Here is a 41398-nt window from a genome sequence, read left to right on the forward strand (position 1 = left end):
TTCCAAAGAAGCTTTTACAAAAGCTTTACAAGTACTTATTCCCGAAATTCAAATCAATGATTTAGTTGAAGGAGGTGCCGGCGTTCGCGCGCAAGCATGTGATCGTACGGGAGGTTTGTTGGATGATTTCTCGATCGTTCAAGATGAGAAGGTTATCAATATTTTAAATGCTCCAAGCCCAGCGGCGACATCTGCTTTATCTATTGGTAAGTCGGTAGCCGAAATGGCGCTGGTGCGGTTTGGGTAAATTTCAAAGACGCGATACTTCGCGTCTTTGAAGAGAAATAGACGCGAAGTATCACGTCTGCACAGTATAATAGACGCGAGGTATCGCGTCTCTACAGTGTAATATTCGCGAAGTATCGCGTCTCTACGGTATAATAAACGCGAGGTATCGCGTCTCTACAAATTTGGCGCGAGTTTTCGCGTCATGGAAAAAATGATCCGTCACCAACATGAAATTATTGCTTAATTACCTTACTCATTACCGCTGGCGTGTTTTTGCAGCGCTAGGTCTCGCTGCCACCAACCAGATTTTTTCGTTAATGGATCCCTACATTTTTCGAAAAATTATCGATGACGTAGCCGCGGTTTATCATGCCGATACACACACCATGGCACAATTCGTAGATGCCATTTGGCCTTTAGCCTTAGCGTCTGTAGGTGTGGCTTTTGTTAGTCGGGTGGCGAAAAATTTTCAAGACTATATGATTAATACAGTCACCCAAAAGGTGGGGGCCAATTTATATTCCGATGGCATCCGACACTCCCTGGAATTGCCTTATGAAACCTTTGAAGACCAACGATCCGGCGAAACGCTAGGAAAATTGCAAAAGGTCAGAACCGATGTGGAGAAGTTGATTACGCTAGGCATCAACATCCTATTCCAGTCGGTGATTGCGCTTGTCTTCATCTCGATCTATGCATTTTCTGTGCATTGGATGATTATGCCTTTATTTCTTGTGACGGGTCCACTTATCGCATGGGTATCCTCCGTTTTAAGTAAAAAAATCAAAGTCATTCAAATCGAAATTGTCAAAGAATCGACCGGTTTAGCAGGATCTACGACCGAATCCCTACGCAATATCGAGTTGGTGAAATCACTGGGTTTAGCCGAACAGGAAATTGCACACTTAAATGCAACAACGGAGAAAATCCTAAAACTCGAATTGAAAAAGGTTCGCTATGTGCGCTCCATGGCCTTCGTGCAAGGGACATGCGTGAACCTTTTGCGTATGCTCATGGTCGTGGTATTAATTTATTTAATCTATCAAGGCAAAATTACCATTGGTCAATTCTACTCACTCAACATCTACTCATTCTTCTTATTTAATCCCTTGCAAGAGATCGGAAATGTGGTCAACACCTTCCGCGAAGCCGAGGTATCATTGCAAAATTTTGAACAGATTTTAGCTATTCCAGGCGAGCAAAAGCCGGAAAATCCGAAGGCAATTACGCATATTGAAGATTTGACATTTGATCATGTGTCATTCCAACATCAATCCGCGACCCAAGAAGCGCTGTCCGATATTTCATTTCAAGTCAAAGGTGGCGAAACCATCGCGTTTGTTGGACCATCCGGTGCCGGGAAATCCACGCTAGTGAAATTACTTGTGGGTTTATATCGTCCGAAAAAAGGAAATATATATTACAATGGTGAGCCAGAGAATGCCATTGATTTTGACCAACTGCGTAAAAAAATTGGTTTTGTGACTCAGGATACTCAATTGTTTTCCGGCTCGATTCGAGAGAATTTATTGTTCGTAAATCCGTATGCGACCGATGCCCAATGTATGGAGGTGTTAGAAAAAGCGGCATGTCAGAGTTTGTTGGCGCGCGCCGACAAAGGCCTTGATTCACTCATTGGGGAAGGTGGTGTAAAAGTATCAGGAGGGGAGAAGCAACGTTTAAGTATTGCCCGAGCATTATTGCGTGATCCGAATTTATTGGTTTTTGATGAAGCAACTTCAGCGTTAGACTCCTTAACGGAAGAAGAAATTTCTGAAACGATTCGTGCAGTTTCGCAAAATGCGGAGCATTTGACTATCTTGATCGCCCACCGTTTGTCCACGATTATGCATGCCACGCGCATCTATGTTTTGGAGAAAGGGGAAGTGGTCGAATCGGGGAATCACGCTAGTTTGTTGGCCGACAAAGGTTTGTATTACGCCATGTGGCGCCAACAAGTAGGGGAAAACAAATAAATTATTTTGAATTTCCTTGATTAGCCATATATTGTTTGGCAATCCTTTGGCTTGAACAAATCGGATTGCGTATATTTGTCGTTTGAAAAAATTTAATCCTATGTCATTAAACAAATTCTCAAGAACCTTAACTCAAGAAGTGACAAATCCTGCGGCGAAAGCAATGCTTTATGGCATTGGATTAACTGCCGAGGATATGGATAAGGCCCAGATAGGTATTGCAAGTACCGGTTACGAAGGTAATCCATGCAATATGCACTTAAATGGCTTATCGGTTCATGTGAAAAAGGGAATTCAAGAAAATGGCATGGTGGGTTTAATCTTTCATACGATAGGTGTGTCAGATGGTATGACCAATGGAAACGACGGAATGAGTTATTCTTTACCATCTCGTGATATTATTGCCGATTCAATTGAAAATGTTGTGGGGGCACAATGGTACGATGGTGTTATAGCGGTCGTGGGTTGTGATAAAAATATGCCAGGAGCGATGATGGCGTTAGCACGTTTGAACCGTCCTGGAATGTTGGTTTATGGTGGTACCATTCGGTCCGGAATCTACAAAGGAGAAAAATTAGATATTGTATCAGCTTTCGAAGCGCTGGGTAAGAAATATGCGGGCACCATTTCAGATGAAGATTATGAAGGGGTTATTCGGAATTCAATTCCGGGTGCGGGGGCTTGTGGAGGCATGTACACAGCGAATACGATGGCATCTTCCATGGAGGCAATGGGCTTAGTTTTGCCAAATTCCTCGACATACCCAGCTACGCACGAAGGAAAGAAAGCAGAGTGTTTGGCAATCGGTGCAGCGATGAAAGTATTATTGGAGAAAAATATTTGTCCGCGCGACATCATGACCCGACATGCATTTGAGAATGCGATGACGGTCGTAATGGCATTAGGTGGAAGTACCAATGCCGTGTTGCATTATTTGGCTATTGCACATTCTGCGGGGGTGAAATTTGACTTAAAAGACATTCAAGATATTTCAGATCGTACACCATTGATGGCTGATTTGAAGCCTTCCGGTAAATATTACATGGAGGATGTTTTGGAGATTGGGGGAATGCCCGCGATCTTAAAATATTTGTGGAAGGAGGGTTATTTGCATGGTGAATGTTTGACTGTGACAGGTAAAACAATGGCTGAAAATTTGGCGGATGCGCCAGATTTGGATTTTGATTTACAAAAAATCATTTTTCCAAAATCGAAGGCATTGAAATCATCTGGACATATTCAAGTCTTGTATGGCAATTTAGCCACAGAAGGCGCCATTGCGAAGATTACTGGAAAAGAAGGCGAGCGATTTGAGGGGCTAGCGAAAGTGTGCGATCGTGAAGAAGATGTGATGGAATTTTTATCCAAAGGAGAGATTAAAGCAGGGCATGTAGTCGTTATTCGTAATGAGGGACCGAAAGGTGGACCAGGGATGCCCGAAATGTTAAAGCCAACCTCTGCTTTGATGGGAGCTGGTTTAGGGAATTCGGTAGCGATGATTACCGACGGACGTTTCTCTGGAGGCACACACGGATTTGTGGTGGGTCACGTAACGCCAGAAGCACAAGATGGGGGAAATATCGCCTTGGTGAAAGATGGAGATAAGATTACGATCGATGCAGTTGACAATAAAATCATTTTGCATGTGTCAGATGAGGAGTTGGCAGAACGTCGGAAGGCGTGGAAACCATTGGTTTCACCGCATACATCAGGCGTTTTACGGAAGTATATCAAAAATGTTGCCTCAGCGAGTTTAGGCTGTGTGACAGATTTATAAAAAATGATAATTACCCTTTTTTTCTATCATGCGATGGCTTAATTTAGCCTTTCCTTGATTTTAAAAACCAAATAGAATGAATACCATGGGACAAACCCAAACGCAGACTGCTGATTCGAACCAGGCCGACCAGAAAAAATTCTTGACGGGCGCTCAGGCGATTATGGAATCTTTGGTTGCGCAAGGGGTTACGACTATTTTTGGGTATCCGGGGGGTGCGATTATGCCAACCTACGATGCGCTATTTGATTATCAAGATCGGTTGAAGCACATATTAGTGCGTCATGAGCAGGGTGCTGGTCATGCCGCGCAAGGCTATGCTCGTATGTTGAATAAAGCAGGCGTTTGCATGGTAACTTCAGGTCCTGGAGCGACCAATTTGATTACTCCAATTGCTGATGCGATGTTGGATTCAACGCCTTTAGTATGTCTTGTGGGCCAAGTTAAAGGAAATTTACTCGGTACAGATGCGTTTCAAGAATGTGATTTAATGGGGATTTCCATGCCAGTGACGAAATGGAATTATCAAGTGTTGGATCCCAACGAGATTCCAGAAATCATCGCCAAAGCATTTTACATTGCAGAATCGGGTCGCCCCGGTCCAGTATTGATTGATATTACACGCACCGCTCAGTCTGAAATGATGACGGAGCCCTTTAAATTCACACCTTGCACATCCATTATCTCGTATAAACCACGTATCGAGCCGAAGAAGGAGCATTTAGAGGCAGCTGCTAAGTTGATCAATGGGGCAAAAAAACCCTACATATTAGCGGGTCACGGAATCATTATCTCAGGTGCAGAAAAAGAATTAAATGAATTAGTTGACAAAGCAGGAATTCCCGTGGCGACAACTTTATTAGGCATGTCCTCCATGGATGCGGATCACCCCATGTTCGTTGGCTGGCCCGGTATGCATGGAAATTACGGCGCTAATGTATTAACAAATTCATGCGATGTGCTAATCGCTATTGGTATGCGTTTTGATGACCGGATAACGGGAGATTTGTCGACCTATGCAAAACAGGCGAAAGTAGTTCACATTGAAATTGATCCAGCGGAAATTGATAAAAACGTAAAAGCAGATGCACCGGTAGTAGGTGATGCCAAATCCGCTTTGCGTGCGCTTTTGCCGCTGATTAAGCCTGCGGAACATAAAGAATGGCGTGCGGAATTTGACGCATTTGATAAAGAAGAATATGAAAAAATTACCTTGAAAGATGTATTTCATGATGGGGATCAAATTAAAATGGGTGAAGCCATTGCCATGTTGTCTGATAAGACAAAAGGGGAGGCTGTGATTGTAACAGATGTAGGTCAACATCAAATGGTGACTAACCGGTATTATCGGTTTAAGAAAAGGAATTCAAGTGTGACATCAGGTGGAGCAGGAACGATGGGTTTTGCCCTACCGGCGGCATTTGGGGCAAAAGTAGCTGTTCCAGAACGCGAAGTTGTGGCTGTGATTGGAGACGGTGGTTTCCAGATGACTTTACAAGAGTTGGGTACAATCGCACAAAGTAAATTGCCCGTTAAAATCATTATTCTGAATAATAATTTCTTAGGAATGGTGCGTCAGTGGCAAGAGTTGTTTCATGCACGTCGTTACTCTTTCGTTGAATTAGAAAATCCAGATTTTATTATGATAGCCAAAGGTTTCGGTATTGAAGGTCATAAAGTATCTGATCGCGGTTTGTTAAATGAGTCGCTAGACACCCTATTGAATTCCGAGACGCCTTATATTTTAGAAATTGTATGTGAAAAAGAGGGAAATGTTTTCCCAATGGTGCCTTCGGGCAGTACCGTAACCAATGTGAGGCTAGAGTAATATGTTGACAAATTATACACTTTCTGTATTTACCACGAACACGGTAGGTTTATTAAATCGAATTACGATCATTTTCACGCGTCGCCGACTGAACATTGAGAGTTTAACGGTTTCGGAAACAGAGCGTCTCGGGGTTTCACGTTTTACGATTGTTATCCGAAATGAAAATCGGGATGTCGTAGAGAAGTTGGTGCGCCAAATCCGAAAAGTAACGGATGTCCTAGCTGTCTATGGTTATTTAGATGATGAAATTATATATAATGAAGTTGCGCTTTTTAAGTTGGCAACGCCACTTGGTGGCGAGCCGATTGACGTGAAAACGATTAATTTAGATTGGAATGCTAAAGTGGTCCATTGGGGATTGGAATATGTGGTGGTAGAGAAAAATGGAACGGGTGATGAATTAGGTGAATTTTATAACTACTTGAAAAAGTGGGAAATATTAGAGTATATCAAATCGGGTCGTATTGCTGTAGGTAAGACGGAAAAAGGTTTGGTGGAATTTCTTCCCGAGGGTAATTGGGAAATCGTATAATCGAAAAAGTTTATAAATTAAAAGACAAAAAAATGGCAAAGATTAATTTCGGTGGAGTTGTTGAAGACATCGTAACACGAGAAGAGTTTCCTTTAGAGAAAGCTAGACAAGTATTAGCTGATCAAACAATCGCAGTAATTGGTTACGGCGTTCAAGGTCCAGGTCAGGCGCTTAACATGAAAGACAATGGTCTGAATGTGATTGTAGGCCAACGGAAAGGTAAAACTTATGACAAAGCTGTTGCTGACGGTTGGGTTCCAGGTGTAACTTTATTCGAAATCGAAGAAGCATTGGAAAAAGGAACGATTATTTGTTACTTACTTTCGGATGCTGCTCAAATCGAATTATGGCCAACGGTTAAGAAATATTTGACGGCTGGGAAGTCGCTTTACTTCTCACATGGATTTGGAATTACGTATAAAGAAAAAACTGGAATCGTTCCTCCGGCGGATGTAGATGTATTTTTAGCTGCTCCAAAAGGATCAGGTACATCTTTGCGTCGTTTGTTCGTAGCTGGTAAAGGCTTGAACTCTTCATTCGCTGTATACCAAGATGCAACAGGAAAAGCACGTGAAAAGTGTATCGCTATGGCGATTGGTGTAGGTTCAGGATATTTATTTGAAACTGATTTCTACAAAGAAGTTACGTCTGACTTAACTGGTGAGCGTGGAACTCTAATGGGTGCTATCCAAGGTATTTTCGCTGCACAATACGAAGTGTTACGCGCGAACGGTCACTCTCCATCAGAAGCATTTAACGAAACAGTGGAGGAATTGACGCAATCGTTAATGCCATTAGTAGCTGAAAATGGAATGGATTGGATGTATGCCAACTGCTCTACGACGGCGCAACGTGGTGCTTTGGATTGGTGGAAACCTTTCCGCGACGCGACTAAGCCTGTATTCGAGAAATTATACAACTCTGTAAAAACGCAAGCAGAAGCAGAGCGCTCAATTACATTGAATTCTCAACCGGATTACCGCGTGAAATTAGATGCTGAATTGAAAGAAATGGCAGATATGGAAATGTGGAGAGCAGGTGCTGCGGTACGTAGCTTACGTCCGGAAAACAACTAACTTTAACTTGCTTTAATTGGAGTCGCTTGGAATGATCCAAGCGACTTTTTTTATTGGCGGGCTTTTGGTTTTTTGTACATTTGCAAGGCATGGAATTCAACAAACTTAATCACGTTCCAAGCCTCGAAGAAATCAAGCAAGCTGCTAAACAAATCCAAAAGGTCGTTCGCGAATCTCCATTGGAATATGCAGCCTGTCTGTCTGAACGGTACGGAGCAAACATTTATTTGAAGCGAGAAGATTTGCAGGGTGTTCGATCCTACAAAATTCGCGGTGCCTTCCATAAAATTTCAAGTATTCCTGTCGAACTACGCGCTCAAGGAATCGTAGCTGCTTCTGCAGGAAACCACGCGCAAGGCGTAGCGCTTGCCTGCGCACTTTTGGGGATTCAAGCCTATATATTTATGCCCAAAAATACGCCTTTGCAAAAAGTGGAGGCTGTTCGATTTCATGGGCAAGAACGCGTTAAAATTAAATTAGTTGGCGAAACCTTCGATGAGGCGTATGCAGCATCACTCGCTTTTTGTGCGAAGAATAACGCAATCTACATTCCTCCATTTGACGACTTTGATATCATTGCAGGCCAAGCCACCGTTTGTCTTGAAATCTTAGATCAAGTTCCTGAATCACTTGATTACCTTATTTTAGCTGTTGGCGGTGGCGGTTTGGTCGCTGGCTCAGCCCTGATTCTCGACTATTTATCTCCTAATACGCGTCTAATTGCTGTTGAGCCAGAAAAAGCAGCATCGTTGACCGTAGCCATGGCACATGGTGCTCCTGTGGTTTTACAGGAAATAGATTCATTTGTGGATGGCGCTGCGGTTAAACGCATGGGTGACAAAACGTTTGAAATAATTCAAAATCGAATCGATCGTGTATTAGCTATTGAAAAAAGCCATTTATGTCAAACTATGCTAGATTTGTATCAATTTTATGGCATGATCGTTGAACCCGCTGGAGCGTTGTCGGTGGCTGCTTTATCCACCATCGCAGCCGAAATTAAAGGCAAGACTGTTGTTTGTGTAGTTTCTGGAGGAAATTTTGATCCGAAGCGTTTCCCTGAAATTCGCGAATTCGCAAAAATTGCTCAAAAAGAATAATTTTTTTCAAATTTTTCACTCCAATATAAAATCGTATTTAAGATTATTTATCTTTTTTGGGTCTAATTATGGTTAAAAAATCTGTAATTGTGCTTTTTTTTCAGTAAAACTAGTTAATTAGTCTAATTAGTGTTCATGCGCGTAATTGCTTCCTAATCTAAAATAATTTAGTTTTACGCTCTAATTAGCAAACAAGCCGCATGAGTAATCGCATTCAAATTTTTGATACTACGCTTCGAGATGGAGAACAAGTTCCAGGTTGTCAGTTAAACCGAGAGGAAAAAGTTGAGGTAGCTAGAGAGCTTGAAAAATTAGGCGTTGATGTCATAGAGGCTGGTTTTCCCATTTCATCTCCTGGTGATTTTGCTTCGGTAAAAGCCATTGCTGAATCGGTTACAGAGTCGACCGTTTGTGCGTTAACGCGCGCCAAAAAAGAAGATATAGATGCTGCTGTAGCAGCCTTACAATCGGCTCGTCGTCCGCGTATTCATACGGGAATCGGTTCATCAGATGTTCATATTAAACATAAGTTTAATTCAACTCGCGAAGAAATTATCGAGCGTGGGGTGTGGGCTGTAAAGTATGCCAAATCCTTCGTTGAAGATGTCGAATTCTTCGCCGAAGATGCTGGTCGGGCCGATTTACCATTCCTTGCTAAATTAACTTCCGAAGTTATCAAAGCGGGTGCGACGGTTGTCAACTTGCCTGATACAACTGGATATCTTTTGCCAAATCAAATGTTTGATCGCATCACTTATTTGTTTGAACATGTTGATAATATTCATCAGGCAACAATTTCCATGCATAATCACAATGATTTAGGATTAGCGACGGCAAATACCATGGCAGGTATTCAGGCAGGTGCGCGTCAAGTGGAAGTAACGATCAATGGAATTGGAGAGCGAGCCGGAAATACCTCATTAGAGGAGGTTGCCATGATCCTAAATGTTCACAAAGATTTGGGCTATACGACAGGAATTAATCCGAAATATTTATACCCAACAAGTTGCTTGGTTTCGAATTTGATGGGTATGCCTGTGCAGGCTAACAAAGCCGTTGTGGGCGCTAATGCTTTTGCTCATTCATCGGGTATCCATCAGGATGGATTTTTAAAGCATGCGCAAAATTATGAAATCATGAATCCGGAGGATGTGGGCGTGCCTTCTTCCGCGATCTTATTGACCTCACGTTCTGGTCGGGCAGCCTTGCGCCACCGACTAAACATCTTGGGATTTGATTTTGAAAAACCTGAATTAGATAAAATTTATACGCGCTTTATTTTGATGGCCGATGCCCGAAAAATGATTCATGATGAAGATCTGAAAGAGTTAGTTGGTTAATCAACCATCCGAGGGACGCGCAAGTGTCCCTTTTTTATTTCACGCTACTCGCCAATTTGATTTGATTAGCCTCTAGAATTTGTAGAATTTGCAAATTGATTTCTTGTTTCACTAGTTGGAATTTAGCAAAGTCTTTCGTTTGTACGAAGAAGGTTACGCTGATTTCCAGCGCGTACAAGCCGAATCCCTCAAACACAACTTTAGGTGCTTTCTTTTTACATAAAGCATCCTCGAGAATCGTTTTCTCAATAGCTGCTATGGCAGGTTCAATTTGATTCGTTTGCGTTTGAAGGTCACAGGTTAAGGTAAATTTAGCCCGACGGAATTCGCGATCTGTCAAATTTTCAAGGGACTGTGATGTAAGCAATCGGTTTGGAATCACAATTAAATTTCCATCCACGCCTCGAAGGCGCGTACTACGAAAGCCAATTTTTTCGATGTCGCCAGAGATTGTGCCAACTTGGATCGTGTCACCAACTACGAAGGGTAGGTCTAAAAAAATCGTAAACGACGCAAATAGATTCTCGAGCGTTTCTCTTGCGGCCAAAGCAAGCGCTAAACCACCTAAACCTACCCCTGTAATTAAGGCAACTACATCTACTTCGAAAATACGACCGAGTAAAACAAAACTAGCACCGGTGATAATAAAGACCATGGATAGGTCGTTTATAAACGGAATGAATTGCTGTTTTGCTTTCTCGCCTACCCCCTTCCATTTTTCTTGAGCGACCAAAATACCCACTTTCATTAAGCGAATGATTACCCATGTGAAAGAAAGAATAAGCGTTGTTTCAAAGGTCTTTTTGACTAAATATAATAGGCCAAATTTATCTATTGACGCGATATTCCAGGTTTGTGGTATATGTAAGTTTTGAGATGCCAGATAGAGGAATACCCAAAAGAGCAATAACTCAAAGGGCTTCCGTAATAACTGAATACAATCTTGAATAGAGACCGATTCTACAGGAATGAATCGGTATACAAGTTTAGAAAACGAATTGGAAATAAAACGGCGAATTAAAATCCCTACAAGTAAAACTCCCAAAAACGCGAGTAAATCAAAAGCAGTATTTTCAAGCCATACCCATTTATGTAATCTTTCCATACATCATGAAAACAAATTATGATTTCAAATATAGCTAATATCTTATTCGATTATGAAAAAAATTACGACCTTTGCAGACTTGAATTATATAATAGAGCCGATTTTAACCGCATGATTTACAAGCAATTGATTTATACCCAACTTTCTAAAAAGGCTCTCCGAGTATTTTTTTGTGCCTCATTTTGTTTTTCATTTGGCATTTTTCAAACGTCCTTCGCGCAGACTATTGTAAATTCTCCGCTCTCTTACATAGGTATGGGGGAAATCTATCCGGCCGAAACACCTTCAAATTCCATGATGGGAGGAATTGGAATTTCCAATTCGAATGGAATCTACTCGAATCAAATGAATCCAGCGTTACTAGCTCGAAACCGTTACACAGTATTAGAAGCTGGAATTAATGCGGAATTAAAAAATATGCAAGATTACCGTCAGCGCCAACAAGTTTTGGGGGGTAATTATCAATCATTTAGTTTAACCTTACCCATGTCAAATCGTTGGACCATGTCATTCGGGATCCGTCCGCATTCTAATGTTAATTATGAGACTAAATCATACCGAAGATTAAATGTTTTAGGTGTAGATAGTTTGATTTATGGCTACAAAGGAACAGGGGGCGTAAGTAAATTAACAATGAATCATGGCGTTCGTATTGGAAAAGAATTTTACATTGGATTAGAAACTGCGTATTTATTTGGAACAGTTTCGCGTCAAGTATCAACGCAAAATTTGTCTGATGGGCAATACTACAAGATACAACTTGAAAATGCGACACGTTATTCTGACTTTTCATTTAAAGCGGGAATAGCCTATCGGCACATGATTAAAAATGATATTTTCCTTAATCTAGGAGCGACATTTGATTTATCTAATCAGCTAGGTGCAACGAATTTACGTCGTTTTGCCACCTTAGATTTGACTGGATTAAATGTGATTAACTCGGATACACTTGAAAAAGAGACGAAGTTCAATCAAAAAATCCCTGTTGCCCAGCGCTTTGGTATTAGTTTAGAGAAACCGGCGGTATGGATGGTTGGCGTTGATTATTCACGCACAAATTGGACTGCTATTCAAAATAATTTAGGCCGGTCAGCCAAATTGCCTACTACCTCAACAATTGCCTTTGGTGCGGAATATACACCCGATTTTGAATCTATTTCAAATTTTTTCAAACGAACTACCTACCGTGTAGGTTACAGTTATGCAACAACCCCATATGATTTCGCGGGGAATGGGCGTTTTGCGAAAGATGAATTTGTTAGCGGAGGATTCGCTTTCCCATTACGTAATTTCTTGAATTACATTAACATTTCATACCAGTTCGGCCGAAGAGGGTTGTTGGCCGACAACGCCCTTGAAGAACAATACCAGCGCGTTGTGATTGGATTAACCCTAGGAGATGCCTGGTTCCAGAAAGTCAAACTAAACTAATATCGTATCCATGCGCCAGCTTCGGATTATTTATTTGTTCGGTTGGGTCATTTGCCTTCTCGCTTGCAGCGAACAAAAAAAATCTGTTAACTTAATATTTAAAGGTCCAAAATCAGAACTTTCAGGTATCGATATGATTTATTCTGATTCTGCCCGTGCAGTTGTTCGCATGGTTACGGAGAGTCAAATTACGACGCCAACGGAAGATCGAATTTACCCCAAAGAGATGAAGCTTTGGTTTTATGATAAATTGGGAAATGTAACCTCGATGATTCGAGGAGATTCTGCGCATTTTTTTCGACAAACTAATTCGTACCGTTTAATGGGTCATGTGGTTATCAATAACCAATTAAAAGGGGAGCTGATTAAGACCGATGAGTTTACCTGGTTACCAGGGGAAAAGCGGATTTTCACAGAAAAACCCGTTTCAATCAAAACGCGAACGGAAATTATTCACGGCGTAGGCTTAGACGCAGCGCAAGATTTTTCAACGTATTCGTTGCGGCATGTGACTAATTCTATTTTGACCGTAGATGAATTACCCACTAATTAATCTACCCCCTTCAATGCGATTCTAGTTGAGTCAAATGAAAAAATTTGCTCATTATTTCCCCACTCATGGCGCATAAACGTGATTATTTCAGCAATGTCAATCGCATGTAATTTCGGATTTGCAGGCATGTAACCTGACGCAGATTTACGCCCTTGTTTGATTAACTTGGCCAGATCATTAGCAGGAATTTTACTTTTTGTGATAGCTGGATATAAATTTCGAAGACCTAGCCCATTCGATTGGTGGCAATTAGCGCAATTATTTTCATATTGAACTCTCCCCTCAATCACATATTGCTCATGGAGAATCTCCTCTTTAGACTGGCACGCGATAAAACTAAAAGCCAAAGCGGCTAACAATATGTGTTTCATTTTAGTAAGATTTCTAAATCTTCAATTAGGTGATTTACTTCTTCTTCTTTTGTTCCATCGTAAATTCCACGGATGTGACGCTGCTTATCCACTAGGATAAAGGCACCGCTGTGCACAAATCCACCTACCTCATTTTTATCTTCTTGTGTTGTCACCATATAGCTTTTTTCTCCCAAGGCATAAATGGCTTTTTTGTCACCTGTCAGCATGTTCCAGCGCGGAGCTTTTACGTCTAAGCGACTCGCATATTGCCTTAAAATATAAGGTTTGTCAAAATCAGGGTCAATGCTATGCGATAGGATTCGAATTTGATTATTCGTTGCATAACGTTCATAAATACGCAGCAACTGCGTTTTCATTTTTGGACAAATCGTTGGACACGTCGTAAAAAAGAAGTCGGCAATGTAGATTTTCCCCTCCATATCTTTTTCGCTTACCCAGATTGAATCCTGATTAAGGAATCTAAACGGAGGGATTTGGTGGTATATCGTATCTGTTTTTCCACCAATAATACGTGTTTGGTGCCTTCCTAAAAAGGGCAGTTTTTTGTCTTGCGTGCAACTCAATGCGACAAATAAAAGACTAGCGAGAAAGATACGTTTTAGCGGCATGAAGACTTGAGTCTGTTGATGTTTTTAATCGGGTCAATGCAGAATATTGTGATTGAAGGTAGGTTAATTTTTCGCCAACGGCCAATTTAGATAAGCTGTCGAGTGAAAACTGATGCATCCATTCCATCATAGATTGATCTGCCTGATCTAGTGCATGGATAATTTGTTTAATGTCTACAGAATCTTTTCCTTTGGAAATGCTATCTAAGGAGGATTTGAATGAAATCAATTGTTCGGTTTGCGGCATTAACGTATCGTGAAGTTTCAATACTTTTTCTTGTAATGCGGAACTCAATTTTTCTTCTGCAGTCGTACAAGCAAAAGCTGTCGTAAGGAAGACTATCGTAACGATTTTTTTAAGCATGATTTGATTGAATTAATTTTCGAACATTCTCTTTAAGCTCAACATATCCTTGCGTCCCTCCAATCATTTTGGCAATCTCATCCACGCGATCTTCCCCTTTCAGTTCTCTGAGGCTAGTAACTGTTTTTTCACCTGCATGATCCTTGTAAACGAACCAATGATGCGCACCTGCTGCTGCAATTTGGGGCAGGTGGGTAATGGCAATGATTTGATGTGAATGGCTCATTTGTGTTAACATTTGGCCAATTTTAATTGCAATTTCACCTGAAACGCCGGTATCTATTTCATCTAAAATGAGGGTAGGCAATGCGCGTTTTTCAGCTAACAAGTGCTTAATTGAAAGCATGAGTCGGCTCATTTCTCCTCCCGAAGCAATTTGGCGAAAGGGCTTAGGCGCCAATCCTTTATTTGCCGAAAACAATAATTGGATTTTATCAATCCCTGACATTTGAATTTCTTGTTCCCGTATTTCCCAATCGAGTGTTGCGTTTGGAATGCCGAGTGCTTGTAGTGATTCTTGTAATTTGTGGGTGATGGGTTTGTAGACCTCCCTGCGGTTAGCTTGTAATTGAGCAGCTTGGGTTTGGGCTAATTTAAAGGTTGATGCTACCTGTTTTTCTGCCAAAGCCAGTGCTTCGTCTAGATTGGCATGACTTGAAATCTGATTATCAATGTCATCACGAAGCTGAATCAATTGGTCAATCTCTCGTAACTGGTATTTTTGAAGTAGACGATTTAGTAAATCAAGTCGCTGTTGAGATTGGATTAATTCGTTCGGATCAGACTGGAAATTTTGAGCTTCTCGTTCAATTTCGTTGGCCAAATCTTTTGTCTCTAGCCAAATACTCTCTAACCTTTTTTGCCAGCTCGCATAATCCTCTCCAAATTTACTTAGTATATTAACTTGTTGTAACGCGGCACGCATTTGCTCAACAGTTGATATATCGGCTGCGCTCATTAAATTAGCCAGCTGCGCCAACCTTTCGTTGATTTGCTCAGCGTTTTGTCCTTTTTCTACCTGAGAACGAAGCGTTTCATATTCATTAGGAATGAGATTTGCATCACTTAATTCCTGGAATTGAAATTGCAAAAAATCTAGTCCTTGTGTTCCTTCGGCTGCTTTTTTTTGTAATACTTGCAGGTCTTTTGTCGCTTGATTGTATAGTCGATAACTCGTTTGGTAGGCCAATTTAAGCGTCTGGTTTTGCGCAAAACTGTCAACTAACTCCAGTGTAAAATCTGTATTAGCGAGCCACCAGGTGTCTTGTTGGGAATGTATGTCAACCAATTCTTGGCCAATTTTTTTTAGCGAATCTAAGTTGACTGGACTGTCATTTACGAATGTACGTGATTTGCCTTGTGGGTTAATTTCACGTCGGATAATACATGGTTCTTCGAAATCAATACCTTCTTCTTCGAAAATTTGTTGGATGTGCGGATAAGGCGCTACTGAAAATGTGCCCTCGATAATGCACTTTTTTTCTGGGTCAAAGAGAGATTTTCCGTCGGATCGGGCACCCATAAGTAGGGAGATTGCACCTAGCAAAATGGATTTGCCGGCACCCGTTTCTCCCGTGATCACACTCAAGCCGTCGGATAGGCTCAAATTAATTGAGTCTATGAGGGCGTAATTTTGAATGTGTAGGTGCTTAATCATGTAATGGTATTCGAATTCGAATTTACACAAAAATATGTTGTTCGATTTTTTATTTCCAAGCTTAAAAGGTTTTTGATGAATTTTATCAATAATTTGTACCTTTGGAAAAATTTCTTGCCTACGTATATTTAATCCCTACCCAATGAGTGTTTTAGTTAACAAGAATTCGAAAATTATAGTCCAAGGATTTACCGGAACTGAAGGTACCTTTCATGCCGAACAAATGATTGCCTACGGTACGCAGGTTGTAGGCGGGGTTACTCCAGGAAAAGGTGGTGGTTCTCATTTAGATAAGCCTATTTTTAATACGGTTTCAGAAGCGGTTGCTAAAACGGCAGCGGATACGTCTATCATTTTTGTTCCGCCTGCTTTTGCTGCAGACGCAATTATGGAGGCTGCTGAAGCTGGCATTAAAGTGATTATTTGTATCACGGAAGGAATTCCGACGAAAGATATGATCATTGCGAAAGAATATATACAAAATTTTGATTGCCGATTAATCGGACCTAATTGCCCGGGAGTAATGACAGCTGAAGAATGTAAAGTAGGCATTATGCCTGGTTTTATTTTCCAGAAAGGTCGGGTGGGTATCGTTTCCAAATCAGGTACTTTAACGTATGAGGCAGTAGATCAATTAACTAAAGCTGGATTAGGCCAAACAACTGCTATCGGAATCGGTGGTGACCCTATTATTGGTACAACCACTAAAGAAGCGGTTGAACTTTTAATGAATGATCCAGAAACAGAGGGTATTGTGATGATTGGAGAAATTGGTGGAGGCATGGAAGCTGAAGCAGCACTTTGGATTAAAGCAGACGGGAATCGTAAACCGGTCGTAGGCTTTATCGCTGGCCAAACAGCCCCAAAAGGACGCCGAATGGGTCATGCGGGTGCGATTATTGGTGGGGCGGATGATACAGCAGAAGCAAAAATGAAGATCATGAAAGAATGTGGAATTCATGTTGTTTATTCTCCTGCAGATATTGGTGAAACGATGATTAAGGCGTTAGCTGGAAAATAATAAAATCAAAAGGATGCATCCTTTAGTTCAAAAATCTGCTCACCTGAACTTAATTAGCCAGGTAAGCAGATTTTTTTTATGGGGTTTACTTAGCCTATTTGTGCAAGTAGGACATGCGCAATGGAAGCAATCACATGCATTTGAGAAGGAATGGATGGTGTATCAGCCAACCGTCAAGGGGTTTTTACCCTATATTGCATCAAAACATTTTGGGTATAAATCAAAATCACTGGCTGTAAATCCGGCTGATTATCCGAATGGATATTTACGGATTAATCCCGAGGCTGATTATCAATTATTTATTCAAGGGGAATTTCAGTTATTTCTGTCTAAGGGACAGTTAATTCGTTTGTCGCTCGATAGTTTACAGCAAAAGTATACGGACGAGAGTCAGCTTGTTATGACAATTTATAGTTCTGATTTGAAGGGGCTGCCGAGCGAGTTTAGCGTCGAACGGAAAGTTTTAGAAAACGCCGACTCGATGGCCGATTTTCTAACCATAAAACGCCGAAATTCATTTATTTTTTATCAATTTTTCGGCTTTTCTTTTTTGGTTTTACTTCTATTTATTGGAATCTTGTTTGCGGTTTTTCCACGCTATTTTCACACGTATTACCGTTTTTCAGATTGGATTCATTGGGAGGTAAAAGAAGATGCCGTATTAAAAAGCCCCTTTGCCTTCCCTAATTTATGGGTCATTTTTACATTGAGTCTAATTACGGCGTGTTTGTCATTTTTTAACCGGCTCATGCAGCAATCTAATGATGCGCTTTTCGAATCGTGGGAAAACGTCCAAACCATTGGAGCATCTCTCGGATTTTTAGGTATAAAAACTTTGATTGCCTTTATTTTGTTTATTTCGCGGTATTTTGTTTTTAAATTGTTCGCAAATTTATTTCGCTTGTCCCAAGTGCCTAAGGCTCACTATTTCAAATCCTTACAGACTAATTTTCAATTTTTTACTGGTTTATTTTTATGCGTAGGTTTATATTCATTGTATCAAGGACCCTTGGTTTCAATCAATCTGACGCACATCTCGTACGTGATAACCGGGTATTTTATACTTAGATCGTTCTATTTATTTCAAGTTTTTCGGAAATCATTTCAGTTGAACCAACTCTCACTTTTGGCTTATTTGATTTTAATGGAGGGCCAAGTATTGGTCTTCGGTTTACGCGAATTAATTTTCCCGGAGTACATGTAGTCGCTATAATTTTTTGAATAAAAAAAACGTATATTTGCAGGCATTTTGAGAAATAGTAGTCTCAGACGCATTAATTGAATATTGTTCTTATGAGTGAAATTACAAATGGCATCCAGCAGGATGCCAGTCGGCTAAAGAAAGTAAAAAGTATCCTGGTTACGCAAGCTGCTCCAACGGATGCGAAATCTCCTTACTTTGAGATTGAGCGTAAATACCATGTGAAAGTAGATTTTCGTCCTTTCATTGAAGTTCAAGGTATTGCCTACAAAGAATTTCGGAAGCAAAAAATAGAGATTTTGGCACATTCGGCCATTATTTTTACGAGCCGCAATGCCATTGATCATTTCTTCCGTATCTGTAAGGAGGCAAAAATTGAGGTACCTGCCGATATGAAATATTTTTGTATCACGGAACAAACGGCGAATTACCTACAAAAATATATTGTGATTCGTAAGCGTAAAGTTTTTACGGGCACACGTACGGCGTTGGATTTATTAGAGATAATCAAGAAACATAAGACAGAAAAATTCTTATTTCCATGTTCAAATAAACGCCAAAAGGATTTACCAGACTATATGGGAACGAACGATTTCCAATTGACAGAAGCTGTGATGTATGAAACTGTTTCAGCCGATTTGTCAGATTTGGAAAATGTTTTTTATGATATAATTGCATTTTACAGTCCTTCTGGGATCACTTCTTTGTTCTTGAATTTCCCTGATTTCAAACAAAATAATACACGGATCGCGGCATTTGGGCCAACTACGGCGCAGGCGGCCATAGATGCAGGTTTAATCATTGATATTCAAGCCCCGATGCCCAGCGCGCCTTCGATGACGGGCGCACTTGAACTTTATATCAAACAAGTGAATAAATAAATCAGTTTAGCTCCCACCGGGAGCTTTTTTTTTCCTTAGCTTTGTCAAACCTCAAAGGATTGACAAAGCTTGGGAGAAATCAGTTTGCTGGTTTGGTCAATTAATCGTTATTTTAAGGATTGATATTCATTCATGGGCTATTTTTCACGTTTCTTCTTGTGGATAATTTTGTGTTTGTGCCTAGCACCTCAAATTAGTTTGTATAGCCAATTAGGCCCCCAGTTAAGCATGTTTACGCAAAATCGGATCTATTTAAATCCGGCTTATTCGGGTGATGGCGATCGTGCATACGTTCAATTACATGTTCGAAATCAATGGACCGGGTATCAAGCAACCCAAGAAGGAGCAGGGAGCTTAGGGACGCGCCTACTCAGTGCATCTGTACCACTGGGAGAAACAGGACTAGGGCTTGGCTTGAATTACTTATCGGATTTGACTCCTTCAGGCGTTGGATTACAAATTGCTAATCTTCAGTTAGCTTATCAATTGGCTATCGGGGAGTCTCAGATTTCTTTTGGTGGTGGTTTTGGATTGCAAACCCAATCAGTAGATGGAACTGTTTTTCGTGTCCGTGATTCAGGTGACCCACTTGTGGGTGAGTTTACCGGGAAGCAAGTTAGTCAAGCGAAATCGACCTCACGTGGTGGGATTCTATTTAAACGCAAACAATTACACATCGGATTAAGTAGTTCATTTTTTCATCAAGCTCAGGAATTCAGCTTGCATGCGGAACATACAATACCCGTCTTATCGAGTTTGGAACTTAATCCATTTTTTCGGGCACGTTCAATAGCTGATGCCGTAATAATCGAGCCAGGTGTGCGTATTGTGTATCAAAATGCGATTTGGGTAGGTGGTAGTTTTAGATCGAACGATGCCATCGTGGGAATGATTGGCGCAAGTATCTGGAAGCACAGACTAGAAGCAGGATATTCAATCGACTATACGACTGTTAATTTACCGGTTAAATCGCTTTTGACACATGAAGTTTTTTGTCGGTTCAACTTGCCTAATTTTACATTCAAAACAGTAAATGCCCCAGTCAAAACGCCACGTTTTAGACTAAATTAGGCACTTTTAGTCTGCTTAAAAAAAATAGCTTTTGTGTATTGATTGTCAGAAATATACTTTAATTTTGAGGAATTTGAATTAATTATGTAGTGCTGTAGTGCCACATACAATATTTGTTACTTCAAATCGTTTTGTACAAAGATCTATTAATTCGTGTATATGAATTTTAAATTAGTTGGTAAGCAACTCGCCTTAAGTTTATCTGTAATTGTGTTGGCCATGGCAGTATATAGTTGTGGCGGCCCCAAAAGTTCCAAGTCTTCGGGTGGTAAAACGTTAAGTAGCTCCAAGGGAGGTGCAAAAAAAGGGAAAGGTTTACTTAGTTTTGGTAAGCAATCCAAAGAGGCACCTGGTGTTGAAAATGGGGAAATTGTGGCCGCTTCCCGTAAAGGATGGAGCCAACCTACTCCTTATGGTATGGTTTTGGTGCCATCGGGAAGTTTTATGATGGGTCAAGCAGATGAGGACGCGTCTCGTTCAGGAATCAGCTTTAATAAGCGTGTGACGGTAGCAGCGTTTTACATGGACGATACTGAAATAACCAATCATGAATACCGTCAGTTTACAGGTGCTTTGTTAAAGGATTCTGTATCCGTGCTAGGTGAGGATAAGATATTTACCGAATATTATCCCGATACTACGGTTTGGAATAGTGATTTTACGTACCACAATGGGGATCCGATGACGGAATACTACTTTTCGAGTCCTGCTTTCGATTTATATCCTGTCGTAGGGGTGAGCTGGGATGCCGCTAAATATTTTTGTTTGTGGCGTTCTAAAATGATGAATGATTTTAGGAAAAAGCAAGGCTTATATATTTTACCCCGTTTTGAATTACCTTCTGAATCTGAGTGGGAATGGGCGGCTCGAGGAGGTCGTGCTGCTTCCAAATATCCGTGGGGTAATCCGTATGTAGCGAATTCAGTTGGCTGTTTACAAGCTAATTTCAAGCCACATCGTGGTAATTATGATGCGGACGGATATTCGTATACGTCACCTGCGAATGCATTTGAGCCGAATGATTTTGGCTTATACAATATGGCTGGAAATGTGGCTGAGTGGTGTGAAGATGCGTATGCCGACAATGCCTCTGCGGTAACATGGGATTTGAATACGGTCAATAAAGATGCCGATGAACCACGAAAAGTTACGCGTGGGGGATCTTGGAAAGATATTGCTTATTATTTGGAAACAGGTACACGTGCCTACGAGTTACAAAATAAAAAACGTTCCTATATTGGTTTCCGATCTATGATGCGGTACCTAGGACGTCCAGCAGTTAAATAACATTCATTTTACAACATATTAATCGAATAAGTCAAATGGGATTAGAAAAATCAATCAACGTCGTAGCTAGTTTTGGTGCTGCTGTAGTTATTGTTGGCGCATTATTTAAAATCGTACACTGGACAGGTGCTAACGAAATGTTAATGGTCGGCATGTTTACCGAAGCAGCCATTTTTATTTTGTTTGGTGTTTTGTACTTAAAAGCAAAACCCGAGAAGGAATATAATTGGGAAAATGTGTATCCAGAATTAATGGGAGATAAGCCTGCAGCGCCACGTGCATCTACTGGATTAGCTGATCTAGCTAACCAGCCAGGTTTAGGAGCTGATGTCGTAGCTAACTTAACTAAAAGCTTACAAGGTTTGACTGCAACGGCAAATAGTTTACAAGAAATTTCAAAGGCGACTGGAGCGACACAAGAATTTGTGCAATCGTTAACTACTTCTTCGCAATCATTAGGAGCCCTTAATAAAACAGTTGCTGATGCAACAACTTCATTAGGGTCTATTTCAATTTCATCTACTGAAGCTGCAAAATATGCGCAGCAATATGCGAAAGCCGGGGATCAATTGGCCGCATTGAATGCTGTTTATGAAACTGAAATTCAGGAATCCTCCAAGCATTTAAAAGCAATCAACGGGTATTATTCTAATGTTACGGCGACAACGGAGCAGCTTGCAGCTTCTTCGAAAGACGCTGCTTTGTTTCAAGCTGAGTTAGCAAAATTAAATGCTAATATTCAGTCTCTGAATCAAGTATACGGAAGTATGTTAACTGCAATGAAAGGGTAATCACGTTTTTGTCACGTATAAAATACTATGGCTAGTTTAAAAGAAACACCCCGGCAGAAAATGATCGGGATGATGTATTTAGTGTTAACCGCTCTTCTTGCCTTGCAAGTTAGTGATGCCCTTTTACAAAAATTTACGCTTCTTAACTCAAGTTTGGAAGTTGCCAATAATTCAGCTGCCTCCAAGAATAAGGGAATGGTGCAAGGAATACAGGAGCGCATTAAAGATCTACCCAATCCAGACGCTTATGCCGATGTATTGAAACGGGCAAATGAAGTAAAGAGAGAGGCAGATGTTTTAGTTGGTCATTTGGAGTCGTTAAAGTCACAGGTTTTAGAGACTGGTGGTGGTATTGATCCCGAAACTGGTAATATCAAAAATCCAAAAGAAGAAGAAAAAGTGTTTAGCTTAATGGTAGGTTCCAATAAATCAGGAGAGGCCTATAAATTAGTTGGGCTTTTCGATGCTTACGTCAAAAAATTAGAAGGCTTAGCCGATCCTGGAACAAAATTCCCTAGCCTTGCTACAGATGGAAAAACTGATCCCATCGCGAGTAAGGATCCGAATCAAGCCAACAAGGATTTTGCTGAATTAAATTTTGCACAAACTCCTGTACCTGCTGCTATGGCGACAATCAGTCAAAAGCAAGCTGAGGTAAGACGCTACGAAAGTGATGTTTTAGCGCAGCTAGCAGCCAAAGTAGGTGCGAAAGAAATTAAGTTTGATAAGGTTTTTGCACAAGTATCTGCTAATGCGAATACGGTTGTAGCCGGTATGGATTATCAAGCTGAGGTATTTATCGCAGCCACATCTAGTGGCTTTACCCCGCGCATGAGTTTTAATGGTGCTTCTATCCCTGTTACAGATGGACGTGGTCAAATCAAATTTAAAACTTCCGGTGGTGGCTATGATGCGAATGGTATGTCAAAAAAGACATATACAGCCTCTGTTTCCTACATGAGTCCGGCAGGTCCAAAAACAGAAACGATTCAAAAAGAATATTTTGTATTAAAGCCTACCTATAATATTGAGACAGCGACTTTGCCGGCACTTTATTTAGGCTGTGCAAACCGACTAAGTGTTGCTAGTGCTGGTTTAGGGGCACTTTGGAATCCAACTTTTACGGCTGATGGTGGCGAGGCAATCGCTGGTCAAACGCGAGGAAAAGTAACTATAGTGCCAAGCGCGGCTACAATTACGCTAAATGTAGCTAACAGTGGGACTTTATTAGGAAAAGAAACTTTCCGAGTACGTCGTGTGCCAAGACCGGATGTGAAGGTATTTGGTAACGGTGGAGAGCTAGATGAAAAGCGTGGCGCAAGTGCGTCAGGTTTACGTAGTATCGATGCACGTGCCTTGGCTGATGAGTCGTTCAAATCAACAAACCCAGAAGATGCGAATTTCCGTGTTTCTGAGCTTTACGTTGCTTTGGCACGCGGCCAACGGAAAATCGATGATTTAACCTTGCCTGGCTCGGGCTCAATTGCTAAGTTAGCAGCTCAAGCACAAGCTGGTGATCGTTATTACATTGAAATTAAAGGAGTTCAACGTAAAAACTTTAAGGGTGCCGTTGAAACAATTCCATTTACCATGGCGAAAAATATTCCGTTGAATTAATACGAAATACATGAAATTAGTATCTAAATTTTTATTGTTTAGTGCATTTGTGGGCCTTTCATTTCAGTCCCTTGCACAAGAAAAGCCAGTTCCAGTTAATCCAAACTCAGTTCGTCCCATTGATGAATCCAGTATTCATTATAAAGCGCGTTTGTGGCGCCGAATGGACTTGAATGAAAAAATTAACCAGCCTTTCTTTTCGGTCAATAATGAAATCTCTAAATTTATTTTGGAATGGGTAAAAGCGGGAGTTTTAACTCCTTACTCCAATGATTCATTAGTGACTAAGTTGACCACAGACCAATTTCAAGAAAATTTGAAAATGGAGGAGCAGTCAGAGGAGTCAGCTCTATCGGATGCTGAAAAAGCAGCCGGTTTTGGCGCTGAGGGTGCTACGCCCACTGCTGCTAGTGGAACAGACGACGGCTGGGGTGGAGGCGCTAAGCCTGCAGGAGCTCCAGTAAAAGATGCCTTTGAAGCGAAGCCAGCAAGTGCTGCCGTTTCTTATTACTTCCCCAAAGAATTGTCTATTTTAGAAATATGCGAAGATGCGGTTATTGACCGTAGAAGATCTCGTTTGTACTTTGATATTCAATCTATTACGCTAATCATCCCAGCATCTAAAACGAAGGCCGGATTTGATAAATCAGTTGCATCTTTCCGCTACAAGGATTTGTATAAGTTGTTCCGAAGTAATCCTAATTGTATTTGGTATAATTCAGAAAATGAGACTCAGCACAAAAACATGGCTGATGCTTTTGATTTGCGAATGTTCCAAGCGCGAATTATTAAGAAAGGTAATGTGGAGAATAAGTTTCTTACCGATTTATATGGGGGAGAGAAGGAAGGTCTAATGATGTCCCAGCTCTTGGAGTATAAATTACTTGAAATGGAGCATGACCTCTGGGAAAACTAAAATGTAATTTAATTGGGGAGCTGTAATTAGTTCCCTTTTTTTATGCCTGTCTCATTTTTGGATTAATCGAGTAAAAAATAATACGTTAGGTTTGTAGCCTCTATCAAATCCTAAATTTTTCCGGGTGGTGATATGTATTATCAAGATTTAATTCCATTTTTCGCAGAGTAAAATGTAAATTGCAAATTAAATTGACTTAATTAATCTATGTCGTATCAACGCAAAACAAAAATAGTTGCCACAGTAGGCCCAGCCTCTGAATCTAGAGAATCATTAATCCAATTAGCCAAGGCAGGTGTAAATATTTTCCGTTTAAATTTTTCACATGGTACGCATGAGGATCATTTGGCCCGTTTGAAGATGATTCGTTCCATCAGTGATGAAATGGGTTTGAATTTAACTATTCTTCAAGATTTGCAGGGCCCTAAAATTCGTACCCAACTTGTTGAAAATAATGGTGTTCCACTAGAAGCAGGCAAGCAGTTGATTTTTGCGATGGACGAAAACCTTTTGGGAACCTCTGAGAAAGTAGGTACCACATATACGTCGATGTACTTAGATGTGAATGTTGGCGAGCGTATTTTGATGGATGATGGTAACCTAGAGGTAAAGGTACTTGCTATTGATAAGGTAAAAAAAGAAGTACTTACGGAAGTGATTTACGGAGGTATTTTGAAATCTAAAAAAGGAATTAATCTTCCCGGAACCAAGGTGTCTTTACCTTGTTTAACTGAAAAAGATACAGCAGATTTATATTTTGGCTTAGACCATGGTGTGGATTGGATTGCTTTATCTTTTGTACGTAAAGCTTCAGATATCTGGGATATTAAAGATAAAATCAAGGCTTACGGCAAAACGGCTAAAGTTATTGCCAAAATCGAAAAGCCTGAAGCAATTGATAATTTGGATGAGATCATTGAAGCGACGGATGCCATCATGGTGGCGCGTGGCGATCTAGGGGTCGAAATGGACGGTGCCGTTGTTCCCTACTTACAAAAAGTTATGGTAGAGAAGTGTACAGCCGCCGGGAAACCAGTAATTGTAGCTACCCAAATGTTGGAATCTATGATTACCAATCCAGTACCTACGCGTGCGGAAACATCCGACGTGGCAAATGCGGTCTTGCAAGGGGCTTCTGCCACCATGCTTTCCGGTGAATCTGCATCTGGTGCTTACCCAATCAAAGCCGTTGAAACGATGGCGCATATTCATGAGGTCGTAGAGCAACAACAAAATGCGATTGAAATTATAAAAGGAGATGAAGCTGCGATCTATTTTAAAAACCATGCATTAGCCAATACACCTAATGTTACCTTAACTGACCGCCTAATTTCTGGAGCATGCCGTTTAGCGCGTGACTCCAAAGCAAAAGCGATTCTTTGTATTACCAATTCAGGCCAAACAGCATTTAAGCTGTCGGCGCACCGGCCAAAAGCCGACTTATATATTTTCACCAATGACAAACAGGTGATGACTACCATGGGTCTTTTATGGGGCGTTAAAGTATTTTATTATGATGCTGCCGTTGAAAGTGTTGAGAAAACAGTGCAAGGTATGGTTGATCGATTAAAGAACGAGGGATTACTTCAGGTAGGCGATGTTTTTGTAACTACTTTATCTATCCCTGCGCATACGACGAAAAAAACGAATACGGTTCAATTGGGAACTGTCGAGTAATTCTTTCATGAAGAAAAAGAATCCATATATTTCAAATCCTTTGATCGGTCTATACTCTGTGTGGACCGGTTTTTGGTTTATTGGGTGGTTTCTCGCGCTGTACCCCTTCATGGTTATTTTACTACAGCGTAAGGATACTAAACGCTACGCACATAAATTAGTCCGGCTTTGGTCCAGTTTATTTTTTGCTTTTGGATTCGTTCGTTTCGAAATTCAAACAGACAAAAAATTAGATTCTAAGCAAGCATATGTATTCTGCTCGAATCACTTCTCCTATTTAGATATTCCAGCCTTTGTGAAGATCTTGCCCAATTATTTCTCATTTGTTGGTAAATCTTCCATCAAAAAAGTCCCGCTTTTTGGCTACCTCTACAGCGGCTTAAATATATTAGTTGACCGTAACGACCGCGGCTCTCGAACTGCTACCTTGTCTAAATCCATCCGGGCGCTGCAGTCCAATCGTAGTATTATTATTTTTCCTGAAGGTGGCATCACATCAAAAAATTTTCCATTTATGTCGAGCCCATTTAAAGATGGAGCTTTTGCGATGGCCATTCAGCAACAGGTACCCGTTTTGCCAGTATCGTTCCTGAATAATTTTCAAATGTTGGACGATGATTTTTTTGCCCTCCGACCAGGTAAGGTGAAAGTGATTATTCACGCGCCTATTGAGACCAAGGGGATGACACAGGAAGATATGCCCATGCTACGAGAAAAAGTATTTGAAACGATTCAAAAACCGATTTTGGATTATCACGGTGTAGATATGCCCCAGTAAATGATTCGATACCTACTTTTTGTTGCTTTTGTGTGGTCCTGTAGTTCTGCTACGGAGGAGGTCAACTACCTTCCGAGGCCTAAAGGTTTTAACCGAATCATTTTACCTCCCATCGCTTTCCAACCTATAGAAAGTGGACATCCGTACCGTTTTGAGATTTCTAAATACGCACAGGTTATTCCAGATACTGCGCAGATTGGAAATAAAAAAAGAGTTTGGAAAGCAGAGCCACATTGGATTTACATCTATTACCCGCGTTGGGATGCATTTATTCAGATTACCTACAAATCACTTGGTGGCGATCGAAAAAAAATGAATGCACTCATCAATGATTCCTATACGTTAGCTTATAAACATCAAGGAAAGGCAGCGAGCATAAAAGATTACATGATGACTACGACCGATGGGCGCAAAGCAGGACTTATCGAGCTCAATGGGGAAGTTGCCACCTCATTGCAGTTCTTTACGACCGATAGTTCCAAGCATTTTCTACGTGGCGCCATCTATGTGAAGACAGCCACCCAAAACGATTCATTAGCGCCCATCATTCAATATTTGAAACAGGATGCAATTCACTTAGTCCAAACACTTCGCTGGCAAGATTAGCTTGCCCGACTGCCGATCTTTGTGTTTATTTGTAGCTGTCATGGGAGAATCAAGTTTACTTTTTGAATCTGAAGAATCGACGGTTTTCGTTGATGCCCTACTACCATTACCCATCCCTCGTTTTTTCACCTACCGCGTCCCCAGGCAATGGGCACAGGTTGTTGAGTCAGGCTTACGTATTGTTGTGCCTTTTGGTAGTACTAAAGTGTTGACTGCCGTAATCGTATATGTACATCATCAGCCTCCTAAACAATATCAAGCGAAGTATATTTTAGAGATTTTAGATGACGCTCCACTGGTGACCTCTTCTCAAATTGCCTTGTTTCAATGGGTCGCAAATTATTACATGTGCTATCCTGGAGAAGTTTTTCAAGTCGCTCTACCCGCTGGATTAAAAATTTCGAGTCAATCCAAAGTACAAGTACATCCTGAATTCGATCAATTCAATGAGTTGACCGAAAAGGAGCGTGTGATTGTCGAAGCAATTCAAGCCAAAGGGGCCTTAACCTACGATGAGGTCGCACGTGTAGCCGAAGTTAAAAGTCCGTACCACCACATTAAAGCATTAGTTGGCAAGGGAGCTGTGTTGATTTTTGATGAGCTGAAGGACAGGTATACCCCTAAAGTGATTCGAAAGATTCGGCTGTGTAGGGCTTGGGAGGATGTAGGCCAACTGACCGAATTGATTAAAAGTTTGGAGGATAAAACAAAGCAAATAAGTGTGCTACTTCATTATTTGCGCTTTATTCCGGTTTTACGTGATCCTTCGATGAACCAAAAGGGTTTAGAAAAATCTAGTTTTTCGCAAGCTGACTTGTCGGAAAGCTCTTTACAAACCTTACTTAAAAACGGTGTTTTTGAATCTTTTGAAGTAATCGTTTCGCGCTTTGGTTCGGATAATGACGATTTTATTCCATCCTCATTTGAATTAAATCAGGCACAATCGCAAGCATATCAATCGATATTAGATCAATTTCAAACGAAAGAAACCGTATTGTTACATGGGATTACAGGTAGCGGTAAAACGGAAATATATATTCGCTTAATTCAAGAGGCGCTTGCGAATGGTGATCAAGTCTTGTATTTGCTTCCCGAGATTGCCTTAACGACCCAGATCGTTTCGCGCTTGAAAAAGATTTTTGGTGAGCAAGTTGGGATTTATCATTCCAAATTTTCGGATAATGAGCGCGTTGAAGTTTGGAAATCAATCGTGGAAGGGAAATATCCATTTGTGGTGGGCGTTCGTTCTTCGGTGTTTTTGCCTTTTTCTCGACTTGGTTTAATCATTATCGATGAGGAGCATGAATCTTCGTTTAAACAAACGGATCCGGCACCGCGTTATCATGCGCGAGACGTGGCGATGGTGCTGGCGAGCCAACAAGGAGCCAAGGTGCTTTTGGGTTCCGCTACGCCATCCATCGAATCATATTACCAAGCTAAGCAAGGTAAATATGGTTTAGTTACATTATCTGAGCGATTTGGTAAAGCCCAACTACCCGAACTTCGTTTGTTGGACACAAAATACGCTACCCGAATGAAGCAGATGAAGGGAGGTTTTTCGGTAGATCTCGTTTCGGTTTTGCAATCAAATTTTGAATGTGGAAAACAAAGTCTTTTGTTTCAAAATAGGAGGGGGTATTCGCCCTATATCCAATGCCAAGATTGTGATTGGATTGCTGAATGTAATCAATGTGACGTGAGTTTGACGTATCACGCCAAGGACCAAGAATTGCGTTGCCATTATTGTGGATACCGCGAAGGTTTGTTGACGCGATGTGGCGCTTGTGGAAGTACGCAATTAAAAACAATGGGCTATGGAACGGAGAAATTGGAGGAGGAATTGCAGTTTTTAATACCTGATGCCCGTATCGGGAGGATGGACTTAGACACGACACGCTCGAAAACAGCATTTAATAGCCTTTTAAGTGAGATTCAATCGGGAAACATTGATATACTTGTTGGCACGCAAATGGTCGCCAAAGGCCTCGATTTTGAGGGATTATCCACGGTTGCGATTTTCGATGCGGATCGAATTATTAATTTTCCTGATTTTCGAGCGCATGAGCGTGCGTTTCAATTGATTACCCAAGTGGCTGGTCGGGCCGGCAGGCGCGATGAACAAGGTCAAGTTTATGTACAAACGAATCAACCCAATCATCGCCTGTTTGATTTTATTCAGCGTGGTGACTATGCTGCTTTATATAATGATGAGATTGTGGAGCGGGAAGGGTATCAGTATCCGCCTTTTTCACGTTTGATTAAATTAACACTTCGGCATATAGAGGCACAAGCGGTGGATCAAGCGGCGAGGCATTTAGGTATGGTACTGAAGGAGCGTTTTGGGCATGGGAGGGTACTCGGACCTGAAAAACCGCTGATTGAGCGTATTCGTAATCAATATGCGATGGAAATCTTAATAAAATTAGAGAAGGGAGTTTCCTTAGCTAAGTTTAAAGAAAATTTGCGGGGATGTTTGGATGAATTGCCAACCAATAAACTATTCAAAGGCGTTCAGGTAATTCCAGATGTAGATTGTCTTTAGCGTTTAAACACAACATCTTCATAAGGTAATCGGAAGCGTTTTCCCCAAATTCCCTCTTCGGTTCCTTTGCCTACAGAAACAATCATATTGATTTCGGCACCTGATGGCAAGCCTAATTCTTTCTTAACCCGCACGGCATCAAACCCTTCCATCGGACATGATTCAAATCCTTCGGCTGCAATGGAAAGCATAAATGTTTGCGCAGCTAGGGCACATGATTTGTGCGCCATGACACGCTGATCTGCTTTGCCTCCAAAACGCATAAAAGGTTTCCGGATTCCCATAAAAAAACACATGGCTTTGCGAATTCCTGTGAAGAATCCAAATGGATCCTGACGGTAAAGTAGTGGCATTAATTTGCTGTAATACTGCAGGCCTCTCTTCTCCATTTTATTAGGCTCTTTTCCCTGAAGCGATTCTTGAATGCGCGCTAAATTCCATTTTGCTCGCTTTGGCCATAAGTCCAAACGGGTGACAAAGACAACTAGGTGTGCGGTATTTTTTGCTGCGGATTGCCCTAAACACAAGGCATGAAATTTTGCTTTTTCTTCGGGGCTTTGAATCCAATAGAATTCCCACAATTGCATATTGCTGCTGTTCGGAGATAGAATAGCCCGCTTAAGGCTCCGTTCAATTATGTCATCGGAAACGATTACTTCAGGATCAAAACGTCTGTTTGATCTACGGCGTTGTATAATGGTTTCAAATGAATCAGCTAGCATAGGAATAAATTTTGTCAAAGATACAGGAAATGTGGTAGGTCTTAAAACAAAAAAAGTCAGAACCTAAGGTTCTGACTTTTTTCATATTTAAGATGGATTAATATCCATCATTTTGCTTCAATGTAGCTTTTCCCTCTTTTTGAGAATTTAAGATCTCATCGATAGGCAATGGGAAGTATCTATTTTTTGGAGTAAATGATTTTCCAATCATATAACTTCTTTTGCTGTACGTTCTTCCAGTTAAGTCTTTACCTGGTGCACCTTCCTTAGGAATGTACATTTTGTTTAAGAAGTCTTCTGCAATTCCCCAACGAACCAAGTCGAAGAAACGGTGACCTTCCATCGCAAATTCCAAGCGGTTTTCCATGTACACTGCATTTAATGCAAAATCTTTACCGTTAGCAGCAAAAGTACCAGCAGGATAAGGGTTTATGGCATATTTAACTGATGGATCTTGAACTTTACTTGATTTTGCCCGATTACGAATCATATTTACATACTCTTCTGCCTTGGCTAAATTGTTTGTTTCAGCCTCAATTTCAGCTAACCATAAGATTACAGTTGATAGCTTGAATAAACGATAGTTATTATTAACTGAACGACGTGCAGTTGCATGCGTTGAACTTCCTTCATCAGCTAAATAATACATCCATTTTTTTCCAGTGTATGGACCCGCATAGTTTTGGTCACGAATCCAAGAAAAACCTGGCATTTTACCCCAATCAAGGAAATTAACTCCACGACGACCTACTGTCCAATCTAATCGTGGATCTACAGGCTGAGAAACATCTAATACAAAATTAGCATTAGCTGCAACTCCTTGATCATTTGGTAAATCTACATCGTTGTACGTATCCTCAAGACCTGCTTTGTTTTTTCCAATCATCGGAAGTCCGTCTGCTGTGGTTTTGAACGAATTTACCAGATTTTGGGAAGGTTGATAAAAACCACAACATCCACGGCCCGGTGCGGTTGCACTGTATGGCCAGTTTAAGCCATCACCACCATTACCATTTCCACCCGTAGAACCATCGTTAACCGAGAATTGAACTTCAAAAATTGACTCAGCATTGTTATTTGTTATATTTCGATAGTTTTCATGATAATCCACAAGTCTTTTTCCCGAGTTTTGCAAGATATCTAACAAAAGTGGTTTAGCTAAATCCCATTTCTTTTGAAAAAGATATGATTTCGCTAGATATGCCATTGCTGCCCACTTAGTAGCTCTACCTTTTTGAGCTTGTGTAGCTGGCAGGTTTGCTGCTGCAAACTTGAAATCGTCTTCAATGTTCGGCCAAATATCTTTGTCGTTTGGTAACTTCGTTGAATTTGGATCATCACGCTTATACGTTTTCTCGTCGATAAATGGAATCATATTCCACATTTTTTTACCTTCGAAATGGTAATGTCCACGTAAAAAACGTGCTTCAGCTTCCACTTGTGTTTTTTGCGCTGCAGTCATGTCTTTTACATCCGGACTTTTAGCGAGTAAAATAGCCTCATTGGCACGAGCTACGCCATCATAAGTATGTTGCCATTTTCCTAAAAAATACGTGTTTTCAGCAAACCACGTGTATTGCTCAATAAAACTTTGTTCTGGTTGGTCACCAGCATCTGTACCTTTAACCGCGTCACCTGATGTAATTCCACCAAAAACATAGTTCGAGATGGTTGATGTACGGCCTATATTTCCTGCACCCTGTCCATCCAATAAAGAATATGCACCAATCAATAATGCGTCTACTCCATTTTTGTTAGATAGGGATGTTAGTGAAGCAGCTCCTTGAGGTTCTACCTCGAGGAACGACTCTGAACAAGAAAAGTTAATTCCAGCGGTCGCAAATAATGCGAATATGATTATCTTTTTCATTTTTTCTGTTTTTTCTAATATTAGTAATTAAAATCCTACTCTTAAACCCACATTGTAAGATTTAGCCACTGGGAATGCACCTTCATCAATACCCATGTGGATATCTTGATTATCTGCTCCCGAGTTTCTAATGTTGATATCAGGATCTAATCCTTTATACTTAGTGAAAGTAAATAAGTTTTGTCCTTGAACATACACTTGCATCGAACTTAGCTTTATTCTCTTTAACATAGTTGCAGGTACCGAATAAGTTAATTGGATGTTCTTGATACGCATGAATGAACCGTCCTCTACAAAATAAGTTGAGATCTGCTGAGAAAATGTATCACTCGCATTTAAACGTGGTAATTGAGCTACATCTCCTTGTTTCTTCCAAGATTTATATAACATATCCTTCGAACGGTTACCTTGGAATGTATTAAAGTCAGTCCAATACTTCAAATAGTTGAAAATCTCATTTCCTTGTACCCCTTGAGCAAACACAGCTAAATCCCAATCCTTATAACCTAAGTTAAGGTTAACACCATATGTGAAATCTGGGTGAGGATTACCAATAATATCTCTGTCAGATGCATTGATTTTTCCGTCACCATTCACGTCCTTGAATTTGAAAACACCTGCACGAGTATAGCCTGGAATTTGTACTGCTTTCGCTGCCTCTGCATCATCTTTTATGACACCTTCATTTACATAACCGAAGAAACTCGCAATCGGTAATCCGGCTCTTGTTAATGAAATGGCTGGTAGACGAGTCGTAAATCCAAAGATTTGCGCTTTCGGATCGTCATTTAACTTAACTACATTGTTTTTGTACTGGCTAATTTGTCCTGAAATTGAATAGCGTAATTGACCAATTTGATCTCTATAAGATACGTTTAGGTCAACTCCCGTATTATTCACTTCTCCAATGTTTACAAAAGGAATACTAGCTGATCCCGCTGTTCTTGGAATGGGTACTCTTGTCAACATATCTGATGTTGTACGTGTGTACCAGTCAAAAGCAATATCCAATTTGTTGTTAAGTAAACTTGCATCAAAACCAATGTTGGTTGACGTATTAGTTTCCCAACGGCCATTTGAATTACCAAATTGTGCAATGTCGAAACCTCCTACAATAGAACTACCTGTTCCATTGATGTCATATGCATTGTTGTTCGGGTCTGGAGTAAACAAGGTATACGCATTGTACACATTTGGAATCAACTGATTACCTGTTTTACCCCAACCAGCACGTACTTTTAAATCATTAAGTGCAGTTACGTTTTTCAATAAAGGTAATTCCGAAAGACGAGCACCTACTGAGAATGCTGGGAAAACACCATAACGATAGGCTGAGGAGAAACGAGATGAACCATCTCTACGCAACGTGAAATCGGCTAGTAAAAATTCTTTATAGGAATAATTAACTTTTCCAAATTGAGAAAACAAAGCAGTTATTGTCGCCCCTTCGCCTGCATTAGCAAGACCTGCGGCAGATCCATTGTTTAAGTAACGATAAGTAAAATCATCAAAAGCAAAACCACTTCGCTGTGCTCCAAAGCTAACTCCATAAGTTGATACCGCTTCTGTACCTACTAACACGTTAAAATTGTGATCTCCTATTGTTTTTGTATAGTTCAGCGTATTGTACCAAGTTACTGCACGATCATAGCTATTACTTACCGTTAAACTACTCACATTTCGTGCCTCGGCAGCTTCAATATCACGATTAAAAAATGATGATTGATTGAAGTTATTGTACTCAAAACCTAAACTAGTACGTGCCTTCAAATCTTTTATGATTTCTAGTTCAGCAAATACATTACCAAAGATATGCGTCGCTCTAACTGGGTTATCTTTTTCTCTGTACTGACGAGCTAATGGATTAGGCGCATTTCCTAAGTTCGAACCACGTGGACCTGCAAAACCATTTAAAAACGATGTATTTGTTCCTCCTAAAGCGATTGGACCTCCAGTGATATCAAAAACGGGGATAATCGGTTGAATACGAACAGCAAACATGATTGGATTCGATTCACTATTGTTTCCACTAGGAACACCTTGACGCTCATCATACGAAACCGTAAAGTTCTCACCAAACGTGACCGCTCCTTTTTTGAATTCCGTATTAGCGCGAACTGAGTAACGCTTGTAGCCTGTATACTTTAAAATACCTTCTTGATCAAAATAACTGGCAGAAATCGCATACTTACCATTTTTTGATCCTCCTGTTGCTCCTAACTGGTAGTTAGATATTTTAGCTGGTCCAAAAATTTCACGTTGCCAATTAGTACCTTCTTTATTAGCCTTTGTAATATTAAAAGCTGTTTTACCCAAGTTTGGATCCGCGATGTCATTCGTGTACGTAAAGTTAGCTGGCAATGCACCGTACACGTTTGGATAAATATAATCCGCGATTGTTTGCGTTCCATCTGGTGCAAAACGGTATTGGGCTGATGGAGAAGTTCCCGCCGGTCTGCCTGCACCAATTTGTGACTCGTAGAAATATTGACCTAATTCTTTCGTATTCATTAAATCCAAAAGCTTACCCACTTGCTGTGTACCCGTGTACATGTCAAAATTAATTTTTGGCTCACCTTCACCACCACGTTTTGTTGTGATGATCACAACCCCATTCGCGGCACGTGCTCCGTAGATAGAAGCGGCAGAAGCATCTTTCAATACCTGCATTGACTCGATATCATTTGGGTTGATTTGGTTTAGTGTACCCTGTGTAGGTACGCCATCAATTACATATAAAGGGGAGTTGTTGTTTGTAGATCCAAATCCACGAACACGTACCATCGTTCCTCCACCAGGGGAGTTGTCATTACCAACGGTAACGCCCGCTGCACGACCCTGTAACATTTGCGTTACGGATGCTGCTGGTACCGCTAATAATTCTTTGGCACTTACCACCGCTACCGCTCCCGTAATATCTTTTTTACGTTGGGATGAGTATCCAGTAACAACTACTTCACTTAATTGACTTACATCTTCATCCAAGACAATGTTCAAAGTTGAACGATTCGCTACAGATGATGTTTTCGTTACAAATCCTACCGAACTAAATACGAGTTCCGCATTATTTGTCTTAACTGAAATGGAGTAGGCTCCATTTACGTCCGTTGTTGTTCCAGTCGTCGTACCTTTGACTGCAACAGATACTCCGGGAATTCCCCCGCCTTTGGCGTCTTGGACTGAACCCGTAATTTTTCGGTCTTGAGCTAATGCTGTCCATGTTACGGATAACATCAACACCATCGCAAAGACCACTCGGCTTAGGTAGAAATTGTTTTTCATAAATTAAGTTAGTTTAAGTGTTTGCCGACTAATTAGCCTAATGTGCCGACGTATTAAGTTGTCAAAGTAAAATAATAAATAAACCAATGCAAAATATTTTATATAATTATTTTGATAAATTTTATTTATAAATATAATAAACACGCAATCAATTGATAATCTTAGTGTTTTCGGTTTCCTGATAAATAGTATAATCTGAATCCTTTGTTTACCTTTGTGGTTCTACGATTTTTTCACTTAATCAAAGGAATTTTCCGCGCATTTTTTATGTTAAATTTAGTTTTATTCGGGCCTCCTGGGGCAGGCAAAGGAACTCAATCGGCCAAAATCATTGAAAAATACGGTTTAATACACCTATCCACAGGTGATTTGTTGCGCGCAGAGATTTCTGCTGGCACCACATTAGGATTAGAAGCTAAAAAACTAATGGATCAAGGTATTTTGGTTCCTGACGCCGTTGTTATCGGCATGATCGAAAATAAATTGAACGACAATAAGGCTGCTGCTGGATTTATATTCGACGGTTTTCCGCGTACAGTCGCGCAGGCGGAAGCGCTAGATTCGCTTTTGGCGAGCCACTCGTTGAACATCACGCAAATGATCGCGTTAGAGGTTGCTGAGGAGGAATTAACCCAAAGACTTTTAGAACGTGGTAAATCATCTGGTAGACCAGATGATCAAAACGAATCATTAATTCGCAAGCGGGTACAAGAATATATGGAAAAAACGGCCCCTGTTGCTGGCTATTATGCCAACCAAGGGAAATTTACGGGTATTAATGGGGTGGGTGAGATTGAGGTGATTTTTGGGCAGATTCTTTCCATTATAGAGATTAGAGAGTAGAGAGTAGAGAGTAGAGAATGTAGAGCATACCTTCGGACTTGGATTAAAGTCTAGCTAGCGACTAGTGACTAAATATTATATTATGACTTCAAATTTCATCGATTACGTCAAAATAAACCTGCGTTCTGGACGCGGAGGAAGTGGCTCATCCCATTTTCGTCGTGAAAAGCACGTGCCCAAAGGCGGGCCAGACGGAGGAGATGGCGGTCGTGGTGGTCATGTTTATATAGTTGGCAATTCCCAACATTGGACCTTACTACATCTGAAATTTCAAAAACATGTCATTGCCGATAATGGTAAAGGTGGCGAAGGTGGTCGTCGTTCAGGCCTTGAGGGAGAAGATATTTTTGTGGAGGTGCCCTTAGGTACCATTGTTAAAGATGCAGAAACAAACGAGTTTCTTGCTGAAGTAACTGAAGAAGGTCAAAAAGTATTATTGTTGGCCGGCGGACGTGGAGGTTTAGGAAATACGCATTTTAAATCATCTACCAACCAGTCCCCGCGTCACGCACAACTAGGCGAGGCTGGACTTGATCGCTGGGTGGTTATGGAATTGAAAGTTTTAGCAGACGTTGGATTAGTTGGCTTTCCTAATGCCGGCAAATCAACCTTACTTTCTGTCCTTTCGTCAGCAAAACCAGAAATTGCTGATTATCCATTTACTACCCTAGTACCTAATTTAGGTGTGGTTGCTTACCGTGATTACAAATCATTTGTTGTCGCCGATATTCCCGGTATTATCGAAGGTGCTGCTGAAGGAAAAGGCCTTGGATTGCGTTTTTTGCGCCATATTGAGCGTAACTCTATCCTATGTTTTCTGATTCCATCAGACGCAGCGAACTGGGGAAAAGAATACGAAATTCTTGTTGGCGAATTAACTAAATTCAATCCCGAATTATTACATAAACGCCGCGTTTTAGTTGTTTCTAAGATGGATTTATCTATCCCTGAAATGGAGCCTGAAATGCGCGAAAGTCTACCTAAAGGTCTTCCTTTGGTATTTATTTCTTCCATTACTCAAGTTGGAATTCAAGAGCTGAAAGACCTTCTCTGGGAAACTTTACAAGAAGAAAATAAAGAAGTTGCCACCCAAGTGCCAAGCAGCATCGAATAAACTATTTGGCGATTTGTTGCGACATCAAAGCAATTCCCTCATCAAAAGTGCGTGGTCTGTAACCCAATTCCCGTGTTGCCTTATCAAGAATAAAACCAGTTCTCGGTGGGCGCTTCGCCGTTTGTGAAAAGGTAGACGAATCAGCTTGTTGGATCAAGTCCGTAGGCAGCCCATAAAAGTGGGCCGTTTTAATCGCCATCTCATATGGTGTTAAAAAGTCAGAGCCTGAGATGTTAAATATTCCTTGTGCTTCTTTTTGGGTGATGAGCCAACACCCCATCGCGAGATCTTCAGCTAGGGTAGGTGTACGAAATTGATCTGTCACCACATTAATTTGTTTCCCCTCTTCTAATGACTTTTTAACCCACAAAATGATATTGGTACGGCTCATATCTGCGACAATTCCAAAGACCAAGACGGTACGGGCAATCGCCCAATGGATAGATGAGGCTTCAATTAATTTTTCTGCGCGCAATTTACTCGCCCCATAAACGGAGATTGGATTAGGTATTGCCTCTTCTGTATACGGCCCATCTGCTCCATCAAAAATAAAGTCGGTCGATAAATGACATAGAAACGTGTCATACTTTTGGCAGGCATCGATTAAATAAGCTACAGCGGTTACATTTAATAACTCACAGCCTTCTTGATCCGTCTCACATGTATCCACATTTGTCATCGCGGCCGTATGTATGACCACATGGGGTTTAAAGTTCTCAAATATGGCGTTGATTTCTTCCGCATTCGTAATGTCGAGGGAAACATACCGATACCCCGCTGCATCGGGTAGTCGATTTTCGCCTTTTGCCGTGGCAATCAAGTCCACGGTAGATTGCTGAAGTAACAATTCAACAAGTTTCTGCCCCAAAAGGCCATTTGCACCCGTGATTAGAATCGTTTTTTTCATGATTGAGAAGCTAATTGTACGCGTATTTCTTTTAATAAGGTTTGAGCTCCTTTATTAATTAAATCGATTGCTACCTGATTTCCCGTTAACACAGGGTCTATTCCTGAAGCGTCCGACTCAATTCGCTGATTTCCCGACAAGCTCAGTAAACCCGCTTGTAGGTTAATTTGGCCATCAACAAGTTTAGCATGACCATAAACGGGGACACTACACCCTCCATCTAGCTGAGCTAATACACAGCGTTCTGCCAAAATACAACGTTCCGTATTTATATGATTACATGCCTCGCGAATTGTATGGCGCAAATCTGTTTCAAGCTGGGTCGAGCACTGAATCGCAACACTCCCTTGGCCTACAGCAGGAACGAAATTTGTTAAGGACAAATGTTCTACAATGAAGTCCTTCATATCCATCCGATGTACACCGGCATAAGCAAGTAACATGGCATCACATTCCCCATTTTTTAGTTTTTCGAGTCGCGTTTGTAAATTTCCACGCATCTCTACCGCTGCATGCTGTGGAAAATGATGGGCCAAAAATGCCCGCCGGCGCGTAGACGAAGTTCCAATCCGCAACGGGGCTAATTGCCCCAAGCGAATAGATGGGTTCATACTCACTACCACATCATGTGCCGCCTCACGTTCCGTGAATGCGATGAGTGGAAGATCATCGGCTAAAGTGGAAGGAAGATCTTTGGCAGAATGTTGCGCAATGTCGATTTCTCCAGCTCTCAACATAGTTTCTAATTCTTCCGTAAAAACCCCTTTTGCGCCTATTTTGGATAAAGACCGATCTAAAATTTTATCCCCTATCGTACGAATGGCGACCAATTCATAGGTCATACCAGCTGCTTCTAACAGCCGACCGATATAGTTGGCTTGCCACAAGGCTAACGCGGAATTTCGCGTACCGATACGGATGTTATTTTTTGGCTGCATTCGCAATTCGGATAATTTGCAAAGATAAATCGAGGTGGATCATTTTGGCGCGTCCATTCCTTTCTAAATGATAATATGCGGTAGACAATTGTTCACTGATATGTTCAATAGCCTCACGGTTTAGTGTTTTTGAAAAATTGGTAATAAAGCTTCGTTCTTTTTCAAGTGCCTTGATTAAAGTAGGGGCGTCCGCAATTTGGTACAAACACTGCCTGAAAATATGTAATGCATACTCCAATAGCCCTTTTTGTTCTTCTTTTTGCAAACCATCATATTGATCGGCAAGCGAAGCTAATTTGCCTAAATTTTTACTGTATACCGCACGCATCCAATCGGCAAACCAGGTAGATGTACTGAGGTTTTCTGTTTTTGCTTTTTCCAATGCCCAGGCAATATTTCCTTCGGCGCTGTACGCTAAATTTTGCGCACGATCTGTGTCGATACCTTCCTTTTCAATTAAATAAGTGACCAAATCCGCTTCGTCAACGGCCTGAATCGAAACGCGTTGGGTGCGTGAAAGAATGGTCGTTAGTAGTTTTTGAGCATCTGCACAGACCAACAAAAATAAGGTGGATTTGGGTGGTTCCTCCAGTGTTTTTAATAATGCGTTTCCAGAGGATAAATTTAATGATTCGGGGTTCCAAATGAGCACGACCTTAAAATCTGCTTCAAATGGTTTAAGGCTGATTTTAGGGATTAATTTCCGGGTTTCCTCAACGGGAATATTGCCTTGTTTGTTGCCCTCTGCACCCATGGCAGCCAGCCAGTCGGGAAAGGTTCGATAAGGCGAATCCAATAGAAATTTCCGCCATTCGGGAAGAAATACATCAGATTCAGCTTCTTTCACTTTTTTAGTGGTGACCGTTGGAAACATAAAAACAAGGTCCGGATGGATACCACGATGTACTTTTTGGCAACTAGGGCATTGTCCACATGCATCATCACCTTGTTTGTTGGTGCAAAATAAAAACGAAGTAAACGCCAAGGCCATGGCTAATTGCGCCCCCCCGTTTGGTCCATGAAACAATTGGGCATGTGCGATATGTTGCGTTAACACCGCTTGGCTTAATTGTCTTTTGGTCGTATGAAGTCCGGGAATATCCTGAAAACGCATCCTCTAATTTCGGTCTTTTGATTCCGCTTTCCAAATAGCGTGCATGTTCGATTCCAGATTTTCTGGAATTTCTTGATTTTTGGCACGTATCCATGCCTGAGCACTTCGCTTCGCTTCCTCTAAACGGTATGTCTGCACCGCAGGAAATTCACCCCACGAAAACGCAGGAATAAATCTGGGAAGAAAGTCGGTTCCACTAATATTGCAATGGCAGCTGACGACAGTTCCTGTGTTGAATTTTGTACTAATACCTGTTGTGACAAAATCT

The 41398-nt window shown here is 40.9% G+C and carries 34 protein-coding genes and 2 pseudogenes; 24 read left to right on the forward strand and 12 right to left on the reverse strand.

What is annotated here, in order from left to right:
- The 8 genes and pseudogenes from AC1W6K_RS08240 to AC1W6K_RS08275 all read left to right on the forward strand — a co-directional run.
- Window positions 1-247: pseudogene (locus AC1W6K_RS08240) on the forward strand (L-2-hydroxyglutarate oxidase); the annotation flags it as partial.
- A gap of 208 nt (window positions 248-455) precedes the next feature.
- Window positions 456-2204, forward strand: coding sequence for an ABC transporter ATP-binding protein (locus AC1W6K_RS08245; protein ID WP_481947128.1), 1749 nt, complete (start codon window positions 456-458; stop codon window positions 2202-2204).
- A gap of 100 nt (window positions 2205-2304) precedes the next feature.
- Complete coding sequence (gene ilvD / locus AC1W6K_RS08250) at window positions 2305-3981, forward strand: dihydroxy-acid dehydratase (RefSeq protein WP_481947129.1); 1677 nt, start codon at window positions 2305-2307, stop codon at window positions 3979-3981.
- An 85-nt stretch (window positions 3982-4066) separates the two neighbouring features.
- Window positions 4067-5809, forward strand: coding sequence for a biosynthetic-type acetolactate synthase large subunit (ilvB, locus tag AC1W6K_RS08255; RefSeq protein WP_481719778.1), 1743 nt, complete (start codon window positions 4067-4069; stop codon window positions 5807-5809).
- 4 nt (window positions 5810-5813) lie between these two features.
- The gene (gene ilvN, locus AC1W6K_RS08260) at window positions 5814-6344 is read left to right on the forward strand and encodes an acetolactate synthase small subunit (protein WP_395785331.1); all 531 of its coding nucleotides are present in this window, start codon (window positions 5814-5816) and stop codon (window positions 6342-6344) included.
- 32 nt (window positions 6345-6376) lie between these two features.
- Window positions 6377-7420 (forward strand): ketol-acid reductoisomerase, encoded by a 1044-nt coding sequence (ilvC, locus tag AC1W6K_RS08265; RefSeq protein WP_395785318.1) that lies wholly within the window; start codon window positions 6377-6379, stop codon window positions 7418-7420.
- An 89-nt stretch (window positions 7421-7509) separates the two neighbouring features.
- The gene (gene ilvA, locus AC1W6K_RS08270) at window positions 7510-8520 is read left to right on the forward strand and encodes a threonine ammonia-lyase IlvA (RefSeq protein WP_481947130.1); all 1011 of its coding nucleotides are present in this window, start codon (window positions 7510-7512) and stop codon (window positions 8518-8520) included.
- A gap of 200 nt (window positions 8521-8720) precedes the next feature.
- Window positions 8721-9860, forward strand: coding sequence for a 2-isopropylmalate synthase (locus AC1W6K_RS08275; protein WP_481719783.1), 1140 nt, complete (start codon window positions 8721-8723; stop codon window positions 9858-9860).
- 34 nt (window positions 9861-9894) lie between these two features.
- Here AC1W6K_RS08275 and AC1W6K_RS08280 read toward each other — a convergent pair whose 3' ends face one another.
- The gene (locus tag AC1W6K_RS08280) at window positions 9895-10965 is read right to left on the reverse strand and encodes a mechanosensitive ion channel family protein (protein ID WP_481719785.1); all 1071 of its coding nucleotides are present in this window, start codon (window positions 10963-10965) and stop codon (window positions 9895-9897) included.
- 111 nt (window positions 10966-11076) lie between these two features.
- On the opposite strand from AC1W6K_RS08280, the gene bamG reads away from it, so the two are divergent.
- Together bamG and lptC are read left to right on the forward strand one after the other, a co-directional pair.
- On the forward strand, window positions 11077-12396 hold the full coding sequence (gene bamG, locus AC1W6K_RS08285) for a BamG family beta-barrel-assembly machinery protein (RefSeq protein ID WP_481947131.1): 1320 nt from the start codon (window positions 11077-11079) through the stop codon (window positions 12394-12396).
- A gap of 10 nt (window positions 12397-12406) precedes the next feature.
- Window positions 12407-12949, forward strand: a complete 543-nt coding sequence (gene lptC, locus AC1W6K_RS08290; RefSeq protein WP_481947132.1) for an LPS export ABC transporter periplasmic protein LptC — start codon at window positions 12407-12409, stop codon at window positions 12947-12949.
- Here lptC and AC1W6K_RS08295 read toward each other — a convergent pair.
- From AC1W6K_RS08295 to recN, 4 genes are read right to left on the reverse strand one after another with little or no spacing between them, the layout of a single operon-like run.
- Entirely contained in the window at window positions 12946-13320 is a 375-nt protein-coding gene (locus AC1W6K_RS08295) for a c-type cytochrome (protein WP_481719791.1), read from the reverse strand. The genes lptC and AC1W6K_RS08295 overlap by 4 nt on opposite strands.
- Window positions 13317-13931, reverse strand: coding sequence for an SCO family protein (locus AC1W6K_RS08300; protein WP_481947133.1), 615 nt, complete (start codon window positions 13929-13931; stop codon window positions 13317-13319). The genes AC1W6K_RS08295 and AC1W6K_RS08300 overlap by 4 nt, the downstream gene beginning before the upstream one ends.
- On the reverse strand, window positions 13903-14295 hold the full coding sequence (locus tag AC1W6K_RS08305) for a hypothetical protein (RefSeq protein ID WP_481947134.1): 393 nt from the start codon (window positions 14293-14295) through the stop codon (window positions 13903-13905). The genes AC1W6K_RS08300 and AC1W6K_RS08305 overlap by 29 nt, the downstream gene beginning before the upstream one ends.
- Window positions 14288-15952 (reverse strand): DNA repair protein RecN, encoded by a 1665-nt coding sequence (gene recN / locus AC1W6K_RS08310; protein WP_481947135.1) that lies wholly within the window; start codon window positions 15950-15952, stop codon window positions 14288-14290. The genes AC1W6K_RS08305 and recN overlap by 8 nt, the downstream gene beginning before the upstream one ends.
- Window positions 15953-16094: 142 nt before the next feature.
- Here recN and sucD point away from each other — a divergent pair, with 142 nt between their 5' ends.
- The 12 genes from sucD to priA all read left to right on the forward strand — a co-directional run bounded on the left by sucD (window position 16095) and on the right by priA (window position 30340).
- Entirely contained in the window at window positions 16095-16973 is an 879-nt protein-coding gene (sucD, locus tag AC1W6K_RS08315) for a succinate--CoA ligase subunit alpha (protein WP_395785308.1), read from the forward strand.
- 13 nt (window positions 16974-16986) lie between these two features.
- Window positions 16987-18177 (forward strand): hypothetical protein, encoded by a 1191-nt coding sequence (locus tag AC1W6K_RS08320; protein ID WP_481947136.1) that lies wholly within the window; start codon window positions 16987-16989, stop codon window positions 18175-18177.
- An 89-nt stretch (window positions 18178-18266) separates the two neighbouring features.
- Entirely contained in the window at window positions 18267-19055 is a 789-nt protein-coding gene (locus AC1W6K_RS08325) for a uroporphyrinogen-III synthase (protein ID WP_481720089.1), read from the forward strand.
- A gap of 132 nt (window positions 19056-19187) precedes the next feature.
- Window positions 19188-20126, forward strand: coding sequence for a PorP/SprF family type IX secretion system membrane protein (locus AC1W6K_RS08330; protein WP_481947137.1), 939 nt, complete (start codon window positions 19188-19190; stop codon window positions 20124-20126).
- Window positions 20127-20285: 159 nt separating this feature from the next.
- The gene (porK, locus tag AC1W6K_RS08335; protein ID WP_481720093.1) at window positions 20286-21413 is read left to right on the forward strand and encodes a T9SS ring complex lipoprotein PorK/GldK; all 1128 of its coding nucleotides are present in this window, start codon (window positions 20286-20288) and stop codon (window positions 21411-21413) included.
- Window positions 21414-21448: 35 nt separating this feature from the next.
- A complete protein-coding gene (gene porL, locus AC1W6K_RS08340; RefSeq protein WP_481720095.1) occupies window positions 21449-22204 on the forward strand; it encodes a type IX secretion system motor protein PorL/GldL in 756 nt (251 codons plus the stop codon).
- Window positions 22205-22231: 27 nt separating this feature from the next.
- Entirely contained in the window at window positions 22232-23821 is a 1590-nt protein-coding gene (porM, locus tag AC1W6K_RS08345) for a type IX secretion system motor protein PorM/GldM (protein ID WP_481720097.1), read from the forward strand.
- Window positions 23822-23831: 10 nt separating this feature from the next.
- The gene (porN, locus tag AC1W6K_RS08350; protein WP_481947138.1) at window positions 23832-24737 is read left to right on the forward strand and encodes a type IX secretion system ring subunit PorN/GldN; all 906 of its coding nucleotides are present in this window, start codon (window positions 23832-23834) and stop codon (window positions 24735-24737) included.
- A gap of 207 nt (window positions 24738-24944) precedes the next feature.
- Window positions 24945-26414, forward strand: a complete 1470-nt coding sequence (gene pyk, locus AC1W6K_RS08355) for a pyruvate kinase (RefSeq protein WP_481720101.1) — start codon at window positions 24945-24947, stop codon at window positions 26412-26414.
- A 7-nt stretch (window positions 26415-26421) separates the two neighbouring features.
- Window positions 26422-27192: a lysophospholipid acyltransferase family protein gene (locus AC1W6K_RS08360; RefSeq protein ID WP_395785299.1), complete on the forward strand. Its 771-nt coding sequence runs from the start codon at window positions 26422-26424 to the stop codon at window positions 27190-27192.
- The gene (gene gldD / locus AC1W6K_RS08365; RefSeq protein WP_481947139.1) at window positions 27193-27798 is read left to right on the forward strand and encodes a gliding motility lipoprotein GldD; all 606 of its coding nucleotides are present in this window, start codon (window positions 27193-27195) and stop codon (window positions 27796-27798) included. It begins immediately after the preceding gene.
- A 40-nt stretch (window positions 27799-27838) separates the two neighbouring features.
- Entirely contained in the window at window positions 27839-30340 is a 2502-nt protein-coding gene (gene priA, locus AC1W6K_RS08370) for a replication restart helicase PriA (protein WP_481947140.1), read from the forward strand.
- Here the strand turns inward: priA and AC1W6K_RS08375 are convergent.
- From AC1W6K_RS08375 to AC1W6K_RS08385, 3 genes are all read right to left on the reverse strand, one after another.
- On the reverse strand, window positions 30337-31062 hold the full coding sequence (locus tag AC1W6K_RS08375; RefSeq protein WP_481947141.1) for a nitroreductase family protein: 726 nt from the start codon (window positions 31060-31062) through the stop codon (window positions 30337-30339). The genes priA and AC1W6K_RS08375 overlap by 4 nt on opposite strands.
- 97 nt (window positions 31063-31159) lie before the next feature.
- Window positions 31160-32932 (reverse strand): RagB/SusD family nutrient uptake outer membrane protein, encoded by a 1773-nt coding sequence (locus AC1W6K_RS08380; RefSeq protein WP_481947142.1) that lies wholly within the window; start codon window positions 32930-32932, stop codon window positions 31160-31162.
- 27 nt (window positions 32933-32959) lie between these two features.
- Window positions 32960-36214 (reverse strand): SusC/RagA family TonB-linked outer membrane protein, encoded by a 3255-nt coding sequence (locus tag AC1W6K_RS08385; RefSeq protein WP_481947143.1) that lies wholly within the window; start codon window positions 36212-36214, stop codon window positions 32960-32962.
- 267 nt (window positions 36215-36481) lie between these two features.
- Here AC1W6K_RS08385 and AC1W6K_RS08390 point away from each other — a divergent pair, with 267 nt between their 5' ends.
- Both AC1W6K_RS08390 and obgE read left to right on the forward strand, forming a co-directional pair.
- A complete protein-coding gene (locus AC1W6K_RS08390; RefSeq protein ID WP_481947144.1) occupies window positions 36482-37057 on the forward strand; it encodes an adenylate kinase in 576 nt (191 codons plus the stop codon).
- Window positions 37058-37136: 79 nt separating this feature from the next.
- The gene (gene obgE, locus AC1W6K_RS08395) at window positions 37137-38171 is read left to right on the forward strand and encodes a GTPase ObgE (protein ID WP_481947148.1); all 1035 of its coding nucleotides are present in this window, start codon (window positions 37137-37139) and stop codon (window positions 38169-38171) included.
- A gap of 1 nt (window position 38172) precedes the next feature.
- On the opposite strand, the gene AC1W6K_RS08400 is transcribed toward obgE, so the two are convergent.
- The 4 genes and pseudogenes from AC1W6K_RS08400 to AC1W6K_RS08415 form a co-directional block, all read right to left on the reverse strand.
- Window positions 38173-39078 (reverse strand): SDR family oxidoreductase, encoded by a 906-nt coding sequence (locus AC1W6K_RS08400; protein WP_481947145.1) that lies wholly within the window; start codon window positions 39076-39078, stop codon window positions 38173-38175.
- Complete coding sequence (hemC, locus tag AC1W6K_RS08405) at window positions 39075-40016, reverse strand: hydroxymethylbilane synthase (protein WP_481947146.1); 942 nt, start codon at window positions 40014-40016, stop codon at window positions 39075-39077. Before hemC ends, AC1W6K_RS08400 begins: the two co-directional genes overlap by 4 nt.
- Window positions 40000-41130 carry a DNA polymerase III subunit gene (locus tag AC1W6K_RS08410; protein WP_481947147.1) on the reverse strand — a complete coding sequence of 377 codons (1131 nt, stop codon included), beginning with the start codon at window positions 41128-41130 and terminating at the stop codon, window positions 40000-40002. Before AC1W6K_RS08410 ends, hemC begins: the two co-directional genes overlap by 17 nt.
- Window positions 41131-41133: 3 nt before the next feature.
- Window positions 41134-41398 (reverse strand): annotated as a pseudogene (locus tag AC1W6K_RS08415) (glucose-1-phosphate thymidylyltransferase); the annotation flags it as partial.

The organism is Aquirufa sp., from assembly GCF_964796385.1.

Coding starts and splice junctions, on each gene's coding strand:
- AC1W6K_RS08385 (WP_481947143.1), bottom strand. CDS start 36,214: ATGAAAAACAATTTCTACCTAAGCCGAGTGGTCTTTGCGATGGTGTTG.
- porK (WP_481720093.1), top strand. CDS start 20,286: ATGAATTTTAAATTAGTTGGTAAGCAACTCGCCTTAAGTTTATCTGTA.
- sucD (WP_395785308.1), top strand. CDS start 16,095: ATGAGTGTTTTAGTTAACAAGAATTCGAAAATTATAGTCCAAGGATTT.
- AC1W6K_RS08280 (WP_481719785.1), bottom strand. CDS start 10,965: ATGGAAAGATTACATAAATGGGTATGGCTTGAAAATACTGCTTTTGAT.
- ilvB (WP_481719778.1), top strand. CDS start 4,067: ATGGGACAAACCCAAACGCAGACTGCTGATTCGAACCAGGCCGACCAG.
- bamG (WP_481947131.1), top strand. CDS start 11,077: ATGATTTACAAGCAATTGATTTATACCCAACTTTCTAAAAAGGCTCTC.
- AC1W6K_RS08390 (WP_481947144.1), top strand. CDS start 36,482: ATGTTAAATTTAGTTTTATTCGGGCCTCCTGGGGCAGGCAAAGGAACT.
- AC1W6K_RS08375 (WP_481947141.1), bottom strand. CDS start 31,062: ATGCTAGCTGATTCATTTGAAACCATTATACAACGCCGTAGATCAAAC.
- gldD (WP_481947139.1), top strand. CDS start 27,193: ATGATTCGATACCTACTTTTTGTTGCTTTTGTGTGGTCCTGTAGTTCT.
- ilvC (WP_395785318.1), top strand. CDS start 6,377: ATGGCAAAGATTAATTTCGGTGGAGTTGTTGAAGACATCGTAACACGA.
- AC1W6K_RS08295 (WP_481719791.1), bottom strand. CDS start 13,320: ATGAAACACATATTGTTAGCCGCTTTGGCTTTTAGTTTTATCGCGTGC.
- AC1W6K_RS08400 (WP_481947145.1), bottom strand. CDS start 39,078: ATGAAAAAAACGATTCTAATCACGGGTGCAAATGGCCTTTTGGGGCAG.
- hemC (WP_481947146.1), bottom strand. CDS start 40,016: ATGCAGCCAAAAAATAACATCCGTATCGGTACGCGAAATTCCGCGTTA.
- lptC (WP_481947132.1), top strand. CDS start 12,407: ATGCGCCAGCTTCGGATTATTTATTTGTTCGGTTGGGTCATTTGCCTT.
- ilvA (WP_481947130.1), top strand. CDS start 7,510: ATGGAATTCAACAAACTTAATCACGTTCCAAGCCTCGAAGAAATCAAG.
- porN (WP_481947138.1), top strand. CDS start 23,832: ATGAAATTAGTATCTAAATTTTTATTGTTTAGTGCATTTGTGGGCCTT.
- AC1W6K_RS08245 (WP_481947128.1), top strand. CDS start 456: ATGAAATTATTGCTTAATTACCTTACTCATTACCGCTGGCGTGTTTTT.
- AC1W6K_RS08300 (WP_481947133.1), bottom strand. CDS start 13,931: ATGCCGCTAAAACGTATCTTTCTCGCTAGTCTTTTATTTGTCGCATTG.
- porM (WP_481720097.1), top strand. CDS start 22,232: ATGGCTAGTTTAAAAGAAACACCCCGGCAGAAAATGATCGGGATGATG.
- priA (WP_481947140.1), top strand. CDS start 27,839: ATGGGAGAATCAAGTTTACTTTTTGAATCTGAAGAATCGACGGTTTTC.
- AC1W6K_RS08410 (WP_481947147.1), bottom strand. CDS start 41,130: ATGCGTTTTCAGGATATTCCCGGACTTCATACGACCAAAAGACAATTA.
- AC1W6K_RS08380 (WP_481947142.1), bottom strand. CDS start 32,932: ATGAAAAAGATAATCATATTCGCATTATTTGCGACCGCTGGAATTAAC.
- AC1W6K_RS08320 (WP_481947136.1), top strand. CDS start 16,987: ATGCATCCTTTAGTTCAAAAATCTGCTCACCTGAACTTAATTAGCCAG.
- AC1W6K_RS08330 (WP_481947137.1), top strand. CDS start 19,188: ATGGGCTATTTTTCACGTTTCTTCTTGTGGATAATTTTGTGTTTGTGC.
- AC1W6K_RS08305 (WP_481947134.1), bottom strand. CDS start 14,295: ATGCTTAAAAAAATCGTTACGATAGTCTTCCTTACGACAGCTTTTGCT.
- ilvD (WP_481947129.1), top strand. CDS start 2,305: ATGTCATTAAACAAATTCTCAAGAACCTTAACTCAAGAAGTGACAAAT.
- pyk (WP_481720101.1), top strand. CDS start 24,945: ATGTCGTATCAACGCAAAACAAAAATAGTTGCCACAGTAGGCCCAGCC.
- recN (WP_481947135.1), bottom strand. CDS start 15,952: ATGATTAAGCACCTACACATTCAAAATTACGCCCTCATAGACTCAATT.
- AC1W6K_RS08325 (WP_481720089.1), top strand. CDS start 18,267: ATGAGTGAAATTACAAATGGCATCCAGCAGGATGCCAGTCGGCTAAAG.
- porL (WP_481720095.1), top strand. CDS start 21,449: ATGGGATTAGAAAAATCAATCAACGTCGTAGCTAGTTTTGGTGCTGCT.
- AC1W6K_RS08360 (WP_395785299.1), top strand. CDS start 26,422: ATGAAGAAAAAGAATCCATATATTTCAAATCCTTTGATCGGTCTATAC.
- AC1W6K_RS08275 (WP_481719783.1), top strand. CDS start 8,721: ATGAGTAATCGCATTCAAATTTTTGATACTACGCTTCGAGATGGAGAA.